The organism is Pseudoalteromonas sp. PB2-1 (assembly GCF_045040605.1).
GTDB lineage: Bacteria > Pseudomonadota > Gammaproteobacteria > Enterobacterales > Alteromonadaceae > Pseudoalteromonas > Pseudoalteromonas arabiensis.
The window spans coordinates 3,381,483-3,438,735 of record NZ_CP090667.1; the positions used below are offsets into that span (position 1 = coordinate 3,381,483).

At 42.1% G+C, this 57,253-nt stretch carries 59 protein-coding genes and 2 pseudogenes (2 of these 61 only partly in view); 23 read left to right on the forward strand and 38 right to left on the reverse strand.

Going from position 1 to position 57,253, the window contains the following annotated elements:
• Together L0Z67_RS15820 and L0Z67_RS15825 are read left to right on the forward strand one after the other, a co-directional pair.
• Positions 1-418, forward strand: the 3' portion of a protein-coding gene (locus L0Z67_RS15820; protein WP_062568321.1) for a CBS domain-containing protein. It extends 164 nt beyond the left edge of the window; the window shows 418 of its 582 coding nt (coding positions 165-582); its start codon lies beyond the left edge, outside the window; it ends in the stop codon at positions 416-418.
• A gap of 134 nt (positions 419-552) precedes the next feature.
• Positions 553-2,868: a Tex family protein gene (locus L0Z67_RS15825; RefSeq protein WP_237128272.1), complete on the forward strand. Its 2,316-nt coding sequence runs from the start codon at positions 553-555 to the stop codon at positions 2,866-2,868.
• 60 nt (positions 2,869-2,928) lie between these two features.
• Here L0Z67_RS15825 and L0Z67_RS15830 read toward each other — a convergent pair whose 3' ends face one another.
• The 3 genes from L0Z67_RS15830 to bioH all read right to left on the reverse strand — a co-directional run bounded on the left by L0Z67_RS15830 (position 2,929) and on the right by bioH (position 4,943).
• Positions 2,929-3,792 carry a putative metalloprotease CJM1_0395 family protein gene (locus tag L0Z67_RS15830; RefSeq protein WP_405128238.1) on the reverse strand — a complete coding sequence of 288 codons (864 nt, stop codon included), beginning with the start codon at positions 3,790-3,792 and terminating at the stop codon, positions 2,929-2,931.
• A 2-nt stretch (positions 3,793-3,794) separates the two neighbouring features.
• Positions 3,795-4,103 (reverse strand): hypothetical protein, encoded by a 309-nt coding sequence (locus L0Z67_RS15835; protein WP_062568324.1) that lies wholly within the window; start codon positions 4,101-4,103, stop codon positions 3,795-3,797.
• Between the two features lie 102 nt (positions 4,104-4,205).
• Positions 4,206-4,943, reverse strand: a complete 738-nt coding sequence (gene bioH / locus L0Z67_RS15840) for a pimeloyl-ACP methyl ester esterase BioH (protein ID WP_062568325.1) — start codon at positions 4,941-4,943, stop codon at positions 4,206-4,208.
• A gap of 58 nt (positions 4,944-5,001) precedes the next feature.
• On the opposite strand from bioH, the gene L0Z67_RS15845 reads away from it, so the two are divergent.
• Positions 5,002-5,709, forward strand: coding sequence for a ComF family protein (locus L0Z67_RS15845; protein WP_062568326.1), 708 nt, complete (start codon positions 5,002-5,004; stop codon positions 5,707-5,709).
• Between the two features lie 6 nt (positions 5,710-5,715).
• Here L0Z67_RS15845 and L0Z67_RS15850 read toward each other — a convergent pair whose 3' ends face one another.
• On the reverse strand, positions 5,716-8,265 hold the full coding sequence (locus L0Z67_RS15850) for a M14 metallopeptidase family protein (RefSeq protein WP_193987952.1): 2,550 nt from the start codon (positions 8,263-8,265) through the stop codon (positions 5,716-5,718).
• 144 nt (positions 8,266-8,409) lie between these two features.
• On the opposite strand from L0Z67_RS15850, the gene nfuA reads away from it, so the two are divergent.
• Both nfuA and L0Z67_RS15860 read left to right on the forward strand, forming a co-directional pair.
• A complete protein-coding gene (nfuA, locus tag L0Z67_RS15855; protein ID WP_062568328.1) occupies positions 8,410-8,985 on the forward strand; it encodes a Fe-S biogenesis protein NfuA in 576 nt (191 codons plus the stop codon).
• A 14-nt stretch (positions 8,986-8,999) separates the two neighbouring features.
• A complete protein-coding gene (locus L0Z67_RS15860) occupies positions 9,000-9,269 on the forward strand; it encodes a hypothetical protein (RefSeq protein WP_062568329.1) in 270 nt (89 codons plus the stop codon).
• Positions 9,270-9,273: 4 nt separating this feature from the next.
• Here L0Z67_RS15860 and dinF read toward each other — a convergent pair whose 3' ends face one another.
• Positions 9,274-10,608, reverse strand: coding sequence for an MATE family efflux transporter DinF (gene dinF, locus L0Z67_RS15865; protein WP_405128239.1), 1,335 nt, complete (start codon positions 10,606-10,608; stop codon positions 9,274-9,276).
• Between dinF and L0Z67_RS15870 the strand changes: the two genes are divergently transcribed.
• Positions 10,585-11,616, forward strand: a complete 1,032-nt coding sequence (locus tag L0Z67_RS15870) for a polysaccharide deacetylase family protein (protein ID WP_062568330.1) — start codon at positions 10,585-10,587, stop codon at positions 11,614-11,616. The two genes, dinF and L0Z67_RS15870, sit on opposite strands and share 24 nt — an antisense overlap.
• Here the strand turns inward: L0Z67_RS15870 and L0Z67_RS15875 are convergent.
• From L0Z67_RS15875 to L0Z67_RS15935, 13 genes and pseudogenes are all read right to left on the reverse strand, one after another.
• Positions 11,606-12,637 (reverse strand): chemotaxis response regulator protein-glutamate methylesterase, encoded by a 1,032-nt coding sequence (locus L0Z67_RS15875; RefSeq protein ID WP_062568331.1) that lies wholly within the window; start codon positions 12,635-12,637, stop codon positions 11,606-11,608. The genes L0Z67_RS15870 and L0Z67_RS15875 overlap by 11 nt on opposite strands.
• An 8-nt stretch (positions 12,638-12,645) precedes the next feature.
• Positions 12,646-13,263, reverse strand: a complete 618-nt coding sequence (gene cheD / locus L0Z67_RS15880) for a chemoreceptor glutamine deamidase CheD (protein ID WP_062568332.1) — start codon at positions 13,261-13,263, stop codon at positions 12,646-12,648.
• Positions 13,256-14,077: a protein-glutamate O-methyltransferase CheR gene (locus L0Z67_RS15885; RefSeq protein ID WP_237128267.1), complete on the reverse strand. Its 822-nt coding sequence runs from the start codon at positions 14,075-14,077 to the stop codon at positions 13,256-13,258. Before L0Z67_RS15885 ends, cheD begins: the two co-directional genes overlap by 8 nt.
• A gap of 63 nt (positions 14,078-14,140) precedes the next feature.
• Complete coding sequence (locus L0Z67_RS15890) at positions 14,141-16,468, reverse strand: methyl-accepting chemotaxis protein (RefSeq protein WP_405128240.1); 2,328 nt, start codon at positions 16,466-16,468, stop codon at positions 14,141-14,143.
• Positions 16,469-16,497: 29 nt separating this feature from the next.
• The gene (locus L0Z67_RS15895) at positions 16,498-16,983 is read right to left on the reverse strand and encodes a chemotaxis protein CheW (RefSeq protein ID WP_405128241.1); all 486 of its coding nucleotides are present in this window, start codon (positions 16,981-16,983) and stop codon (positions 16,498-16,500) included.
• Positions 16,980-19,066 (reverse strand): annotated as a pseudogene (locus L0Z67_RS15900) (chemotaxis protein CheA). Before L0Z67_RS15900 ends, L0Z67_RS15895 begins: the two are co-directional and overlap by 4 nt.
• A gap of 15 nt (positions 19,067-19,081) precedes the next feature.
• A complete protein-coding gene (locus L0Z67_RS15905; RefSeq protein WP_062568337.1) occupies positions 19,082-19,444 on the reverse strand; it encodes a response regulator in 363 nt (120 codons plus the stop codon).
• 9 nt (positions 19,445-19,453) lie between these two features.
• On the reverse strand, positions 19,454-19,732 hold the full coding sequence (locus L0Z67_RS15910; RefSeq protein WP_338053562.1) for an STAS domain-containing protein: 279 nt from the start codon (positions 19,730-19,732) through the stop codon (positions 19,454-19,456).
• 162 nt (positions 19,733-19,894) lie between these two features.
• Positions 19,895-20,488: an SCO family protein gene (locus L0Z67_RS15915; RefSeq protein WP_405128737.1), complete on the reverse strand. Its 594-nt coding sequence runs from the start codon at positions 20,486-20,488 to the stop codon at positions 19,895-19,897.
• A 20-nt stretch (positions 20,489-20,508) separates the two neighbouring features.
• The gene (gene cyoE, locus L0Z67_RS15920) at positions 20,509-21,417 is read right to left on the reverse strand and encodes a heme o synthase (RefSeq protein WP_062568340.1); all 909 of its coding nucleotides are present in this window, start codon (positions 21,415-21,417) and stop codon (positions 20,509-20,511) included.
• Positions 21,418-21,426: 9 nt separating this feature from the next.
• Positions 21,427-22,416, reverse strand: coding sequence for a heme A synthase (locus L0Z67_RS15925; protein ID WP_062568341.1), 990 nt, complete (start codon positions 22,414-22,416; stop codon positions 21,427-21,429).
• Between the two features lie 19 nt (positions 22,417-22,435).
• Positions 22,436-22,930: a hypothetical protein gene (locus L0Z67_RS15930; protein ID WP_062568342.1), complete on the reverse strand. Its 495-nt coding sequence runs from the start codon at positions 22,928-22,930 to the stop codon at positions 22,436-22,438.
• A complete protein-coding gene (locus L0Z67_RS15935) occupies positions 22,911-23,660 on the reverse strand; it encodes an SURF1 family protein (protein ID WP_193987956.1) in 750 nt (249 codons plus the stop codon). The genes L0Z67_RS15930 and L0Z67_RS15935 overlap by 20 nt, the downstream gene beginning before the upstream one ends.
• Positions 23,661-23,674: 14 nt before the next feature.
• Between L0Z67_RS15935 and L0Z67_RS15940 the strand changes: the two genes are divergently transcribed.
• Positions 23,675-23,986, forward strand: coding sequence for a DUF2909 domain-containing protein (locus L0Z67_RS15940; protein ID WP_083515279.1), 312 nt, complete (start codon positions 23,675-23,677; stop codon positions 23,984-23,986).
• On the opposite strand, the gene L0Z67_RS15945 is transcribed toward L0Z67_RS15940, so the two are convergent.
• The 5 genes and pseudogenes from L0Z67_RS15945 to lexA form a co-directional block, all read right to left on the reverse strand.
• Positions 23,886-24,761 carry a cytochrome c oxidase subunit 3 gene (locus L0Z67_RS15945; RefSeq protein WP_193987957.1) on the reverse strand — a complete coding sequence of 292 codons (876 nt, stop codon included), beginning with the start codon at positions 24,759-24,761 and terminating at the stop codon, positions 23,886-23,888. The two genes, L0Z67_RS15940 and L0Z67_RS15945, sit on opposite strands and share 101 nt — an antisense overlap.
• A gap of 11 nt (positions 24,762-24,772) precedes the next feature.
• A complete protein-coding gene (locus tag L0Z67_RS15950) occupies positions 24,773-25,327 on the reverse strand; it encodes a cytochrome c oxidase assembly protein (RefSeq protein WP_062568345.1) in 555 nt (184 codons plus the stop codon).
• Positions 25,327-26,918, reverse strand: a pseudogene (gene ctaD / locus L0Z67_RS15955) (cytochrome c oxidase subunit I). The gene L0Z67_RS15950 and the pseudogene ctaD overlap by 1 nt, the downstream one beginning before the upstream one ends.
• Complete coding sequence (gene coxB / locus L0Z67_RS15960; RefSeq protein WP_405128242.1) at positions 26,918-28,060, reverse strand: cytochrome c oxidase subunit II; 1,143 nt, start codon at positions 28,058-28,060, stop codon at positions 26,918-26,920. Before coxB ends, ctaD begins: the two are co-directional and overlap by 1 nt.
• 512 nt (positions 28,061-28,572) lie before the next feature.
• On the reverse strand, positions 28,573-29,190 hold the full coding sequence (gene lexA / locus L0Z67_RS15965) for a transcriptional repressor LexA (protein WP_405128243.1): 618 nt from the start codon (positions 29,188-29,190) through the stop codon (positions 28,573-28,575).
• Between the two features lie 161 nt (positions 29,191-29,351).
• Here lexA and L0Z67_RS15970 point away from each other — a divergent pair, with 161 nt between their 5' ends.
• Entirely contained in the window at positions 29,352-29,792 is a 441-nt protein-coding gene (locus tag L0Z67_RS15970) for a PaaI family thioesterase (protein WP_193987961.1), read from the forward strand.
• Between the two features lie 5 nt (positions 29,793-29,797).
• Here L0Z67_RS15970 and L0Z67_RS15975 read toward each other — a convergent pair whose 3' ends face one another.
• Complete coding sequence (locus tag L0Z67_RS15975; RefSeq protein ID WP_062568350.1) at positions 29,798-30,178, reverse strand: hypothetical protein; 381 nt, start codon at positions 30,176-30,178, stop codon at positions 29,798-29,800.
• A gap of 157 nt (positions 30,179-30,335) precedes the next feature.
• Here L0Z67_RS15975 and L0Z67_RS15980 point away from each other — a divergent pair, with 157 nt between their 5' ends.
• The 4 genes from L0Z67_RS15980 to L0Z67_RS15995 all read left to right on the forward strand — a co-directional run bounded on the left by L0Z67_RS15980 (position 30,336) and on the right by L0Z67_RS15995 (position 33,949).
• A complete protein-coding gene (locus tag L0Z67_RS15980; protein ID WP_405128244.1) occupies positions 30,336-31,055 on the forward strand; it encodes a hypothetical protein in 720 nt (239 codons plus the stop codon).
• Positions 31,056-31,205: 150 nt separating this feature from the next.
• Complete coding sequence (locus L0Z67_RS15985; protein WP_062568352.1) at positions 31,206-31,844, forward strand: endonuclease; 639 nt, start codon at positions 31,206-31,208, stop codon at positions 31,842-31,844.
• A 112-nt stretch (positions 31,845-31,956) separates the two neighbouring features.
• Entirely contained in the window at positions 31,957-33,582 is a 1,626-nt protein-coding gene (locus L0Z67_RS15990; RefSeq protein ID WP_405128245.1) for a S41 family peptidase, read from the forward strand.
• Complete coding sequence (locus L0Z67_RS15995) at positions 33,575-33,949, forward strand: hypothetical protein (protein WP_062568354.1); 375 nt, start codon at positions 33,575-33,577, stop codon at positions 33,947-33,949. The genes L0Z67_RS15990 and L0Z67_RS15995 overlap by 8 nt, the downstream gene beginning before the upstream one ends.
• A 33-nt stretch (positions 33,950-33,982) precedes the next feature.
• Here L0Z67_RS15995 and hmpA read toward each other — a convergent pair whose 3' ends face one another.
• Both hmpA and L0Z67_RS16005 read right to left on the reverse strand, forming a co-directional pair.
• A complete protein-coding gene (hmpA, locus tag L0Z67_RS16000) occupies positions 33,983-35,146 on the reverse strand; it encodes an NO-inducible flavohemoprotein (RefSeq protein WP_405128246.1) in 1,164 nt (387 codons plus the stop codon).
• 28 nt (positions 35,147-35,174) lie between these two features.
• Positions 35,175-36,407: an NnrS family protein gene (locus tag L0Z67_RS16005; RefSeq protein WP_405128247.1), complete on the reverse strand. Its 1,233-nt coding sequence runs from the start codon at positions 36,405-36,407 to the stop codon at positions 35,175-35,177.
• Here L0Z67_RS16005 and L0Z67_RS16010 point away from each other — a divergent pair.
• Positions 36,397-36,531: a hypothetical protein gene (locus L0Z67_RS16010; RefSeq protein WP_405128248.1), complete on the forward strand. Its 135-nt coding sequence runs from the start codon at positions 36,397-36,399 to the stop codon at positions 36,529-36,531. The genes L0Z67_RS16005 and L0Z67_RS16010 overlap by 11 nt on opposite strands.
• Before the next feature lie 33 nt (positions 36,532-36,564).
• On the forward strand, positions 36,565-38,130 hold the full coding sequence (gene norR / locus L0Z67_RS16015; protein WP_193987965.1) for a nitric oxide reductase transcriptional regulator NorR: 1,566 nt from the start codon (positions 36,565-36,567) through the stop codon (positions 38,128-38,130).
• Here the strand turns inward: norR and L0Z67_RS16020 are convergent.
• Positions 38,127-39,020: a LysR family transcriptional regulator gene (locus L0Z67_RS16020; protein ID WP_193987966.1), complete on the reverse strand. Its 894-nt coding sequence runs from the start codon at positions 39,018-39,020 to the stop codon at positions 38,127-38,129. The two genes, norR and L0Z67_RS16020, sit on opposite strands and share 4 nt — an antisense overlap.
• A gap of 132 nt (positions 39,021-39,152) precedes the next feature.
• Between L0Z67_RS16020 and L0Z67_RS16025 the strand changes: the two genes are divergently transcribed.
• Positions 39,153-39,722: an NADPH-dependent FMN reductase gene (locus L0Z67_RS16025; protein ID WP_405128249.1), complete on the forward strand. Its 570-nt coding sequence runs from the start codon at positions 39,153-39,155 to the stop codon at positions 39,720-39,722.
• 26 nt (positions 39,723-39,748) lie between these two features.
• On the opposite strand, the gene L0Z67_RS16030 is transcribed toward L0Z67_RS16025, so the two are convergent.
• Positions 39,749-40,195, reverse strand: a complete 447-nt coding sequence (locus L0Z67_RS16030) for a TerB family tellurite resistance protein (protein WP_062568360.1) — start codon at positions 40,193-40,195, stop codon at positions 39,749-39,751.
• 135 nt (positions 40,196-40,330) lie between these two features.
• Here L0Z67_RS16030 and L0Z67_RS16035 point away from each other — a divergent pair, with 135 nt between their 5' ends.
• A complete protein-coding gene (locus L0Z67_RS16035) occupies positions 40,331-40,696 on the forward strand; it encodes a hypothetical protein (protein WP_062568361.1) in 366 nt (121 codons plus the stop codon).
• A 2-nt stretch (positions 40,697-40,698) separates the two neighbouring features.
• On the opposite strand, the gene L0Z67_RS16040 is transcribed toward L0Z67_RS16035, so the two are convergent.
• The 7 genes from L0Z67_RS16040 to fabR all read right to left on the reverse strand — a co-directional run bounded on the left by L0Z67_RS16040 (position 40,699) and on the right by fabR (position 48,150).
• Positions 40,699-41,292, reverse strand: coding sequence for a hypothetical protein (locus tag L0Z67_RS16040; protein ID WP_237114571.1), 594 nt, complete (start codon positions 41,290-41,292; stop codon positions 40,699-40,701).
• A gap of 92 nt (positions 41,293-41,384) precedes the next feature.
• Positions 41,385-42,182 carry a hypothetical protein gene (locus L0Z67_RS16045; protein WP_405128250.1) on the reverse strand — a complete coding sequence of 266 codons (798 nt, stop codon included), beginning with the start codon at positions 42,180-42,182 and terminating at the stop codon, positions 41,385-41,387.
• 300 nt (positions 42,183-42,482) lie between these two features.
• Positions 42,483-43,082, reverse strand: a complete 600-nt coding sequence (leuD, locus tag L0Z67_RS16050) for a 3-isopropylmalate dehydratase small subunit (RefSeq protein ID WP_237114573.1) — start codon at positions 43,080-43,082, stop codon at positions 42,483-42,485.
• Positions 43,082-44,482: a 3-isopropylmalate dehydratase large subunit gene (gene leuC / locus L0Z67_RS16055; RefSeq protein ID WP_237114574.1), complete on the reverse strand. Its 1,401-nt coding sequence runs from the start codon at positions 44,480-44,482 to the stop codon at positions 43,082-43,084. The genes leuD and leuC overlap by 1 nt, the downstream gene beginning before the upstream one ends.
• 58 nt (positions 44,483-44,540) lie before the next feature.
• Positions 44,541-45,617 carry a 3-isopropylmalate dehydrogenase gene (gene leuB, locus L0Z67_RS16060; RefSeq protein WP_062568366.1) on the reverse strand — a complete coding sequence of 359 codons (1,077 nt, stop codon included), beginning with the start codon at positions 45,615-45,617 and terminating at the stop codon, positions 44,541-44,543.
• Positions 45,614-47,161: a 2-isopropylmalate synthase gene (leuA, locus tag L0Z67_RS16065; protein ID WP_237114575.1), complete on the reverse strand. Its 1,548-nt coding sequence runs from the start codon at positions 47,159-47,161 to the stop codon at positions 45,614-45,616. Before leuA ends, leuB begins: the two co-directional genes overlap by 4 nt.
• A 362-nt stretch (positions 47,162-47,523) precedes the next feature.
• Positions 47,524-48,150, reverse strand: coding sequence for an HTH-type transcriptional repressor FabR (fabR, locus tag L0Z67_RS16070; RefSeq protein ID WP_062568368.1), 627 nt, complete (start codon positions 48,148-48,150; stop codon positions 47,524-47,526).
• Between the two features lie 116 nt (positions 48,151-48,266).
• Here fabR and L0Z67_RS16075 point away from each other — a divergent pair, with 116 nt between their 5' ends.
• Positions 48,267-49,400 carry an acyl-CoA desaturase gene (locus L0Z67_RS16075; RefSeq protein WP_405128738.1) on the forward strand — a complete coding sequence of 378 codons (1,134 nt, stop codon included), beginning with the start codon at positions 48,267-48,269 and terminating at the stop codon, positions 49,398-49,400.
• 13 nt (positions 49,401-49,413) lie between these two features.
• Positions 49,414-50,844 (forward strand): Si-specific NAD(P)(+) transhydrogenase, encoded by a 1,431-nt coding sequence (gene sthA, locus L0Z67_RS16080; RefSeq protein ID WP_193987973.1) that lies wholly within the window; start codon positions 49,414-49,416, stop codon positions 50,842-50,844.
• 46 nt (positions 50,845-50,890) lie between these two features.
• On the opposite strand, the gene hemE is transcribed toward sthA, so the two are convergent.
• On the reverse strand, positions 50,891-51,955 hold the full coding sequence (hemE, locus tag L0Z67_RS16085; RefSeq protein ID WP_130149201.1) for a uroporphyrinogen decarboxylase: 1,065 nt from the start codon (positions 51,953-51,955) through the stop codon (positions 50,891-50,893).
• Between the two features lie 607 nt (positions 51,956-52,562).
• Between hemE and L0Z67_RS16090 the strand changes: the two genes are divergently transcribed.
• A complete protein-coding gene (locus tag L0Z67_RS16090) occupies positions 52,563-53,033 on the forward strand; it encodes an Rsd/AlgQ family anti-sigma factor (protein WP_062568372.1) in 471 nt (156 codons plus the stop codon).
• Between the two features lie 146 nt (positions 53,034-53,179).
• Entirely contained in the window at positions 53,180-54,226 is a 1,047-nt protein-coding gene (locus tag L0Z67_RS16095) for an LD-carboxypeptidase (RefSeq protein WP_193987974.1), read from the forward strand.
• Positions 54,227-54,280: 54 nt separating this feature from the next.
• Here the strand turns inward: L0Z67_RS16095 and fkpA are convergent, their stop codons facing one another.
• Entirely contained in the window at positions 54,281-55,036 is a 756-nt protein-coding gene (fkpA, locus tag L0Z67_RS16100) for an FKBP-type peptidyl-prolyl cis-trans isomerase (protein WP_062568374.1), read from the reverse strand.
• Positions 55,037-55,239: 203 nt separating this feature from the next.
• On the opposite strand from fkpA, the gene L0Z67_RS16105 reads away from it, so the two are divergent.
• Together L0Z67_RS16105 and L0Z67_RS16110 are read left to right on the forward strand one after the other, a co-directional pair.
• Positions 55,240-56,238 carry a WD40 repeat domain-containing protein gene (locus L0Z67_RS16105; RefSeq protein ID WP_405128251.1) on the forward strand — a complete coding sequence of 333 codons (999 nt, stop codon included), beginning with the start codon at positions 55,240-55,242 and terminating at the stop codon, positions 56,236-56,238.
• On the forward strand, positions 56,225-56,437 hold the full coding sequence (locus L0Z67_RS16110; protein WP_062568376.1) for a SlyX family protein: 213 nt from the start codon (positions 56,225-56,227) through the stop codon (positions 56,435-56,437). The genes L0Z67_RS16105 and L0Z67_RS16110 overlap by 14 nt, the downstream gene beginning before the upstream one ends.
• A gap of 19 nt (positions 56,438-56,456) precedes the next feature.
• Here L0Z67_RS16110 and L0Z67_RS16115 read toward each other — a convergent pair whose 3' ends face one another.
• Positions 56,457-56,660 (reverse strand): YheV family putative zinc ribbon protein, encoded by a 204-nt coding sequence (locus L0Z67_RS16115; protein ID WP_062568377.1) that lies wholly within the window; start codon positions 56,658-56,660, stop codon positions 56,457-56,459.
• 129 nt (positions 56,661-56,789) lie between these two features.
• Here L0Z67_RS16115 and L0Z67_RS16120 point away from each other — a divergent pair, with 129 nt between their 5' ends.
• Positions 56,790-57,253, forward strand: the 5' end (the start) of a protein-coding gene (locus tag L0Z67_RS16120) for an ATP-binding cassette domain-containing protein (protein WP_062568378.1). 1,456 nt of this gene lie beyond the right edge of the window; the window shows 464 of its 1,920 coding nt (coding positions 1-464); it begins with the start codon at positions 56,790-56,792; its stop codon lies off the right edge, out of view.

Below are 57,253 nucleotides of genomic sequence, written 5' to 3' on the forward strand. Positions count from 1 at the left end.
TGTTGATGCGCTAAAACAAACAAGTAACCGCTGCTCTGACTTCATCTTAGTCGTTGATGACGCAGACAAGTTGGTTGGGATCACATCGAGTGCTGATCTACAAAGCTCTAAAATAATGATTCTTGCACAACGTTTAAACTTACACCGCGACGAAGTGACTTTGCATGATGTAATGACTCCATTGAATAATCTTGCTGGTGTTAGCTTACAAAGCATCAGTTATGCATGTATTGGAGATGCACTACAAACTATGGAACACCAAGGTATGATGTTTCTTTTAGTAACAAGTGCTGAACATGAAATTTGTGGGTTAATTTCTGCACGTGAAATTGCGAAAAAGCTACATATTCCTGTCAACATTAACCCTATTGCAAACAGCTTCAGTGAGGTGATGCAGCATATCGATCACCCTCACTAAGCCATAAATATTGCGTTGTGTAGAACAATTTTCGAGGGCCTTAAAAGCAGTGCTTTTAAGGCCTTCTTATTGTGATATTATTCAGGCAATTAATCTTCAGTTTACTGATTTTCTATTTTTAAAAAGGTTTATGCATGAGCAATATCTCTGCACGCTTAGCGACCGAGCTAAATGCCCAGCAACCACAAGTTGTTGCTGCAATCAAATTACTTGATGAAGGTGCCACAGTCCCTTTTATCGCACGTTACCGGAAAGAAGTTACAGGTGGCCTAGACGACACGCAATTACGACTACTTGAACAGCGTCTTTCGTACTTACGCGAGCTTGAAGAGCGCCGCAGCTTTATTCTTGCCACAATTGAAGAGCAAGGTAAGCTAACCGCCGAGTTAAGTAGTGATATTAATAACGCTGACAGTAAAACAGAGCTTGAAGATTTATACCTGCCATTCAAACCTAAGCGCCGCACGAAAGGACAAATTGCCATTGAAGCGGGTATTGAACCACTTGCCGATGCGCTATTTAATGACCCTAACCTCGAACCAGAGCAACACGCTGCTGACTATATTAATGCTGACGCAGGCTTTGCTGATACAAAAGCGGTGCTTGACGGTGCTAAATTTATTTTGATGGAACGCTTTTCTGAAGACGCCAAACTGCTTGCTAAATTCCGTAGTCATATTGCACAACACGGTCAAATTGAAAGTACAGTAATCGCTGGTCAAGAAAATGAAGGCGCTAAGTACCGTGATTACTTTGAGCACCAAGAACCGCTTAAAAAAGTTCCCTCACACCGTGCTCTGGCCATGCTCCGCGCTCGCAATGAAGGCGTTTTACAATTAAGTATCAACCCAGAACCGAGTGCAGAAAACCCAGCACAGGTATGTGCACAAATGATTGCTGACTATTATCGGTTAGATGTGAGCAATAGCGCTGCAAGCAGCTGGTTAATGAGTGTTGTACAGTGGGCTTGGAAGATTAAATTAAGTCTACACTTAGAAAATGAATTTTTAGGTGCAATGCGCGAAAAAGCGGAAACCGGCGCGATTGACGTATTTGCAAAAAATCTAAAAGACTTATTAATGGCTGCACCTGCAGGGCCACGTACAACCTTAGGACTTGATCCTGGTTTACGTACGGGTTGTAAAATTGCTGTTGTAGACAGCACTGGTAAGCTGTTAACAACGCAAACAATTTTCCCACATGCGCCGCAAAATCATTGGGAAAAATCACTTCGCACACTTGAGCAACTTTGTCGCCAATATAAAGTTGAGTTAATCGCGATTGGTAATGGCACAGCTTCACGTGAGTCAGATAAGTTAGTTGCTGAATTGATTAAAACCAACAGTGAACTTAAATTAAATAAAATAATGGTCAGTGAAGCGGGGGCATCTGTTTATTCAGCGTCTGAATTTGCTGCCAACGAATTCCCTAACCTTGATGTATCATTACGCGGTGCAGTGTCAATTGCACGTCGTTTGCAAGATCCACTTGCCGAGCTTGTAAAAATCGAACCTAAATCAATTGGTGTAGGTCAATATCAACACGATGTGTCACAAAGCCAATTAGGTCAAACGCTGACCTCGGTTGTCGAAGACTGTGTAAACTCAGTCGGTGTTGATTTAAATATGGCCTCGGTGCCGTTACTGACTCGTGTATCTGGCTTAAACAAAACGTTGGCGCAAAATATTGTTAGCTATCGTGATGCCAATGGCTCATTTAGCAAACGCTCTGAGCTTAAAAAAGTTGAGCGCCTAGGACCAAAAGCCTTTGAACAAGCAGCTGGTTTCTTACGTATTAGCACAGGTTCAGATCCTCTTGATAACTCATCAGTTCACCCTGAAGCCTACCCTGTTGTTAAGCGTATTTGTGAAAAGAACAGCTTAGATGTAAACAGCTTAATTGGTAACACTGATATTTTGAATAAATTGGTTGCTAACGACTACACAGATGAAAAGTTTGGTTTACCAACCGTTACCGACATTATTAAAGAGCTTGATAAACCAGGTCGAGACCCTCGCCCAGAGTTTAAAACAGCTGAGTTTAAGGCCGGTGTTGAAACCATTAACGATCTAAAACCTGGTATGATTCTAGAAGGTGTGGTTTCCAATGTAGCTAACTTTGGTGCCTTCGTTGATGTGGGTGTACACCAAGATGGTTTAGTTCATATTTCAGCGATAACCAACAAGTTCATTTCTGATCCACGCGAAGTGGTTAAAGCAGGTGATATTGTTAAAGTAAAAGTACTTGAGGTTGATGCAGCGCGTAAACGTATTAGTTTTACAATGCGTTTAGATGATGATGTAGATACAAGCAATAAAACAGCACCTGCAGGCAAATCAAAGCCTGCGGCTAAAGCGAAAAGTGCGCCTAAGCAAAAGCGTGACTTTGGTAATGCGGCCATGGGTAACGCATTTGCCGATGCATTTGCAAATGCTAAAGTAAAAAAATAGTTTTAGCTTAAAAACAAAAACGCGGTTCAAATTGAACCGCGTCTCTTATAAATCTAATAATTATATAACCGCCGAAAAATTATTTTGTTCCCCAGGCGATGTAGCCATTTGGTAAAAATTGGCTATTCGTGTGGCTCGTTCATCAACTTCCACATCTCGTTTGGCTGTCTTGGTCTGAGAAGTGCTCACTGCTTCACTTTCGTCTTCAGCACCTTCACGGTCAATTCTTAATGACGACGATTCATCACCACCCAGTGCTTTTTCGCGCGACTGCATAGCGAGTTCAGCCTGCGCTGCGGCAAGTTTCTGTGTCGCATCGGCTGCAATAGCACGGTCTGCACTAGATGGCTCTTGGGGGGCAAGTGCTGCCGCTCTTACCGTTTGCATTTTATCGATTGTTGCTTGAGGGTCACCACTTACCTCAGCCACATCAATTTGTACTTCCCCGCCAACCGCGTAGTTTGTGCCATCGGGGCCTCGTTGATACTCATAACTTGGCGAGCCTGCGTATTTACCTCCCACCGAAGCATGCGCCTGTTCATGTACACGCACTTCAGTGTCTCGCGCTTTCAGCTCTTTAATTTGTTCAAGCTCTAACTGTTCTTGCTGTGCAACTTTTTGCTCTTGTTTTTGCTCTTCTTGTTGCTGCTGCTCTGATTTCTCTTCGCTACCTTGTTCGCTTTGCTCTCGCTCTTGAATCGCTTTATCGTCCTCAAGGCGACCTTTAGCATCATAAGTACTTGCATCGCCACTTGGCTGTCTTGCTTTTTCGCCATCATTCAGTGCTTTATTTTCTGCGTTACTCGAATTAGTTGCCACAGGAGGCGGGATGACTTCACGCAACTGATTATCACGGCGCGCATTTTCGGTGTGTACATTCGCCGTGTTAATGTTGATTGCGGGAAAGGGAGTAACGATATTCATGGCTAAGCTTTTATATCAATTAGCGTGCCTAGTACTTCATCGGCAGTTTGAATCGTATTAACGTTAGCCTTAGCATTGAACTCTTCAACTTTTAGGTTCACCAATGCTTCATCAATACGAGCAGGCTGAGACACAGGTGGCGTAACAGCTTCCTCTGGTCTTGCACCTTGTAACTGTCTTTGCTGAGCAAGTTGGGCGTCGTCTTGCTGGTCAATAGACGCGCGGCTAATTTGCGCGCTTGCTTTTTCAATGCCTTGACTTGCGCGGTTGTAACCTTCCACGCCATTATTAAATACAGAACTGATTGGCATCATATCCTCCAACAGTGAGATCTTCCCTACAAGTATCGCTCACAAAACAATCAAAATAAAGTAAAATCCCCCTATTTTTGGGCTCTGCAGGGCAATATTTAATTAACACATTGATTTCAGAGCGCTTATAAATTCAGTTTTATGAGAAATAAAAGGAGCGTGAGACGCCTTATCGATCACCTCATACTCAAAGTTAGGTTGCAAAGCCTGCATATCCTTAATTGCACGGTAAGGGACTAGCGCATCTAAACGCCCAAATATACCGCGAATGGGGAGCGTTATTTTGCTAAATAGCTGACGTAAATCTTCTTGCTGTAGGATATCTAGGCCTGCACTGAGTGCGCGCTCTTGCGGTGCTGGATACTGTTTTAATAATCTTTTTAACGCTTTAATATCGTCACGAGCTGATTCGCTGCCCATAGCTTGAATCGCTAGGAATCGCTCAATGGTTTTGTCTGTCTGAGTGATTAATTGCTCTTTAAACGCATCAAGCACTTCAGGCTTAATACCTGCCCAATTATCAGCTTGAGCAAAAAAAGGGCTCGATGCCACTAAAATAACTTTTGATACTTTTTCTGGCCAGTGAGCTGCAATGTAAAGTGAAAATAATCCGCCAAGCGACCAGCCAACTAGTATTGAGTCGTTATGCAATTGTTCACTCAGCATCTTGGCTGCTTCATGCAAATTATAGGTGTTAGGTACTGACTGCGCTTCACCAAAGCCTGGTAAATCAAGGCAGCGAATGGTGCCCTCATATGAAAACTCAAGCTCTGGTAAAATCACTTGCCAGACCCCTTGGTTCATTCCCCAGCCATGTAATAACACCATTTCATTTTGCATATTTTTAAACTCTCAAGCACACTGATGGCTCATAATAGCGTTTAAAGGATTGAATGCAATGGCTCACCTAACGAAGATATTAAAACATGGCTTACATGCGCTGTTTCCTAACTTTTGTGTTACGTGTCAAACGCATATAAAAAGTAACTACGCACTTTGCGAGCATTGTTTAAACGACTTAAGATTATTTGATCTAAGCAAACATGCCAATTTACTTCATCGCCCTGATATTTGTGACGCATTCCCCGATTGTCATTTTGATCACCTCATAGCCTGTGCATGGTATGAAGCCCCAATGAAACAGTGGCTTAAACAGCTGAAGTTTAGTGACAAACAGTACTATAAAATTGCCCTACAACAGGTTATTTATTTGCAGTTGCAGCGCGCAAAGGCAGTCAATGAATCTTGGCCTGATGAATTTATTATTATGCCGCTGCACAATAAACGCTTTATAAAACGAGGGTATAATCAGGTAAGCCAAACTTGGCTACCGGTATTAAAAGCAATGAACTTAGTTGTAACTGAGCCGCTTGTTAAACAAAAAGCAACGATTGCACAATCTTCTCTCAGTAAAGCGAAACGAATTAAAAATATGCGTAATGCATTTGTGTGCGAAACTAATTTGCAGGGTAAGTCGGTCGCCATTATTGATGATGTAATGACCTCAGGGGCAACATTGAATGCAGCAACCGATGAGCTAAAAAAAGCAGGTGCCAAACACGTATGGGCAATGCTGACGTGTTTGACCCCTTTAGGAGAACCTTAAAATACGTTAATCACCCGCTGCATGAAAAGCATTACCAAAGAATAAAGCATTGCTCAATAATCGGCTAGTACCATACCAATACCCACGGAACACAGGGTTATCCGTCATACCAATAACACTGCCTTTTCCATATGAATGGGCTATTAAGCCCGCAGCACCGGCAACTTGCTCTACATTCACATCATCAGTAAAGCCCGCTAACAATGGCTTATCTGTGTATGTTAAAACATTTACAAACGGTGCATCTGACTTTTCAAGCAACCAAGTGCTATTTTTAAATACTGGCAGGGTATTACGGTTCAGTGAAAATGTTAGCGGGTGTGATAAATCAACAGACGTATTAAAGATTGCTCCGGCAATACGTTGACGGCCCGCTAAGTGATCTTTATCGGCATAAGTAAGCCCTTGCGTATTAAATGCGCTCGCTACATCACGACGAGATAAGTAACTGGCCTTTAATAATTGTTGGTCAGCAAGGAACTTGGCACCTCCTTTATGACCCCAAATAACACCACCTTTACGTACCCAAGCTTTGATCGCAACCTTGGTCGCATCATCAAGTGTATTGTAATTACCATGAGCCAAAATAATATGGCTGTAATTTTCAAGGTCAAGGCTGCTAAGACGAGGCATTTCAACAATAGTTGGCGCAGTGCCTACAAAACGGTCGAGGTAATACCATACTTCACCCAATTCATATTGGCTGGTGCCTGCACCACCCACGAGTAAAACTTTAGGCGCTTTTACAACGGCCATAGAGCGAGAGCCTAAATCAGCCCCTTTCACCGTTAAACCTGAGCTAATTGGCGTAATTTCAATACCGAACTCAGTCTGCGCTTGATTTAAGTAATCAACCCAATCACTGTCTGTTTGCAAACCTGCGGGGAGCAAAATACTACCGGGTTCAAATGCAACCTCACCACTGGGCGTTTTAGCAGTAAGAGGACTCAATGCAACACGCGCTTTAACACCTTGCTTTAGCAATGTATTCAACATTTTTGGTGCAAGATAATCGTCCCACTTGAATGCGTAAGCATAGCTTTGTGGCAATGTTGCATAACTTGACTTAACTCCTTTCTGCCAAGGCATTTTTGCAACATCAAGCCCCCATTTACTACTGACTTTTGCAAATTCTAAATTAAATGCATGCGCGAGTGTCCAGCCAGATACATCATAGAATGTGTTATCAACAAAGCGTTGTTGCTCACTAAAAACGGCTTTCACTAAGCGAAACTGTGGTTGTGCTAATGGTACGAAATAGCTGTTTTCAGAGAAGCTTTGACCATTCACTTTTAATGGCTCTTCAAGCATATACGCATTAATTTGATGTTGCTTTAATAGCTCTAGAAAGTACTGCATACGGCTGTTATCTGCACCGCCTTTAACAACATACCCTTTAAAGTCTTCATCACCAGCAAGATCGATCGCTTTGTTATAAAACTCAGCTTGGTAATCAAGCAGATCTTGGCGGTTTTCAATTGCAGCCTGAAATGTAGATAAGCTAGTTAGTAATTGATTTTTAATCGTAAACGGAAAGCTTAATGGGCCGTTGATAGTGTCTTGTAAGTGACCACGTGAGCTGGCTTGCTCAAATAAAATACCCACCCCACCATTCACGTCAGGGTAAGTTGAGCCTTTTCCGTAGTAAAAATCATCAAAACTTTCTTCGGTGAAGTACAAAGCATTATGCTCGTCAAGCGTCTTCGCATGATAGTTAGCAATTGCTTTAGTCAAAGTGACATTTTCTTCTGGTGTAATCGGGTGCTTACGTGTCGGAATACCAGGTTGAAAAAAGAAGGTGCTGTTTGGCCCCATCTCGTGGAAGTCTGTAAGAATATTCGGCTTCCATTGATGGAATTGAGCTATGCGTGCTCGTGATTCAGGGTGTTGTAGTAATAACCAGTCGCGGTTTAAGTCAAATAAATAATGATTAGTCCGGCTACTAGGCCAGTTTTCTCTATGCTCGCGAGTTTCTGGATCTGACGATAAATTCATACCGCGATTACTGTTTGCCCAGTTCGCGAAACGCGCTAAACCATCAGGATTTAAAGATGGGTCCAGTAAGATAACGGTATTGTTCAGTAAATTATCAATTTCTGGGCCTTGCGCAGCAGCTAAGTAATAAGCAACCAATAACGAGGCATTACTCCCTGATGACTCATTACCATGCACGCTATACCCCATCCATACAACCGCCGGCTGTTTGCTTGAGTCTGATGATTCACCGTCCAAACGTGCTAGGTGGGCTTTACGAATAGTCTCAACCTGCCCTAATTTGTCTGGCGCAGTGATAGTTAACATAACCAATGGGCGTTGTTCATGAGTACGACCGATCACTTGAAAGTTCATTCGGTCACTTTTATCGGCAAGAATTTGCATATATTGCACAAGCTGATCATGGCGAACATGCCATTCACCTACTTCGTAACCTAACACCTGTTCAGGTGTTGGAATGGTTGGATCAAATTTCACATCTTGTTCAAAGTAATAAGAAAGGGGTTTCGCTAATGCGCTAACGCTCACTAGCATGGTTAATATTGTTATTATTAAACGCATAGATAGCACCTGTACTTAATTGATGTTTTCACGCTACCACTAGACAAAATAGATGCAACTTTTTACGCTCAACACTGGCGACAATACGATGAGCGGAGTATGATACACAGTATCCGAGTAATTTAGTCAAGTATAGTCCGTTTTATGATCTCTATTTCTGAATCTGCACAATCTCATTTTGCTAAACTTTTAGCAGACCAAGCTGAACAAACAAACATTCGTGTTTTTGTTGTAAATCCAGGTACTTCGCAGGCGGAGTGTGGTGTTTCTTACTGCCCAGAAGACGCGGTTGAAGCGACTGATATTCGTCTACCTTTTAATGGCTTTGATGCCGTTGTTGACGCAGAAAGTGCGCCTTTTTTAGAAGAAGCTGAAATCGATTTTGTAACTGACAAAATGGGCACTCAGTTAACTCTAAAAGCGCCTAATGCCAAAGCACGTAAGCTTAGCGACGACGCAACGTTACAAGAGCGTGTACAACACATGCTTGAAACTGAAGTCAATCCACAACTTGCAAACCACGGTGGTCAAGTTGGTTTAGTTGAAATTACCGCTGACGGTATTGCTGTTCTGCAATTTGGTGGTGGCTGTAACGGTTGTTCGATGATTGATGTCACGTTGAAAGAGGGCATCGAGAAAGAAATGATCGCTAAGTTTGATGAAATCAATGGTGTGAGAGACATTACCGATCACCAATCGGGTGAGCACTCTTACTACTAATCGGTATCTAAAGCATGCTTAAACAATGGGTATTTCGCTTAGGTAGCGACCCCAAATTAAGCTTGAAACGCTTTCTTTGCGGCCTAGCACTGTTTGTGCTGGCCGTGATTTTTATTGCCACTGGTTATTATGGCCCTGCAATCTTGCAGCTGATTGGCTTACTTATTTTGGCCATCGCATTATTTTTTGCCGCTTGGGGTTACTTAGGTATTTTTGCCAACCGTTTTGCTCAAGTTCTTGAGCGAGCATCTCCCAAAGATGATGATCCTGACCTTTGGAAATAAACGCTTAATTCAACAAGCTATTTTGTTTAACGATATAACGATAGCGCAACCATAACGTTACACCCCGCATCAGCATAAAAATGGTCATTGCGAACCAAAGGCCATGGTTTTGCCAATCACTCACCAACCAAAACAACCCAAAAAAGCCGAGTGTTGCACTAATCAGCATCGTATTTCGCATATCTTTTGCACGCGTTAAACCAACAAAAACACCATCGAATAAAAAGCATGCCATTGCTGCAATTGGTAAGATAATCACCCATGGCAAATAATCTGCAGCCATCCTAATTACTTCTGGCACATCGGTTAATAAACGAATAATTGCATTACCAAAGATTAAAAATATTAAGCTGTAAAATAATGCAAACAGTCCCCCCCAGAACAAACTCAAATTAACCCACAGCTGTATATGCTGAGTGCTTTTTTCGCCTTTTGCTTTACCTACTTTAGCTTCACTTGCATATGCAATACCATCAAGCGCAAAGCTGACGAGCATTAAAAAGTTCAGCAGTACTGCATTCGCTGCCAGTGTTGTTTCGCCAATTCTTGCGCCATAAAAGGTCATAAAGCTAAAACACAATTGCAACGCCAGTGAACGAATGAAGATATCACGATTTAAATTGACTAATTCGAGCAGTTTAGCCACGTTAAACCACGCCTTTACCGCTAGGTTAATGCCCTGCTTTTTAGCCAACTGATAAACTAAACAAAGTGCAAAGGCAAAAGCGATGTAATCTGCAATTAGCGACGCCCAAGCCGCTCCAGCCACTTTCCAATCAAGAAAAACAACAAAATAGATATCAAGCACGATATTGGTAATATTAGTGATGAGTAATAAATAAAACGGCCCTCTGCCGTAATGTACCCCCAACATCCATCCTAATAGCACTAAATTACACAACGCAGCTGGCGCACTAAAAATACGGATTGAAAAATAGCTATGTGCTTGCTCTAGCACCGCTTGATTTGCGCCCGATAAATATGCCATTAAGGATTGAATAGGTACACTAAGCGCGATTAATATAAGCGCAACGAAAGTCGCTAATAACAAACTGCGCTTTAATAATTCAGCTAGCAAAGTATGATCGCCTCGACCGTAAGCTTGCGCTACAAGCCCCGTGGTGCTCATACGTAAAAATCCTGCTAGCCAAAATAATAGGGAGATAACTGCTGAGCCCAGTGCAATACCGGCTAAGTAGTGAGCACTGCCTAAATGACCGATGACTGCAGTATCAACTAATCCTAACAATGGAACAGTAATATTTGATAAGATCATTGGACCGGCTAATAACAGCAAACTTTTATGGTGTGCCTTATGACGTTTAAGAAAATGTTTCATGTAGTTTTTGCAGTCCTGTTAGGTTTATCAATGCGTGCCCACGGCGCCGTTATTTTACAGTATCATCACGTCAGTGAAACCCTTCCGGCTGTTACAAGCGTCAGCAGCGAGACGTTTACCAAGCACATGCAGTATTTAAAAGACCAGCAATTTAATGTTATCCCATTAAATGAGTTGATTTCTCAACTACAGGCAGGTCAAGAGTTAGCTGATAAAACCGTCGCAATCACGTTTGATGATGGTTATAAAAATAATTATGAACAAGCTGCCCCTATCCTCGAAAAGTTTGGCTATCCTTATACTATTTTTGTAAACCCTGAACTTATTGATAGTGGCAAAAGCTATGTCATGACTTGGCAGCAATTAAAAGAGCTGGCTAAAAAAGGAGCCTTGATAAGTAATCATACGCAAGTGCACAATTACTTGCATTTAAAACAAGAAGGTGAGACTGACGCTCAGTGGCAATCTCGCACTAAAGAAGATATTTTAAATGCTCAAAAACGCATTAAAGATGAAATAGGTCATGATTATAAATACCTTGCTTATCCCTATGGTGAATTCAATAACGAGTTACAAGGATTAATTAAATCATTAGGCTTTGTTGGTATTGGTCAACATTCAGGTGCAGTAGGTGTTCACTCTGATTTTACGCGATTACCACGCTTCCCTGCGTCTGGTTTTTATTCTAAGCTTGATACGCTTTCAACGAAACTTGACTCACAAGCTTTCACAATTAAAGCATTAAATTACACTGATAGTGTGACCAGCGAAAACCCGCCAAGTTTGAGCATCCAGTTCGATATGCAGGATTTTCACAAAAGCCAGTTTGCATGCTATGTGTCGGGTGTTGGTCAAGCTAACCTTGATTGGACAAGTAAAGATACTGTTCAAATTACCTCGCCTAATAAATTGAAAAAAGGCCGCTCTCGATTCAACTGTACAGCCCCTTCTATCAATAAAAAAGGCAGTTATTATTGGTTTTCACAACCTTGGGTAATTACACCTTAGCAGCCTGTTTAAGCATGTGTGCTGCTACTTTATCAAGCCTGACAATTTCATTAGCCGCATTCAATTCGATTGCGGCTTTTGGCATCCCCCATACCACAGACGATAGCTCATCCTGTGCCATGGTATAGGCACCAGCTTGATGTAAAGCTAATAACCCTTTTGCACCATCACTGCCCATTCCAGTTAATAAAGACGCTATCGTTGCTTTGCAATTTAAAGCTGCTAAAGAGTTAAATAACACATCTACAGCAGGCCGATGGCGATTAACGGGCTCACCTGAGTCTAATTGGCAATACAGCGCAGCTCCCTTTTTCACCACACTTAAATGCTGATCGCCTGGGGCAATATAAGCCCAGCCAGCTTCTAACTTATCTCCTTGCTCTGCCTCTTTAACATTTATCGCACAGATTCGATCCATCCGCATCGCAAATGAAGTACTAAACACAGGTGGAATATGTTGTGTTATCACAATGGGTGGGCAGTGTTTGGGCATACGGATAAGCACTTCTTTGATTGCCTCTGTTCCCCCCGTTGAAGCACCTATGGCCATCACTGCATTACTTTTAAATTGCAGACTGTCGAGTGAGCTATCTTTTTCTAGTTTCTGCTCTTTAAATGCTCGGATCCTTGCACCTGCTGCTGTACGGACTTTTTGTTGTACTAAGTACGCATAGCGTTGCAAGTTTTCAGACACATTAGCCGTTGGTTTTGCGATAAAATCCACAGCCCCGAGTTCTAGCGCTTCGAGGGTAATAGGTGAGCCTTTTTGAGTCAATGTTGAAACCATAACAACCGGCATAGGTCGCAAGCGCATTAAATTTTTCAAAAAGCTTAAGCCATCCATTTTTGGCATTTCAATATCAAGCGTCAGTACATCAGGATTTAAACGCTTAATGAGATCACGTGCTTGATAAGGGTCTTCAGCGGCACCTACAACATGCATATCACCCGCTTGCTCAAGTACCTCTTTCAGTAAACCACGGATCAAGGGAGAATCATCAACAATAAGTACCTTGATCATACACTCTCCTAAAATAGCTCAATGTCTGTTCCAGCATCTTGCTGCTCGATTTCGTGTAAGTATTTAACTTCACGTTTTTCTAGTTTATCAGTATGCAGATCACGCAGCTTTTTTACTTGTGCTTGACCCGTCTGAGGGTTAAAAATTATTTTACGAGGCCAAGGGCCACCGACGTCATGTGATATTAAATCTAAACCTTCCTCAAGTACATATGCATTTGCAAAGCGAATATTACCGACGCCTATATCTGTCATTGAGCGAATAATTTTACCACCACCAAATAGCTTCACTTTTAAGTTACGTTTTGATGCACCATTTTTTAAAATTTCATTAATTAAAAACTCCATAGCCCAGTTACCATAACGGCAATTTAAACTGTGAGCATTACTCGGATCCACGCCTTTTTGTATCGGTAGCATAAAGTGGTTCATGCCACCAACACCTAACCCTTGATCATAGATACATGCAGCAATACATGAGCCAAGTACGGTGGTGATCAGTTCATCATTTTTAGAGACATAGAATTCACCCGGTAACACTTTTGCGACCACCTTTTGTCTGTGACTGTCCCAAAAACGCTTTACGTGCTCAAACCCTGATAATACTGGTTTGAAATGACTATTCATTAACCACCTTTTGATAAATCGTCTGGCCTAGGTTTTTAAATTCTTGATGGTCTTTGCCCATGGTTTCTGAATGCCCCAAAAACAAATGCCCCGCGTCATTCAATAAGTCAAAGTAACGATGAAAAAGCGTATCTTTTGTCGGCTTATCAAAGTAAATAACTACGTTGCGACAAAAAATGACATCAAATGCTCCCTTCATCGGCCACTGCTCAAGTAAATTCAACCTCTTAAAAAAGATATTCTCTTGTAACTGTGGTTTTACTTTATAGAGCTGACCATCATGACTTTTTAAAAACCAACGTTTTAGCTGACTTTTATCGAGCCCATTTACATTAGCTGCTGTATAAGTACCAGCTTGCGCCTTAGCAAGTACGTTTGAATCAAGGTCAGTGGCTAGAATTTTTACATCCCAATTAGTCGGGAACAGACCACTTAGAGTCATTGCTATCGTGTAGGGCTCTTCCCCTGTGGAGCAGCCTGCTGACCAAACGCGCACTCGCTTTTGCTGTGCATTTGTAGTCAATAGTCTCGGCACTATCGTATTTTTTAGATAGTTAAAGTGATGTGGTTCACGAAAAAATGACGTCAAATTGGTGGTAATCGCATTGATAAACTCACTAAATTCTCGCTCTTTATGTTCTTCTAAAAAAGCTAAATAGTCTTTAAAACTCTTTAACTTAAGTAACCTAAGTCGCCTTGCTAAGCGTGAATACACCATTTCACGCTTATGCTCCGCAAGTACGATACCGCAAGCATCGTATACCTGAGATGAAATGTTTTTGAAATCACTATCCGTTAGTAAAAACTCTTTCATAATTTAACCCACCAGCCTTAGAGGGAATACACATTGTATTAGCGATGTAGAGTGGGAAGAGTTTTAAAACTCTTCCCATTCATCACTTGGGTCTACAAAGTTATTACCTTTTGGCGAAGCAGGTGCTGATTGGCTTGGCCGCTTAACGGATACACTCGAAGCACGGCTGGTTATATCTGTTTCTTCTTCAACAGAGAGAGAAAAGAAGTTTAGTAAACGTCGCATGTCATTTGCTTGCTCAGCCATTGACTCACCAGCCGCAGAAGCCTCTTCAACGAGTGCTGCATTTTGCTGCGTCATTTCATCCATCTGTGCAATCGCTTTATTAACTTGCTCAATACCTGAACTTTGCTCTTCTGATGCTTGGGCAATATCAGAAATCATGGCTGTAACTCTTTGCACAGCGGTTACAATTTCTTGCAGTGTTGAGCCTGACTCATTAACCAGTAAGGTACCGTCCTCAACTTTACCGACACTATCGCGGATCAACTCTTTAATTTCTTTTGCCGCTGCCGCAGAACGCTGTGCAAGATTACGCACTTCCCCTGCAACCACAGCAAACCCTCGGCCTTGCTCGCCCGCTCTTGCGGCCTCAACAGCGGCATTTAATGCAAGTAAGTTTGTTTGGAATGCTATTTCATCAATCACACTAATAATATCGGCAATCTTCTTGCTCGACTCATTAATGGCCGACATACTTGTCACCGCGCGATTAACAACTTCACCGCCTTTTTGCGCCTTAGCACGTGTTTCTTCTGCAAGTTCATTGACCTCTTTGGCATTATCAGCATTTTGGCGAACTGTACTGGTCATTTCTTCCATACTTGATGCTGTTTCTTCAAGTGACGATGCTTGCTCTTCAGTGCGTTGACTCAGGTCAGCATTACCTTGTGAGATTTCCTCAGCACCACTGGCTACTAACGTTGCAGAGCTATTAATGCGATTAATCACTTCAGTTAACTTATCAGCCGTGGCATTAGCATCACGTTTTAATTTCTCAAATGACCCTTGGTACTCTTGTTCAATACGTTTTGATAAGTCGCCGTTCGCCATTGCATCAAGCATATTACCAGTATCTTTAACCGCATCCTCAACAATACTGACCATGCTATTTAAGCCTTGCGCTAAGCGTAGAAAAAAGCCATTTTTACCAGTCTCTTCTACTCGGGCTTCTAGGTCTCCTTTACCTGCGGCAGCGACTAAACCAGCAATTTCTTTTTCAATGGCAACCTCTGCTGTTCTATCATCCCATTCCACCACTGTACCAATACGCTCATCATCAGGTGTAAAGATAGGATTGGCCACAAGACCAAAGGTGCGTCCACCGACAACAATCTCCGTGCTGTAGGTACTGCTAAGTTTTGCCAGCATGTTACGCTGATGAGCAGGATTTTTATGAAACACATCGATATTTTGACCAATCAAGTTGTTGCTATTGAAGTTAGGTAGGTCTTTGCGCAAATCACTTTCAGCAATTTTCATCATGTTCAATACGGCTTCATTCATGTAAATAATGTTATTACCCGCATCAGCAATCATGGTATTTGTTGCAACCCTGTCAAGCGCACGACGCACTCGCAGGTTTTCTTCGGCTTCACGCTTTTCAGTCTCAGCTTTGTTAACTCTGTCGGTAATATCTTGCCACTCAACAATAGTCCCCAAACGCTTTCCTGAGACACTGACCCAAGGTGTGGCAATTAAACTGAAGATTAAACCTGCAAGGCGTAAGGTAGTTTTATAAGGTTCAGTCAATGTCCTTAATAACTCACGCTGATGACTTGGTTGTTTGTGAAAATCGTCAACACAAGTCCCCACTAAATTGGCTACAGAGAAATTGGGTAAAACTGACTGTAAGTCACTTTCACGCGCCTTTAGCATTTGTTTAACCTGCTCATTAACAAAAACAATTTCAAGGTCATTATTAGCAATCATCACACTTGCTTGGCAGACACGTAATGCATTAGATAAATCTGCATCACGTTGTGATTGTTTGTCTCGCTCTTTTTGTGCTGATATATCACTGGCAAACTTAATGACTTTAATAACTTGGCCGTCATTATTAATAATTGGGTTGTAGGTCGCTTGGATCCAAATCTCTTTGCCATTTTTACCGATGCGCTTAAATTCATCAGAGATAAATTCGCCGTTTCGCAAACGCTGCCAGAACTGCTGGTATTCGGTGCTTTTAGACTCCTCTTCAGCAACAAACATCGCGTGATGCTGCCCTTGAATCTCCTCAAGCCGGTAACCCATGACGCTTAAGAAATTTGCATTGGCTGTCAAGATTGTTCCCGATGGTTGAAATTCAATCACTGCAAGTGACTTATTCAATGCAGTAACAATTAAATCATTATTTGACTCAACACTTTTAGGACTGCTAAACCATCCCATACCCTTCACCTTCTTGTTAATCAACCCAATTAAATGTCCATCGTTTTTTGTAGGTCTAATAATGCGACCATTTTTTCACCCACATTCACCAAACCTGCCACAAATTGCGCATGCTCAGAATCTGATAAGTGGGGCACTGCTTTCGCTTCATGCTCAGCAATGCTATAGACATCCGAAACGGCATCGACAACGATACCCATAATTTTACTTGTGCTTTCTAATTTCACCTTGAGGACAATCACCACTGTCAGCGGCCCATACTCAATAGCCGGAATCGCAAATCGACGCCGTAAATCAATAATAGGCACTATGGTTCCCCGCAGATTAATTACTCCTTTAACAAAATCTGGCGCATTTGGAATGACGGTTATTTCTTCCCAACTGCGAATTTCTTGAACTGTTAAAATATCAACGCCATACTCTTCATCTGCCATGATGAACGTTAAGAACTGTTTAACATCCTGATTTTGATCCAAAGTTAGTTTGTTATGTAAGTCGTCTTGCGATGTAATCATGACGCCTCCAAACTTGCTTTAGACTCGATGATAAGCTCCTGACTTCCCGGTTTTCTCAGTCCAGATAGCTTAATCAAGCCACTAATATCGACAATCAACGAAACGCGACCGTCTCCTAAAATGGTTGCGCCAGACACCCCATCCACTTTTTGATAATTGGCTTCTAAGCTTTTAATAACCACTTGTTGTTGAGACAGTAAGTCATCTACCAGCAAACCTACTTTTTGGTTGTCACTTTCAACGACAACTAACAAGGTCTTATCAAGTGTTTCTATTGCACCTTGGTGATTAAAAATAGTGTATAAGCGTAAGATAGGAATATATTCATCACGCAGCCGCAATACGTCTAAGTCTTTTCCTACCCGACTTACTTTGCTGATATCAATTTGTAGTGATTCAATTATCGAAATGAGTGGGATGATGTAAGTATGTTCAGCAATACGAACTAACTGGCCATCAAGAATCGCTAGTGTCAGTGGTAAGCGAATAGTAAAGGTCGACCCTACACCTGGGGCTGATGAGACTTCGACTGACCCGCTCAGTGCTTCAATATTTCTTCTCACCACATCCATGCCGACGCCTCGTCCGGATAGATCGCTCACTTGATCTGCGGTCGAAAAGCCAGGTAAGAAAATGAGTTCATTGATTTCATTATCACTAAGCTCATCAGACTCGGAAATTAAGCCATTTTTTATCGCTTTTTCACGGATCTTCGTTGTATTTAAGCCCTGACCATCATCCATGATCTCAATCACGATATTTCCGCCTTGATGAAAAGCATTCAATGTAACGGTACCGACCGGATCTTTACCTGCTGCGACCCGTTTCTCAACTGTCTCTAAGCCATGATCAAGTGAGTTTCTTACTAGATGCACCATGGGATCAGAGATTTTCTCCATCACAGTTTTATCCAGCTCGGTTTGCTCACCTAAAAGCTTTAGTTCAACTTGCTTGTCGAGTTTTTGAGAGATATCACGCACTAAGCGTGGGAAACGGCTAAAAACGAAGCTAATCGGCAACATTCTTATACGCATCACATTTTCTTGTAAGTCCCGGGTGTTGTGAGCGAGTTGAGCAAGCCCTTCCTGTAAAGAAGCAATGGTTGCTTCGGTTATCTCTTGCTCACCCAACTGGCTAAGCATGGCTTGTGTAATAACGAGCTCGCCGACCATGTTAATTAGCGAGTCCACCTTATCGATTCCAACACGAATCGAAGTAGACTCTGTATTGGCTGCGGCTGATTTAACTGGCGCTGACTTCTTAACCTCCGCCGTAGGCTTAGCCGCAGTTTCTGTCTCTTTGATGTCTGTATCAGTGGCTACTTGTGCTACTTTTTTTCTTCTAGTTCATCACCAAATAAGCCACCGCATAGTGTAATAGTGATATTAGCATCATCTTCAACCCACTCAAAAACCTCTTCGATGCAGCTTTGCTCTTTATCTGTGGTTAAAAAGAAGCGCCAAGATAAAAAACATTCTTCAGGCGCAAAGTCGGTAATATCTGGCACATCATCTTGGAATGCCTGAGTTTCAAGATCACCTAGCTCAGCAAGCTCGCTGATCATATACAGCGGTTCGTTACCTGTTTTAAATAAATGGTGATGAGGCTTAAAATCTATTTGAAAAGTGTTTCGACTACTTTCTGCGCTAGGCTCTTCGCTATCTGTATTGCTTGCCACGGCTTTTGCTGCTGCGCGCATACCTAAAATTTCTTCAAATTTTATACGTAGTTCATCAGCTTCCGCTAAATCAGGCTGTTGTTCAGCCTGCAGAGCACGTAATAACGCCCGCAAACAATCAACTGACTTTAAAAGGAGGTTTACATGCTCAGCAGTTAAGTCTCGTGAGCCTTCACGTATTTGGTCTAAAAGAGTTTCTAAAACGTGGGTAAAGTCAGCAACTGCAGTAAATCCAAATGTTCCGCTACCTCCTTTGATAGAATGCGCAGCGCGAAAAATTGTATTGATTGTTTCTAAGTCTTCTTCGCCTGGAACTAGGTTTAATAACTCAGCTTCCATTGCATCGAGTCCTTCAAAGCTTTCTTCGAAGAACACTTCAAAAAATTGGCTTAGATCTATACTCATGCCCCGCTCCTATTGTTAGCGAATCACTTTTTTTAATACCGCTAACAATTGCTCTGGGTTAAAAGGCTTTACTATCCAGCCTGTTGCGCCAGCAGCTTTACCCTCTGACTTTTTATCTAGACCCGATTCTGTGGTCAGCATGAGTAAAGGAGTAAATTTATAGTCTGGTAGAGTGCGTAACTCTCTTATCAGTGTGATCCCATCCATTACCGGCATGTTGACATCAGAAATTACCGCATCAAAGCCCTGCTGCTTTGCGATACTCAATGCTTCGCTGCCATCCTTTGCTTCCGTTACGTCAAAGCCCGCTTTTTTAAGGGTGAAACCAACCATTTGTCGCATTGATGCTGAGTCATCGACTGCTAAAATTCTTTTCATAAAAACCTCTTAATTGGTATTTTCAAGCACAAGGTAATGACTTAATCCCAAACTATTAATTGCCTGTTGCAATGGTTCGCTTTGTCCAACCCAAATAATTTTATGCTGAACCGAAAGCAAATGTTTTTGTAATGCACACAGCAGCTGTACTGACGCAGTATCGGCTCTCGTTACTTCACTGATATCAAGACATATATCATCATTTGACGACAACTCTTGTAGTAAATCTTGGTGTAACGACTCAACCTGAGTAATTGCGAGTTCAGTAGGAAGCTTTATCATTAACACGCTCTTCACGGCTTTTAATAATTCATAACAAAAGCTTAGACTGAGTTAATAAAATTGCCATTTTTTAAATTAAAAAATAGTAATTTTTTTTAATAGCTTAGAGGAAAAATAAAAAAAGAGAGCATCTGCTCTCTTTCAAAATACTTTACTGCTCTATACAAGTTATAAAGCATAATAGTCAGCAATTTCCTTAAACTCTTGCGTTAATGTTTTGGCATTAATCAAAGGCACACTACCTTGCTTAAATTCAGGTTTAAAAATCGCTCGCACAGCCCCAACTTGATCAACCATCACCACCGAAGCACTATGGTCGACAGCATACTCTTGCTCATCGCTATCATTAATCGCATAAATTAAGCCAAGCTCCCGCACAAAGGGAAATAGCTGTTTATGCGACCCTGATACAGCTAAAAAATCAGTATTAAAATAATCAATATAAGCTTTACGTTTAGCCGTTGTATCTCGCTTTGGATCGACAGCAACAAACCACACCTGTACGTCATAATCCTTGCTTAATTGCTTTTGTACACTTGTAAGTTTTGCCAGTGTCATAGGGCAGATATCAGGACAGCTGGTGTAGCCTAAAAACAGTAAATTCCAATGCCCCTTTAACTGACTATTATCGGCAGGATTTCCATGTTGGTCGGTTAATAAAAAAGGGCTAATTGGCTTTGCCTTCTCATACACAAGCGCAGAAACATCAGGGGCAGACTTCTCACTACCGCAACCGATCATAATAAGACTAAGGCATGCCATTAGCACAGCTAAAAAATGTTTCATACAAGAAACCACTTATCAATAAATAGGGCGATAAAGAGTAGCATTAAATGTACGATTGAAAAACGAAATAAGTCCATTGCTGTACCCTCTTTAGGCGCAAACTTTAGTTTTAGCGCTTTATAAATAAAAACCGCATTTAAAGCACTTGCAGCAAATAAATAAATAATCCCCGACATACCTATTAGGTAAGGCAATACACATACTAAGGCCAATAAAATTGAATATGCCACTACACATGTTTTGCAAAACTCAATGCCGTGAGTGACAGGTAACATAGGGATTTTTGCTCGCTCGTAATCACTTTTACGCGCAATAGCCAACGCCCAGAAGTGCGGCGGCGTCCAAGTAAAAATAATCATCACTAATAACCAAGGCGCAGCTGCCATGTGCCCTGTTTCTGATACCCAGCCTAATAAAGGAGGCATCGCACCAGCAAGTCCACCGATGACAATATTTTGTGGGGTTGCTCGTTTTAAAAAAGAAGTATAGATAAAAGCATAGCCAACCAAAGCAAACAGCGTAAGCACAGCAGTTAACGTATTCGCCCAGATCATCAACATAATAAAACCAAGCACACCTATGATGGCGGCAAAACTAAGAGCATGTAGCTTACTTAAGCGGCCTTTTGCCACAGGACGATGTCGTGTGCGTGCCATTTTGCTATCAATCTCACTATCAACGACATGATTTATTACTGCCGCAGCTGCAGATAATAAACCTATGCCTAGTAGACTTGCTAATTGAACAAATACATCTCTTCCCATATCAGGGGCAAGTGCTAATCCTACCCAAGCTGTGAGTACTAACATCGCAACAACTTTAAATTTGCTTATTGCTAGATAGTCCTTCAGTAATTCAGTGATCTGCGCTGTTACTGATTTTTCAGTTGTTAAAATAAGTGCCATCCCAGCCTCCTAAGTTCTTGCTTTTAGATGAAAACAAAGTCTAACCATGCTCAAAAGCAACAACGCCGCCATTAAGTTATGAGCAAGTGCGACGCCTAATGGAAAATGCCAATGCACGACGGCAAGACCCAAGCAAATCTGGCATAACAAGGCCACCAGTACTGTTACAGTGCAGTGCTTGATCTTTCGAGAATAGGATTTCGAAAAGATTCGCCACATAATCAACGCAAGCACCACACAGGTTACCAGTGCCCATATGCGATGTAGTAAATGTATAGACATGCGTGCCTGTTGCGATAACACGCCATACTCATAGGTACTGTGCTCGAGCGGCAGCTGAAACACACTTGAGAGTGAAAATGGCTGCCCGTAACTACATAGTGGTAAACCATTACAGTGCGGGGCTGCATAATTAGCCGCAAGCCAACCGCCTAAAGCTATCTGTAATACCAACACCACTAACCCTATCAGCGCTAATCTGTAATAAGGCCTCGCCCCTGCATCACCGCCAGTAATAGGCTTAGAGGTCAGCCGCAAATATAGTAAAAATACTAAAGATAAAATGCTAAACCCACCCAATAAATGCCCCATAACAACCAAAGGTTGCAGATTCATGGTCACTGTCCACATTCCTAGAGCCGCTTGAAAAACCACCAGCAATAAAAGTGCTAGCGGTAGTTTCACTGGGGTAGTGGGGTATTGACGTTTCAGCCAAGCAAATACAAACAACGCCAATATAAATAGGCCTAATGCTCCTGCAAAATAGCGATGAATCATTTCTTTCCATGCTTTTGCTGCTTCAAACATCATATCTGGATAATTCTGCTCAACATGCAAAAGTGCAGTTTCATGCTTTGGCACAGTTAAAAACCCGTAACACCCTGGCCAATCAGGGCAACCGAGCCCTGCATCACTTAACCGCGTATATGCCCCAAGCCCCACCACTAAAACAGATAGAAAACACGTAAATAAGACTAAATATTTATAATTTTTATACATTATTGCCCCTTACCGAGTATTAACTTGAACGTGCGTAGTTGAGTAGTTTTTTTAAATCTTTCAGTAAGCCTTTTTGAATTAACCGATTCTCTTCAGGTTTGTTTTTATAGGGGTAATGCAAAACAACCAGTCCCATATGATCGACTAAATATAAGTCCCCCGCTTGAAGATCTGCGTTTTCTTCTAAATGGCGCCAATTCGCTGCTGTTTTTTGCTGCCGACTTAATACAGCAACATCCACTTTTTGCTGGTTTTTCCCTAACGCAACGTATAAGTTTTCAAGACTCGCAAGCTGCTCTTCACACCTTAATTGGCAATCATCTGGATAGTTAAGTGCAATTGTCCATTGCTTAGGGTCTCCTTGCTGCCAATCAGCGAGTTTTACTTCGGTCTTTAACAGCTCACCATGATTACTAGAGCCACTTGGCAACCACTCAAGCTTTAATGCTGCAAAGGCCAGAATAAGGGGCACAAAACAACACAGAGCAAACAAACTAAGTGGATTTATTTTCATGATGTCTCCTTCTCATCGCAAAATACGCAATAACAGCACAGGCCAAGCCAATTAGCAGCCATTGCACTGCATAGGCGTAATGTTTATCAGGACCCATCACAACACTTTTGTAATGGGGTGTCGCTAAGCCATCTGCTTCTTTACGATAACCAATAAAGGCGTGTAACGGCTGCTCTAGTTGACGACTAAAGATGGCTAAATCGACTCCCTGAATACGTTTGGGCCAGCCACTTTCTGCACCAATGTCATCCGCTAAAGTAAAGCCTTGCAGCTGACCTTGTTTTATTTGAACTGTCGCTGTAATAAGCGCACTGCTAGGCCAAGCCACTGATGGCAATTGATTACGATCAGCGGGGGCTTTGAGCCAACCAAAATTAACAATTAAAGGGGCTGTCTCTCCTTTGATGCTTACAGCTGCAAGTAAGTCATAACCTACTTGCCCTTGATATATTTGATTATCAAGTAGCCAGTAATGTTGTTTATTAACCACCCCAGAGACTTTGACCTGTAAGCCCGTTTTGTTAACACCATCGGGTAAGTTTTGCAGTGCTTGCCAATCCATAACACCTTGTTGGCTTGATACAGCGAGCTGACTTAATTGCTGCTGCTTTTGCTCGCCGCGTTGATACTGCCAAACACTTAAACGCAAACAAATCAGCACCGCAAACACCACAACGCAAATTGCGATAATTGAACTAAGCTTTTGTTTACGCCATAAAATTAACTGCATCAAGGAAACCTAAAATGATAAAAATCATCATTGTGTTGTTATTGTTATATATTGTGTTTAACCTTTTTCGAGCACTGTTTGTAATGATGTCAGCAAAACAGACCGCACGACCCATGTCACACTATTTAGGACGCAGAGTACTTTTCTCTGTTGTTGTGTTGGTGATCATTATTGCCGCAATGAAATTGGGCTTTATTCACACCAACCCATCACCTCTTCGTCACGCTACAGCACATACACAAATACAAATAAACACAGCCAAACCACATCAACAAAATGCCAATACCAAGCTGCGGCCTGAAACGCAAAATGCTTTTCACTACTAAAATGACCTTTGAATATACGCAACAGTACGACAAACAGAATGACCGTCCCCAAGGTCACGTGCATACCGTGAAAACCAGTTAATAAAAAGAACGTGTTGCCATATACACCCGCATCTAGGGTTAAACCGAGATCCTGATAAGCATGCATATATTCATATACTTGTAAGCCTAAAAAAACGACACCTAATAACACGGTTAGCGATAAGAATACTTTTAGCGCACCACGCTTATTGTTTTCCATTGCCACATGAGCAAAGTGAATAGTGACCGAGGAGGTAAGTAAAATAAGGGTATTAATTAATGGGAGCCCTTGCCAGCCCATAGCCTGTGTTGTGTCACCACTGGGGGTGGTTAAAAGAGGCCATACGGCTTCAAAGGTTGGCCAAAGTACTTCATTGGTCATGGCATTGTTACCAGCCCCACCCAACCAAGGTACAGAAATCATACGGGCATAAAAAAGTGCACCAAAGAATGCCATAAAAAACATTACTTCAGAAAATATAAACCAGCTCATGCCTTGTCGGAATGAACGGTCCATTTGTGCTGAGTAAAGCCCTTTATGCGACTCTTCAATAACGTTTCTAAACCAGCTAAAAACCATATAAATTAATATCGCAATGCCTAAATACAATACATATTGACCACTGCTGCCTTCGCCACTGACTTGCATCACAGTTAAACCAGCGCCAACAGCAATTAAAAACATCGCAATTGCACCGACAATCGGCCACGGACTTTCAGCTGGTACATAATATTTTTCGTAATTCTGACTCATTTTGTTTGCTCCTAATTAGCAATTAGCTTGGCGGCTTCATCGTTTTTAGCCACAACCTGCCCGCTAATATCAAACACGGTATAGGACAATGTCAGCTCTTCAACATCATCCGGTAGCTCAGTATCGACATAAAATAGTAAAGTAAACTCGATTTCTTCACCTGCTTTCATAGGCTGTTGATCGAAGCAAAAACAGGCAATTTTGTGTAAGTATTTAGCTGCTTTTCCTGGCGATACCGAGGGAATTGCTTGCATTATTTTGTCTGTGTTGCTGGTATTCTTAGCGCTAAACTTAACTTCACGCATAGCGCCTGGCTGCACAGCGACACTGTACTGCTGGGACTCAACTTTGAATGGTGCACCGCTTTGTGCATGTGTTGTAAAGCTTACATCTACAGAACGCTCAGTATTAACTGTGTCACTCACTACAGCCCTCTCAAGAGAAGGTTTGCCATTTAAGCCCGTAACATCACAAAACACGTCGTAAAGCGGCACCAATGCAAAAGCAAATGCAAACATACCAAGGCATGCTAGCAGGAGCTTTTTGAGCAAAGGTGCATGATTCATTACTTAATCTCCGGCGGTGTCTCAAAGGTGTGGTAAGGTGCGGGAGAATCAACTTCCCACTCTAACCCCTCTGCACCATCCCATACTTTTGCAGGCGCTTTGTCACCACCTCTGGCACATTTAAATACCACCAGCACGAACAGTAATTGTGAAAGGCCAAACGCAAACCCACCAATACTAATAATGGCGTTAAAGTCTGCAAATTGCAGAGCATAATCAGGGATACGACGTGGCATGCCCGCAAGGCCAACAAAATGCATCGGGAAAAACAGCACATTGACACTAATTAGTGATAACCAGAAATGCCATTTAGCCAAGGTTTCGTTATACATATTGCCAGTCCATTTTGGCAGCCAGTAATAGGCTCCTGCCATAATAGAGAACACTGCGCCTGTAACGAGTACATAGTGGAAGTGAGCGACCACAAAATAAGTATCATGATATTGGAAATCAGCAGGTGTGATCGCAAGCATCAAGCCAGAGAAACCTCCCAAGGTGAACAATACGATAAAAGCAATGGCAAACATCATGGGGATTTCAAAACTAATTGACCCTCGCCACATGGTAGCGACCCAGTTAAACACTTTTACGCCTGTCGGTACCGAAATCAACATCGTGGCGTACATAAAGAACAGCTCACCGGCTACCGGCATGCCTGTGGTGAACATGTGATGTGCCCATACGATAAAGCTAAGCAGCGCAATCGATGAAGTGGCATACACCATAGAGGCATAACCAAATAGCTTTTTACGTGAGAAAGTCGGCACGATAGTAGAGATAATACCGAACGCCGGCAAAATCATGATATACACCTCAGGGTGCCCAAAGAACCAAAAAATATGTTGGAACATCACAGGGTCGCCCCCCCTGCGGCATCAAAAAAGCTGGTGGCAAAGTATTTATCAGTAAGCACCATGGTCACCGCACCGGCAAGCACAGGCATCACAGCAATCAATAAGAATGCGGTGATCAACCATGTCCAAACAAACAGTGGCAGCTTCATCCATGTCATGCCTGGGGCTCTTAAGTTCACAATGGTCACGATAACGTTAATCGCCCCCATGATTGAACTAATGCCCATAATATGCACAGCGAAGACAAAGAGTGCGGTGTTATCGTTACTGTAAGTAGTCGACAGTGGCGCATAAAAAGTCCAACCGAATGCAGGGCCACCACCAGGCATCAGCAATGAAGCTAACAGGATTAAAAAGGCGAAAGGTAGAATCCAGAAACTCCAGTTATTCATCCTTGGCAAAGCCATATCAGGTGCGCCAATCATCATTGGCACCATCCAGTTGGCCAATCCAGTAAAGGCAGGCATAACAGCCCCAAACACCATGATCAAACCATGTACGGTGGTCATTTGGTTAAAAAAGTGAGGATCGACAAGTTGCAGACCTGGCTGGAAAAGCTCAGCGCGGATCACCATTGCCATCGCACCACCAATTAAAAACATGGTTAGTGAAAAAATGAGGTATAAACTGCCAATATCTTTATGGTTTGTTGTATATAACCAACGCTTGAACCCCTTAGCAGGGTGGTGGTCGTGATGCGCATGCTCAGTGGCTTGCTCATTAATAACGTTACTCATTAGTTCGCCTCCGCTGCTGCATCAATCGCTGCTTGAATTTGACTCGGCTGGATAACATCACCCGTATCATTGCCCCAAGCATTTCGTTTATACGTAATGACAGCTGCAAGCTGCTTAATTGAAAGCTGTTTATCGAATGCTTGCATTGCTGTACCAGGCTTGCCATGAAGCACAATATCAATATGATCTTTAACATCACCTAGTACAATAGGGCTGCCTTTAAGCGCAGGAAATACACCGGGTAGCCCCATACCTGTTGGTTGGTGACATGCTGCACAGCTAGCCATGTAGACTTGCTCACCGAGTGTCATTAACTCTTCTTTCGCGAGTGTTTGATCAAGTAATGCAGCATCCGCTGCTGCCGCATTCGCTTTTTCTTGTTTGGCATCAGCCAACCAAGTTGCAAACTCATCTTCAGGTAATGCTTGAACCACAACAGGCATAAAACCATGATCTTTACCACACAGTTCAGCACATTGGCCTCGGTAAACACCGGGTTCGTTAATGCGTGTCCATGCTTCATTGATAAAGCCCGGATTGGCATCTTTTTTCACCGCAAAGTCAGGAACCCACCAAGAGTGAATAACATCGTCAGAAGTCATCAAAAAGCGTACTTTTTTGTTGATAGGGAGGACCAACGGCTTATCGACTTCAAGTAAGTAATTTGCTGTCTTTTCAGCTTGGTTATCTATTTGATCTTTTGGTGTCGACAAAATCGAGTAATAGGCAATATCTTCACCCATATATTCGTAATGCCATTTCCATTGAGAACCCGTGACCTTAATGGTGATGTCTGCCTTAGAGGCATCTTCCATAGCGATTAAGGTTTTTGTGGCAGGCACAGCCATGGCAATTAAAATCACAAACGGAATGGCAGTCCAAAGAATTTCAACTTTTGTGCTTTCATGAAATTGGGCGGGCTTTGCCCCCTTTGATTTTCTATGATGTATTAAAGCCCAAAACATCAACGCAAAAACGATGACGCCGATGACACAACAGATAATAAATATCGTCATGTGTAACTCATAAACATTATTACTTATATCAGTTACCCCTTTACGCATATTAAATTGACTATTTGCCAATGCTAACTGCGGTAGAGACACTAAAATAAGCCACAAGGCATAACGCATTTTACCCATGTGACAGCTCCTTTAGATGCTATTGCAAGACGCAAAGCGAAAAGGCGTACAGCTAGGTGCCCATTCGTATTTTTATTGTTTAGAGCAAACACGTACCAACACGACAGAAATCTGATACAAGCTCATCGTTTAACACCACTGCACATTATTTTGTGTCTTTTTAGTAAAACGGTGTTAACACATTGTATTAACCAATTAGTTAAAAAATGAACAATAAGCAAGTTTTTAATCTAAGAAATGTTTATTTTGGTGCAAAAATAACAACTATAATCAGAGCGTTATTTGTAAAAAAGGGGAAGAGCAAAAACTCAAAAAGAAAGGAAAACTGCGCTATACATGGACTCCGAGCAACGCTAAGGGGTCACAAATCAATGCTAAATAGGTAAAAAGCGGCGTCGCACCAAATTAAATCAGTTTGACGCACCATTTTGAAAACATCTTACTCAGTACAAAACATTAAAACAAAAAACGAGCGCGACTGAAAACGCTAAAGTTACTTAAGTATATTAACGTTACATCCAATCAGCATTACGAATAACGCCAACTGCCAATCCTTCGATATTGAAAGATTCGTGTTCGAGGTCAACCTCAATCGGTGCAAACTCTTCATTTTCTGCATGTAGGAGGACTTTTCGACCGGCTTTTTCTAAGCGTTTTACAGTCACATCTTCATCAACACGCGCAACGACAACTTGACCATTTTCAGCCACTTGTGTTCTGTGTACTGCCAGTAAATCACCATCCATAATGCCTATATCTTTCATACTCATGCCATTAACACGTAGTAAAAAATCTGCAGCGGGTTTAAACAAAGATGGATCAACCTGACAATGACTCTCCACATGTTCCTGCGCTAAAATTGGCTCACCGGCAGCTACACGACCAATTAAAGGGAGTCCTAGTTGTTCTGGCTCATCTTCCTCAACTAACTGAATACCACGACTCGCTCCAGGCTTCATTTTTATCATGCCTTTTTTAGCCAGCGCTTTAAGATGTTCTTCAGCGGCATTGGCACTTTTAAAACCCAGCGTCTGAGCTATTTCGGCACGAGTTGGCGGCATGCCTGTATCTTTAATAAATACTTTAATAAGTTCTAATATTTGCGATTGGCGTTTCGTTAATGGGCGCATACAACTGGTTTTCCATACAGTACATTTAACTGTGAGTATATACAGTTATCTGAAAATCGCAAATTTAAATTGGCCTCCTCATTTTGCTAAAAAACTAACGTTGAACAGCACAGTTATATGCAATATGGTAGTAGCTTTAATTAGCTTGCTAAGGAAATACCATGAGCATTTGGCACCAGCCAGTCACTTTGGAGCAATGCCAGCAATTTGCACAAGGCATTACAGGTGAAGGAACTTTAATGAAAACCATGGGCATTGAAATAACCGAAATTGGTGATGACTATCTAGTTGCCACCATGCCCGCTATACCAGCCCACCATAATCCAATGGGAATGGTACACGGAGGCGCAAATGTTGTGCTAGCTGAGACTGTGGCCAGTTATGCGGCAAATTTTGTTGTTGACTTTGAAAAGTTTTATTGTGTCGGCCAAGAGATAAATGCCAATCATCTCAAAGCATCACGCAAAGGCGTACTTACAGCAATTACACGCCCTATTCATCTAGGGAAAAGGACATCGGTTTGGGAAATTAAAATTAGTAATGCGGCAGGTGAACTGTGCTGCGTATCACGTATGACCGCAGCGGTGGTAGAACGAAGATAGCGAGCTTAGCTCTGAACTGGGTAAATGGTAATTTCGATCCCTGCGCCAATGGCAGAAATACGTAATAAGGTATCTGCGTGCAGGGCTTGATTAAAACATTTTGGCGAGTCACCTGACTCAAAACCAATATCAAATGTTCGTTTTGAACACGAAAGCCACTGTTTCAATGCATTGCGTGAACATGACTCAATTAATTCGCATAATTGATTAATTGCTTTATCTGGCGTGCTAATGTCAGCTGTTGCTTCAATACGAGCAAGTTGACGATATTCATCTTTGTCATAATGTAAGACCATGGCGTTTTTCTTTAAATCAGCCACCAGTGCACTTATATCGTGTTTTGATTCAAGCTCCAAGTCTACATTTAAAAATTGAATTTCCGACATACCTTCGTTTTACCCTCTATTAATAGCGCTTGGAACTTTAACGCAGTTTTGTCTATATACCAAATCTAGAATACAGTTAATGCGACATTATGCCGCATTGGCAGCCTAGTTTAAGCTTTTACAATAGCGCCTATACAAAAATAACAAGTGGTTTTCTATGAATAAACGTATGTTCAAGTATGCCCGCAAAGTGCATAAATGGTTAGGTTACTTGCTCGCCATACAAATCTTTTTTTGGCTGCTGGGTGGCTTGGTAATGAGCGCCATTCCACTTGAAAAAGTACATGGCAAACACTTAGCTAAACGCAGCCTTAGTAATCCATTTAAAGTGCATGATTACATGGCATCAATTGATGCAATAACAACTCAGTTTGAGCAAATTAGTGATATAAAATACAGCCACTTACTCACAAAACCCACCATTGAAATTGCCACTTTAAACGGTACATTTACCTTTGATGGTATAACGGGTGAAGCAATGGCTAGGCCAAGTGAGTCTGAGATTATTGAAAATGCTAAAGCACACCTACTCATTAGTGCAAAGGCCTCTCAAGTACAGCTTTTAGCAAAAGGGCCCAGAGAAATTGCATACAAAGAGAATGTTTGGCAAGTCAGCTTTGATGATTGGCTGACAACTACCCTGTATTTAGATAGCGCTACAGGTAAGGTCATTACAGTACGCAGCACTATTTGGCGTATTTTCGACTTTTTTTGGATGTTACATATTATGGATTACGACGAGCGCGAGGACTTTAATAACCCCTTACTTATAAGCTTTGCAGCCACCAGCGTAATGTTTTGTATTTCGGGTATTTTATTATTACTACAAAACCTACGTATAAAGCGCCGTAAGCCAATTTCAACTAGCAGTAAGTAATCCTACCAGCATCGGCACCACTGTTTTGGTGCCTTGCTTATAACTTGTCGAAGTTTAAACTGCCTAGGCTGATTATCTCGATAACAATCAAACTCTTTTTCTTTTAGAGCTATCACTCTACACTAGCAAACCCTGTAGTTCACACATGTGATGGATATGCGTTTATTTTTCTCTTTACTATTTTGCCTTGGGGTTTGTTTTACTGCCTCTGCGGAGCAATTTTCTAGCTTTTCTAGTGCCAAAAAATATCTAATAAAGACCTTACCAAACGACACTAAGAGCTTATATTGTGATTGTGATATAAAACGCGAAGGTAAAAAGTTAGTGCCTGATCCAACGCGATGCGGCTACCTGCCGCGAAATGCTGTGACTCGTTCTGGCAAACAAAATATACGGGCACACCGGATTGAGTGGGAGCATATTGTGCCTGCTTGGGAGTTTGGTCATCAACTGCAGTGCTGGCAAGAAGGTGGTAGAAAAAATTGCCGAAAAGTGAGTAAAAAGTTTCGTCAAATGGAAGCTGACATAAATAACTTAGCACCAGCCATCGGTGAAATTAATGCTGATCGCTCTAACTATCGTTTTGGTATGGTAGCCAATAACATCAAACAGTACGGAGCATGTCCTGTTAAGGTTGACTTTAAACAGCGTGTTGTTGAACCACCAGTTTATGCTCGAAAGCGCATTGCAGATACTTACTTCTATATGCAAAAAACCTATGGACTCGCTATTTCAAACAAACAACAGAAGCTCTTTGAAGCATGGCAAAAACTTGAACCTGCAGACTGACAGGATGCGCTGAAAATTTATACACTTATTTACACTATTTAGATCGCCCTTTATTGTCATCGCGTATACTTACTGATACTTTTTCAACAACCGTTTACAGGAAAGTAATCTCATGTTTAAAAGTAACAAACTCGCACAGGCGACTTTTTTTATCTTTTCAAGCCTTTATTTAACGGCTTGCGGTGGGGGTAGTTCGTTAGACTCTGACACAGATACAGTAACTCCACCTCCCGCTAACTCTTCCACTGTTTGGACAGCTGGTACATTTGCGCCATCCAGCGAGTTTAAAGATCAATGCGCCGTGCCCCGCACAGGTAATGATCCATTCAATGAAAATCAGCCTTACCCCGACACTGCTGGTTCTGAGTTTACTGAAAAAATGTGGTTACGCTCATGGAGTGATGAAACATACCTTTGGTACGATGAAATCGAAGACAACAACCCTGACAACTTTAGTTCAGTTGCAGCCTACTACGATCAACTAAAAACATTTCAAACGACAGACTCAGGCGCTAACAAAGACAACTTTCATTTTAGTCAGCCAACTGAAGATTTTTTCAAAGAGTCGCAATCTGGTGTTGTATCGGGCTACGGAATCAACTGGGCGTTTCTTAGTAACACACCACCTCGAGTACTACGCATCGCCTATTTAGAGGATGGCTCACCTGCCGCCAATGCAGGTTTACAACGCGGTGATACGATTTTATCGGCGGATAATGTAAGTATCAACGACAACACCGAAGCCGGCATTGAAATTTTGAATGAAGTACTGTTCAACCCCACAGCTGGCAGCACCCATAACCTTAAACTACGAAGCAATGATGGTACTGAAAAATCAATCAATGTGGTAGCAGGTAATATTACCCAAACCCCTGTGCAAAATGTGAATACACTGATCACTGAAAATGGCACCAAAGTTGGTTATATGCAGTTTAATAGTCATATAAGCATTGCCCAACCTGAGCTTATTAATGCTGTTAATAAGTTCAAAACCGATATGATCGATGAGCTTGTAATTGACTTTAGATACAACGGTGGTGGCGTATTGGCTCTTTCTGCACAACTTGCTTATATGGTTGCAGGCCCTGCCAATAGTAGAGGTTTTGACTATTATCAAACCATTCGAAACGACAAACAACCCAATGATACGCCCTTTCCATTTATTGACTTTGAAATTGATTATTCAACGTTTCAAGCGACTAACAACACACTCCCCGATTTAAACTTATCAAAAGTGTATGTGCTTAGCACTGAAGGAACTTGCTCGGCATCAGAAGCATTTATTAATGGGCTTAAAGGCATCAACGCAGAGGTTATTCTAATTGGTGATAAGACCTGTGGTAAACCATACGGGTTTAATCCGACTCATAACTGTGCAACAACCTACTTTACTATTCAATTTTCAGGAGTGAATGAACAGGGATTCGGTGAATATTCAGATGGCTTAAGACCGACTCCGACCCCGCAATTTGACGCTGACGTGCAAGGTTGTCTGGCTGCAGACGATTTTAACCACCAGTTGGGCGATAAAAACGAAGGCTTATTATCTACAGCTCTTTTCCATATCGAAAATAACCGCTGCCCTATTTCAACTCAAACGGCAAAAATCAAACAGCCCAACATCTCAGTCAATGCGTTAGCGGATACAGGCTTACCACTCGTTCCTAAACAACCACTATATAAAGAGAATATGGACTTAACACGCCCCACACCAGCAAAAGGAGATAGCGATGAGTAAAAAATACCTCTTTATTTCATCATTGCTGATGAGTTTAACTGCGTGTCAAAGTAGCCAAGCTGAGCAGCCTCAAGATGCGACGTTAACTCGTATCAATGCTGGCGTGATTACCGAGTTACAACAAGCCATTCAGTCAGCTAAAGGAGGTGCTTTAGTGACCTTAGCTGATGATGTGTTCACTAAAAGTGCCGTGCTGTTAATTGATCATGGTACAGGTAAAGGACCTGATGGCTTGCCAATAATGGGCGCCCATTCAATTCCTTCTGAGAAGTTTGTGTTGCAAAAAGCAGGCGAGCAATGCCTGCTTTACTACCCCAAAAAAGAGCGCCGTATTCCACTTCCTAATGTAGAGTGCGAAGTTAACTAACAATCAGGCGCGGCTTAGGCTGCGCCCTTTTCGTTATAGGGTTTGGTGAGGGCCAAACACCTCATAGTGAATGCGTTCACTTGCAACCCCTAAACTTAGTAGCTGCTCTTTTATCATAGCCATAAAGGCGATTGGACCACACAGATAAAAGTCACCTTCGCCAATTGGTAAGTTATCGGTGATGTGATTAACATCCATCAAGCCCGCAAAATCTCCTCCCTTGCCATCTTTAAACCATGTAACACAATTAAAAGCAGGGTGCGCTTGCTGTTGCTTTGATAAATATTCATGAAAGGCAAATTGCGCCTCACTGTCGCATGCATGCAGGTAATGAATTGGCTGGTTATGTTGTTTGCTCAATAATGTCTCAAGCATCGCCATCATCGGTGTTTGGCCAACACCTGCTGAAATTAATACGACAGGCGAGTCGATTTCGCGAAGCACAAAGTCGCCTGCTGGAGGATAAACTTCAATTACCTCGCCTTCACGCAAGCTATGTAAATGGTAGGAGACTAAACCTTCTTGCTTTACGCTAATACGGTAGTTTTCACCATTACTTTGCTGCGAAATAGAGTATTGGCGAATTTGAGTATTATCACTGTTTTCAGGTTTAACTTTAATACCCAAATATTGCCCTGGTAAATGCGACACCACCGCTTTACCATCACAAGGAGTCAGGGTAAAACTACAAATATGCTCTGACTCGATTTGCTTGTGTGAAATAGTAAATAAACGTGTACCAAACCAACCTCCTTGGGCTTGCTTGGTTTTGTTGTATAATGCCATTTCTTCTGTAATACAGACATCTGCAAGCAGTGCATACGCTTCTCGCCATGCGTATTCAACCTCTGGAGTAAACTGCTCAGGCAGCAATTCCTTAAGTGTTGCAATTAAGTGACCACCTACAATCGGATAGTGCTCAGGCAAAATGTGATAACTAGTATGCTTATGATTTATACGTGCTAAGGCATCTTTCAAAACAGCAAGGTTATCAATATTCGCAGCATAGGCAGCTAACGCATTAAACAACGCAAATTGCTGATGCCCTGATTGCTGATGGCTCATATTAAAAATGTTTTTTAACTCGGGATTATAACTAAACATACGATCATAAAAGTATTCAGTAACCTGAGGGCCTGCCTCTGCTAGCAATGGCACTGTACTTTTAACAATCTCGATCGTTTTTTCAGACAACATATCATTTCCTCTATTTTAAAGGGAGTAATTAACCCACGCGACCATCTACACGACGTTTCACTAAAATGGGCGCACAATGAAATAAGAACAATAAAAAACCAGCTATCCACAGCATTGCACTCAGCTGCCACGCCAAGTGGTGCCCTATTACAGATATAAGCAGAGCGCGTATAATCCCAGCAACGGCAATACACACAAATGCTAGGGTAATGATAAATGGCACTTTTAGGGGTCGGCCGGTATGACCATGAGACACACGCACCATCATAGCTAAGATCATTAAGCCAATCGTACCTACAGTGATAAAATGCAGCGCATCTTTAAATAAAATGAACGAACTATAGGAGCTCAGTGCAATTAAGAGTAAACCTATACTCAAAGCCCAATATGAAAGGTGTAGTGACCATAACAGAGGCACTTTTAGTATCCCCTTGTGCCACCACGCAACACAGCGATAAAAATGTAAACAAGCAAGCCAAGCAAAAACCCAGCCTACGCTCATTTGATTAAAGAATAATTGACTAAAAAAGAACCAAGCAATAGCAAATAAAGAGCTTACCACTACCAGTTTATCAAGCCTTGGTAGACGAACTTGCTCGGTAAGATTCAATCCTCGCGCAGTGAAAAATGGCACAACACGCCCTGCAACAATACCAACCAATAAAGTCATCACAATCACGGCGGTATCCACAACACTGAGCGCAAAGAGCATTTTTTCAGCAACCACCAATGCTAAAAAAATCATATTAAGAGTACATAGCATGGAGGCAATAACAATAAACACGTAATTCTGCTTACTACTTGCTTTGAGCAACATATTACTCAGGGTAATGATGCCGGCTAACCACCATATAAGCTGAAACACTCCCACTACATATAAATTAAAATTCGCTGTTATTATGGCAGGTAAAAAGAAACTCAAACGTGCTAATAACCACACACCAGTCATTAGACAAAGCTTGCTGCCACTGACACTCGGTACGCCAGTCCACGTTTGCGCCGCGGTCAGTAAAAACCCCATAGCAACAACACCTGAAAAACCAAATAGCATTTCGTGGGCATGCCAAAGCGTAGCTGGTACAGTTAAATGCCAGTTGGCATAACCACTTAACATGAGTAACCAGTAACTCATAGAGCCCACGGCTAATACACCGGCAACCAAAAAGTAAGGCCTAAACGCTAATGCCCAAATAGGCCATTCACTGACTTGATGAGCCTTTACTTTTTTTGGCATTGGCTCTGTTAAATTAATGACTTTCATTACCACCCTCACTGATATCATTGCCATTGTTATTGCACACACCTTGCCAAAATTAAAAGCCATTAATTTTCAATTAGATAAGAAAATGGACATTGAAGAAAAAGTCAAAATGACTCACCATTAATAACATCAAAAAACACAATAAGGTCAATATGACATGGCGAGTAAAAAGACTATGCTCGATATTGCAATCGCACTGGCAAGAGTAAGCCCTGAATATACAAACTTTAATTATTTACTGGATTGCATAAACGAGTGGATAGCCTGTGATGCGCTCGCACTACTTCTTAACAAAGGAGATGTGTTAAAACCGGTTGCCTTACAAGGCTTATCACATGACACGTTAGGCAGACGCTTTAAAATCGACGAACATCCACGTTTATATGAGATATGCCAAGCAACTCAGCCATTAAAATTTGCCAAAGAATGTGGGTTACCAGACCCTTATGATGGTTTACTTAAGCGCAAACATGGTGATTTTCCCGTACACGCCTGCATGGGTATTCCACTGTATAGCAGTCACCAAAAAAACCCGAATTTACTGGCTGTCATTACATTTGACAGCTTGGATGAATATGCATTTGATGACTTAGACTCGGCAGAGTTAAAACAACTAATGCAGCTCATTTCTGCACATGTTGAAAGTGTATTAACCTTGCAACACTATCAGCATCATGCGCAGCATAACTATCAGCTTGCACAACAGCTTAACCTTGCGGCTCTTACCAGAGAAGGAGTCGAGATCATAGGTAATAGCCATGCAATACAAGCACTAAAAAATGACATTCAATTGGTCGCAGCATCCGAATTTAGTGTGTTGATCCAAGGTGAAACGGGCGTGGGTAAAGAGCTGGTTGCCCGCAATATTCACTTAAATTCAAAACGCCGCGAGCAGCCTCTTATTCATCTCAACTGTGCTTCATTACCAGAGAATTTAGCTGAGAGCGAGTTTTTCGGCCACAGTAAAGGCGCCTTTACGGGTGCACATACAGCTCGTCAGGGAAAGTTTCAACTCGCCGATGGCGGCACGCTGTTTTTAGACGAGATTGGCGAGTTACCCCTTGCGATGCAAAGTAAACTACTACGCGTATTGCAAAGTGGTGAAATACAAACTGTGGGTGAAGATCAGACTCATTATGTCGATGTACGGGTTATTGCTGCAACAAACCGTGATTTAAAACAAGAAGTTGCAGAGGGGCGTTTTCGAGCAGATCTGTTTCATAGACTGAGTGTTTACCCGCTGAATGTGCCAGCGCTGAGGGCCCGTGATAACGATGTTATTTTACTTGCTGGCTTTTTCGTGGAGCAAACTGCACGTAAGCTTGCGATAAAACAACTAAAGCTAAGTGTAGACACCCAAGTATTATTGCGTCAATACGATTGGCCTGGCAACGTCAGAGAACTTGAACACGTCATTAGTCGCGCAGCATTAAAAGCAAAGCAACAACAGTGGCAGCAGGATATTATTACTATAGAGCCTGCGCATTGTAATATTGAGCAGCTATCAAATAAGGAGAGCTATACAGCAGTAGAGCACAAGAATGCGCTACCAGAACTGTCGCTAAAAGAGGCCACTGAAGCATTCAACTACCAACTAATTATGCAGCAACTTGAGCGGCATAATCTAAATTGGGCAGCCACAGCACGCACCCTTAAAGTGGATAGAGCCAATCTAGTGCGACTCGCGAAACGCTTAGGTATCAGTGTTAAAAAGTCACTCTAGCTTGTTAGCTTTTTAAAGTAAGCTTTTAGTAACTGACTAAAAGCTTGCACTTTAGCAGTACGGTGCACCAAATGATGTGTCACCAGCCAAAGGTCTGTTGGCCAAGCAAGTTCTTTTGCTAATACTGGCACTAAATCAGGATACTGCTGTGCCACTTCGTGCTGCAAGCCACCAATACCAAGTCCCCTAACAATAGCGCGGGTTGCTTCTGATGTTTCTGATACTCTAAGTTTGATTTGTGCTGGTGCTATGTGCTCATCGACCCAAGCAAAATAAGGTACTTTTCCATTATATCCTGCCACTCCAGATACAAAACTATGTTGCTCTAACTGCTGAATACTCTTTGGCATACCATATTTTTCAATATAGCTTTTTGAGGCATAAAACCCAGACGATAACTCCGCTAAATGCTGGGCAATATAATCGCCTTCATCAGGGCGCGGACCCGCTCTAACAGCAATATGTGCTTGACCATGGTCGAGTCGTAGACGATTTTGGTCAAGAATAACCTCAAGCTGCACTTGTGGGTGTAAACTTTGGAACTGCTCACAAACATCACTGAGCACATCAATAAAACCACTCACCGTGGTTAATAATAAGCTGCCTCGTAACTGGCTGTCAGCAGCAATAATATCGTTATGGAGCTTTTCAAGTTCTGCATTAATCGATTTAGCCGTGGCAAACAACTTAGCGCCAATTTCTGTCACTGTATAACCACGGGCATGGCGGTGAAATAACCGTGCATCAAGGTTATCTTCTAAATTGTTGATTCTTCTTAGTACTGTGCTGTGATGAACACCCAAGGACTCCGCGGCAGCCGTTAAAGTACCTAGTCTAGCTACTTCATAAGCGACCTTAACATCTTGCCAATCATCAAATTGAATTGCCATAACAGCTCCACATGTGCATTTACGCACATAAGTTTTGCGTTTATTTAGCTTTTCTGCAAGCTATTTTTTGCTACAGTGAGCATATCAACAGTGGTTATATCAACAACAGTGAAGCTTAAAAAGGAGCCCCTCATGACAGCGCCAAAAATTATTGCCCTCGCAGGCAGCCTACGTAAAGACAGCTTTAACCAAAAACTAATTAATGAGGCAGCACGCTTCGCCCTCGAAAGTGGTGCAGAAGTAGAAGTCATTAAGTTAAGCGATTTAGACCTACCGTTATTTGATGAAGATATTGAAGCGCAAGGCACACCCGCTGGGGCACAATTATTAAAAGATAAACTTCGTGCAGCAGACGGCATTCTGCTGGCAAGCCCCGAATATAATGGCTCAATTACGGCACCACTTAAAAACGCTATCGATTGGGCATCTCGCACTGAGCAAGGCGCGGTACCAGCATTTCGTAATAAAGTAACCGCGCTCTATGCTTCTTCACCAGGCGGTTTAGGCGGCTTACGTGGTTTAAACCACGTGCGTGATATTTTATCAGGTATTGGCAGCTTAGTACTTGCGGATCAGTTAGCTGTGTCTGCTATCCACACTAAATTAGATGAACAGGGCCGCATTAATGATGCTGATACAGCGGAACAAGTTGCCAGCCTAGCTCAACAACTTGTTAGTGTGGCAAGTAAATTAAATAAGTAAGTAAGCCTGATTTAATTTAATAGCCCTTAGCTGAGTTTTGTCGCTGCCAGTTTCGCAGCGATAAAATCTTCATGAGTCACATATAAGAGGCTAGCGACACGGCGAATCACAACCTCTTCATGTTTATCTAATTCACCATCAGCATAGGCTAAACGCCATAACAGCTCGATAATATCAATACGCTGCTCAGCACTACACTGTGCATTTATTTGTTTAGAAAACTGAAAATAATCAATCGCTTCATCTAAATTTTTAGAGGCGCTATCAATGAGCTCCTGAACCTCATCGTCTGTTAAAGAAAAATATTTCTTTAAGGTGTCATTCAGTGTTTGTTGCTCATCATCTTGTAATTCACTGTCAGCGCGCATAACCTCGATTAATAAAGCGGCAACCGCTGTTTTTAGGTCATGCTCACTAATATTAGATTGAGTATCGTCCATCGCTGAAAATAGCTGTTTTATTTTATTGAGCATCACATTTTACCTTTTGAGTGTTAGACTAGGTATAAGATATAAACTAACGTTACCCTAGTTTGACTGTCGAAGCTAATTCATGGTTCAACAACACGCGCTAGAATTATTGCATCAATCACATGGAGTTAGGTGTTTATGAACAAACCCCGTTCGATATTCGCATTATCAATCAGCGCCCTTTTACTTACCGCTGGCTTTTCCCCTGCATACGCTGAAGAAACCGAAACAGAAAAACTTTTCGACTTTGATGAAGAAGTCCACTACTACCAAACTAAATTAGCCGATGGCCGCTACCACCTCGAAATTCAGTCTGATGACTACAAGCACTTTCGCAATCAAAGCGTATTTTTGCTGCGCCATGCCAGCCGTTTATGTAGAGACAAACCGTTTATGTTAAGAGTGACTGATGGTGTACAGGAGTATGAACGCTTTCCCACTAAACCACGCCCCTACCAACCACCTTTAACGGTTGTTTTACAATGCGAGGATGACGCTAAATAGCGCTAGTCTTCATACCCCCACGGAGCACTTGGTGGTGTAATTGGCTTTGTTAAATCAAAATCAACGCGAAACTCACGCCCTTCTCTCACTAAACGATACGTAAATTGCTTGGGGTAAATATACATTTGCCACGTATTGCCCATTGATTGTGGAATACCTTGGCTCACAAACAACTGTTTTGAATATTGATCAGCCGGGAACGACTGTGCATTAGCAAAACCCGCATCAAGGGTATGGCCCCCATACATGGTTGATTTATCATCGCTGCCATCTTTATGGCGATGGTCATGCTTTAAACTCAAACCACTGCCCGTTTTTGTGATGATCCATGTACGAGATGCATCGTCACCCACATGAAATGGCACTTGTAACTCACGCTCGTTACAACGACGTACATGCATCACTAACTTTTTACCCGCAAATGAACTGGGGCCTGTCGCGTTATCAACGCTCACTTTACCTTCGTAAGCTTTGCCACAATGGGCTGCAATATTATCAAAAAAGCCATCATGGCTTGGAATTGACACTAACGGTGCAGGACGCGCAGCCGCTACTGATGATGCCGTCATGAGCACCGATGCCACTAAGTATTTCATGGTGTGTTCCTAAAATAAAAATATTAACCCTAGCCTAGCGATTTAAAGCTAATAAAGAAAACAATCACGATAAACTGCTTGTCTAAAAATAGTTACGATGGGTTTGTAGCTAGTTGTATGTCATGTTCAGCGCGCGATTTCATGAGTTTCAGAAGAGCTTTGTGAAAATCCTGAAAGATCACCTCTCCCCACACTCGTGAATAAATGCCAAAATTAGTGTTATCAAGTACAGTCGTTTTTAGGCTCAACAGCGTTTGATTCTTACCACTTGCAACTAATTCATAACCGCCATGTAACGGCGAAAAATATTCACCACCTAATTTCACATGCTGATCCAGCGCCTTATCAGGAATTAAGTCTGGGTCTATATCAAACTTATAAAGCATTTTCTCATTCGGCTGCCACTCAGTTATCACTTCTTTAAATACTACATTTTTCTGCCAGTGACTGGTTCTTATTGCACCGACTCCATCACCACTCATATCAGCTCGAATTGGCCTTGGAATACCAATTAAATGCGAAAATGAGCTCGGATACTCGCCCTCGTGAATTTGGCTAACATTAGCCAATTGTTGCCACACAACGTCAACAGGCGCATTTATAACAATCGTATTTTTAACTTCGTAAGTTTTCGATAGGTGTAAAAAGTTGAACTCTAAAGGAGAAAGAATTAACGGCAGCAATGCTACCGACATCACCGCTTTGTTGCTTTTCTTTGCCCAAAGTCGATGACAGAGCCCTGCTAACATACCGCCAATACTAGCAAAAAACATAAATGCAGGGAGTGCCATTGCAACGCAGATGCTGCCCTCTAAAAGAGTAATAACACTCACAAATAAGAAGATAAAAATAGGCTGCCAAGCGATCACTGCCATTCTTCCGTATGTCATCACAGGCAGCTGATTGTATTCAAAATGTACCCGTATAAACCCAATAGCAACAGGCACTAAAAACATAAACGAAATAGTAACAAGGCTACCGAAATTAAACGTTCCGCTAACTTCAAGAAAAATGCGTATGCAGATGCCGTAAAGAAGACCCATCAAGATGCCGATAGATTTAGGAGAAAGAGGCCACATAGTTATTTGTTGTTTTCGTTATTTTACCAACCAAATTAACAACTTTCTTTTTTAGAAACAAATAAAAACGCGACTTTCGCCGCGTTTAGGTTCCACATGTAATAAAACCTTTTATTGCCAAGGGCGCTCAGCTTTAAGCTTAGTTTCAAAGGCATCAATTTGGCTGTTAAGTGTTTCAGTCACACCGATAAAGTCTAAGCCGCTTAATAAACGCTCTTTAATGTCATGACGAATATCAAAGTGAATGGTGTCAAACTTATCGCTACGAAGTTGTTGGTTTTCTAAATCAACTTCGATATGAATAGCATCATGCTGTTCACTCAGCACAAATAATTGCTCAAGCGTTTCTGCTGGTAATGCGATAGCAAGCATTTGGTTATTGCCGCAGTTATTAAAGAAAATATCGGCAAAACTTTCTGCTAAGATAACTTCAAAACCATATTGCTTTAATGCCCATGGCGCATGCTCGCGCGATGAACCACAACCAAAGTTGTCGCGAGTTAAAAGAATTTGCGCACCTTGGTAACAAGGACGATTCAAAATAAACTCAGGGTTTGGCTCGCCGTTATCTAAATAACGCCAATCGTAAAAAAGCGCCGCATCAAAACCATCACGGCTGGTCGACGTTAAAAACTGCTTTGGAATAATTTGGTCAGTATCAACATTGTTTTTATCTAACGGGGCCATTAAGCCACTAAAAAATACGCTCATTAGGCTTCTCCTCTGATATCAACAAAACGACCATGAATTGCCGCTGCCGCTGCCATTGCAGGGCTCACTAAGTGAGTGCGACCACCGCGACCTTGGCGACCTTCAAAGTTACGATTTGAGGTCGACGCACAGCGTTTGCCAGCTTCTAATCTATCATCATTCATTGCTAAGCACATTGAACAACCTGGTTCACGCCATTCAAAGCCAGCTGCTTTGAAGATATCTGCAAGGCCTTCGTCTTCGGCTTGTTTTTTTACAAGGCCAGAACCAGGAACAATCAGCGCTTCAACACCCGCTGCAACTTGTTTACCTTCTACAATTTGCGCGGCAGCACGTAAATCTTCAATTCGGCTATTTGTACATGAGCCAATAAAAACGGTATCAACAGTTGCTGAAGACAATTTATCACCGGCTTTTAAGCCCATATATTTTAGTGCGCTACGGATTGCATCAGCTTTGATTAGATCTGGTTCTTGCTCAGGGTCTGGAATGAATTCATCGACGCCAATCACTTGCTCAGGGCTGGTACCCCAAGTTATTTGCGGTTGAATATCAGCAGCCTCCAATTCAACAACATGATCAAACTCTGCGCCTTCATCCGTTTTTAGTGTTTGCCAGTAGGCAACAGCATTATCAAAGTCAGCACCTTGTGGTGCAAATGGGCGACCTTTTAAATAATCATAAGTTGTTTGATCTGGCGCGATTAACCCCGCTTTTGCACCCATTTCAATACTCATATTACAAAGCGTCATACGCGCTTCCATAGACAGCGCTTCAATTGCTTCACCACAAAACTCCGCAACATAGCCAGTACCACCCGCAGTGCCTAATTTACCGATCACCGCCATGATTAAATCTTTTGCAGTAACGGTTGGACGTAGGCGACCATTTATTTGAATTTTTAACGACTTGGCTTTTTTCTGCTGTAACGTTTGAGTGGCTAGAACATGCTCAACTTCTGACGTACCAATACCGTGCGCTAGTGCGCCAAATGCACCATGGGTAGAAGTATGGCTGTCACCACACACTATGGTTGTGCCCGGTAAGGTAATGCCCTGCTCAGGCCCCATTACATGCACAATACCTTGATTAATCGAATTTAAATCATAAAGTTGAATACCAAACTCTTTACAGTTTGCATCCAGTGCCATTAATTGATTTTTCGACACTTCACTGGCGGCATCTAATGAGCGACTTTTTGTTGAAACGTTATGGTCCATAGTTGCAAAGGTTTTTTCTGGGCAACGTACTTTACGGTTTTTCTCACGTAAACCAGCAAAGGCTTGCGGTGAAGTAACTTCATGAACTAGATGACGGTCGATATAAAGTAAATCGGTTTGATCGTTAATGTTGGCGACTACATGAGCTTGCCAGATTTTATCGTATAAGGTTTGGGCCACTTGCTATTCCCTCATTTTAGTTACGCTGAGTGACGAGCTCAGCGCAAACAATGTTTAATTAAATACGTGCCACAATTGCCGCAGCAACATCACTGGTGGTGTACCCTGCATTTGGGTAGATATCTGGCGTACCAACTCCTGCTTCAACCGCTTCTGCTACCGCTTTTTCAATGGTACGCGCCGCTTCATCTTGACCTAATGAGTAGCGCAGCATAAGCGCAGCACTTAAAATTTGTGCGATAGGGTTTGCCACTCCTTTACCCGCAATATCAGGTGCTGAGCCACCCGCTGGCTCATATAAACCAAAGCCAGACTGATTTAAACTCGCTGATGGTAATAAGCCCATAGAGCCTGTGATCATCGCGCACTCATCAGACAAAATGTCGCCAAATAAATTATCGCAAAGTAATACATCAAACTGGCTTGGCTGTTTCACTAACTGCATCGCCGCGTTATCAACATAAATGTAGTCTAGGCTTACTTCTGGGTAGTCTTTACTCACTTCAGTGACCACTTCACGCCAAAGTACACTAGACGCTAACACATTCGCTTTATCAACCGAGGTAACATGATTGCTACGTAGTTTAGCGGCTTCAAAGGCAAAACGAGCGATACGCTCAATTTCTTTACGTGAATATGTTTGGGTATCGAAAGCAGCTTCTTGCTCCCCTTCACCACTGCGGCCTTTTTCACCAAAATAAATACCGCCTGTTAACTCGCGCACACATAAGATATCAAAGCCTTGTGCGCTGATATCTGCACGTAGCGGTGATGCAGCACTTAGTGCAGGTAATAATTGTGCTGGGCGTAAATTACAGAACAAACCAAAATGCTTACGCAGTGGCAGCAGCGACGCTCGCTCAGGTTGTTCGTTCGGTGGTAAGTTTTCCCACTTAGGGCCGCCTACCGAACCAAATAAAATCGCATCAGCATTTTCGCAGGCGCTCAATGTGCTTTGCGGCAGTGCCTGACCAAACTCATCGATGGCAGCACCACCAATCGCGTGGTGATGACGAGTCAAAGTAAAACCAAATTTTTCGCTTACAGCATCCAAGACGGTTTCTGCTGCAGCCATAACTTCTGGACCAATCCCGTCGCCTGCTAATACTGCGATACTGTAATTCGATTGACTCATCCTGCTTTCCTCTGTTGTTTTAAATCAGACACTTTTTGTGCACGATAAATTAAGTTATAAACGCGGATCATGGCGCGTACTGACGCTTCAACCACATCCGCTGCAATGCCCGCGCCGTGATATGGGCGACCATCATATTTAGCGATAATGTTCACTTGCCCTAGTGAGCTGGCACCTTGGCCTGTTGCTTCTAAGTTGTATTCAATCATCTCAACCGACATACCGGTTAAGCGCTCAATTGCTAAGAATGATGCCTCAACTGGACCATTACCTGTCGCTGCCTCTTGCTTAGATTCGCCATCAATAGTCATACCGATTGTTGAGCTCGCCACTGACTGCGAGTTAGACGTAGAGTTAACAAACTCAAGTTGGTACTTCTCGTCTTTATCTTTGATTTGATTAAAGTAAATCATCGCTTCTAAGTCGTAGTCATAGACAGTGCCTTTTTGGTCTGCTAATGCTAAGAAGCTTGCGTACAAGCTATCCATATCGTAATCCGATTTTTGATAGCCTAACTCCTCTAAACGATGCTCAATAACATGACGACCGGAACGCGAGGTCATGTTTAATTGGTTATTGGGTACGCCGACACTTTCTGGCGACATAATCTCGTAAGTATTTTGCGCTTTTAATACGCCGTCTTGGTGAATACCTGAGCTGTGTGCAAAGGCATTTTCACCAACAATGGCTTTGTTTGGTTGCACTGGCATATTACAAATCTTCGCGACTTGGCGCGAAGCGCGGTAAATTTCTTCACTGCGAATGTCAGTGTGAACTTTTAAGTGGTCTTCACGCATTTTCATGATCATCGCCACTTCTTCAAGCGAGCAGTTACCTGCACGCTCACCAATACCATTAATAGTACATTCGATTTGGCGAGCACCGGCTTGCACCGCAGCGATTGAGTTCGCAACCGCTAAACCTAAATCGTTGTGGCAATGCACACTTAAACGCGCCTTGTCGATGTTTGGCACATTGTTCATTAAGTGGTGGATCATCGCAGCGTATTCGTCTGGCGTTACATAACCTACGGTGTCAGGTAAGTTGATAGTTGATGCACCCGCATCAATGGCACTTTCAACGATGCGGCATAAATCCCAATGCGGTGTTCGACCAGCATCTTCACATGAAAACTCGACGTCATCCGTGTAGTTACGCGCAAGTTTAATCGACTTAACAGCCATCGCTGTTGCATCGTCTAAGCTCATTCGTAATTTGTGTTCAAGGTGTAATGGACTGGTTGCTATAAAGGTGTGAATACGGCCTTGCTCAGCAGGGCGAAGTGCCTCACCACAAGCTTCAATATCTTTTGCTACAGCACGTGCTAAGCCACAAATAATCGGCCCTGTCACCTCAGTTGCAATACGCTGTACTGAGCGAAAGTCTGCCGGACTAGATACCGGAAAACCGACTTCCATTACATCCACATTTAAGCGGCTAATGGTATGCGCAAGCTGAATTTTGTCGTCTTCGGTTAGGCTGGCTTTTAATGCTTGCTCACCATCACGTAACGTTGTATCAAAAATCCAAACTTTATCTTTCATAAACTGTCCTCGTTCCCAATGACCCATTAGCGAGATAAAAAAAACCCCGCGTTTGCGGGGTTTTATAATATTTACAAATGCAAATACACTAAGCCCCACCTACTTGCTTAAGCAGTAAGAGGTTCAGTGTTAATGTAATTAAACGTGTCATTTGCATGTTAATTTTCTAAATGTGTGTTCAGTGAGCTGTATTTTTAACACCCAGCACACACTCTTGCAAGCATATTTTTTTCACTAAGCACAATGCAAAGGCATAAATATAGAAATAAAAATTCACAAAACAAATAAAAAAAGGATAAAAATAACAATTTAATGGTTAGTTGTCGTTAGAAAAAGTACGTAACGCTTACGGCCTGCTTAGATTAACTTTTTTCATTTCCACCGTTATCCCTAACATACAATAATGCACCACGGGCTATATAACGTAATTGCCAAATAACACGTTCTACCAACTCTTCACGTTGCTGCCCTTCAATATCAAGCGCTTCTGCCCCTGCGTTAAATACTAAAGTGACCATCGCTTCCGCTTGTATATAGGCATGGGTGGCATCGCATGGCGTTTCACTTTCAAGGTAATGTGCAAGCTCCAAGATGAAATGTTTTATCTCGCGAGCAACCGCGGCACGAAACGCTTTTGAAGTACCCGAACGTTCACGCAATAACAACCTGAACTGGTTACTTGAGTTATCAATAAATTCCATGAAAGTAACAATCGATGTAGTAATGACACTGCCACCACTTTCGATACGCCGACGGGCTTGGCGCATTAACTGGCGAAGCGTTAACCCCGCTTCATCAACCATGGTCAAGCCAAGTTCATTCATATCTTTAAAATGGCGATAAAAAGAGGTTGGCGCAATCCCTGCTTCACGAGCAACTTCACGTAAACTTAAATTAGAAAAGCTGTGATCGGCACTCAATTGATTAAATGCAGCTTCGATTAATGCTTGTCGTGTTTTTTGTTTCTGTTGCGCTCTAACACCCGACATGAAAACTCCCAAGGTGAACTTTTAATGATTTTTAAGTTAATGAGACAGTCTAATACTTGACGCGAAGAGTTTGAAACACTATTTTAGCGTACAACTGTACGCCGAGATTTATTATGATGAAAAAACCACCGATTATTTGGACCAATGTGTTATTTTTTAGCCTGACATTTTTGGCCGCCATTACGCTTGTTCCTTGGTATGGATTTAGTTACGGATACACCACAGTGCAATGGATAGCTTTTGTTGCTTGCATGTTCTACGCAGGATTATCTATCACCGCGGGTTATCACCGTTTATGGGCACACAAAGCCTATGATGCACACCCTGTAATTGAAGTTATATTCGCCTTGGGTGGTGCATTTGCGCTGCAAAATAGTGCGCTTCACTGGAGTAGCGACCACCGTATTCACCATGGTCAAGTTGATGATCCAATCAAAGACCCTTATGCCGCAACAAATGGCTTTTGGTACAGCCATATAGGTTGGATGCTGCGAGACTATCAAGGAGAGGAATACGGAAATTATAGTAATTGCCGTGACTTACAGAAAAATAAAGTCGTTATGTGGCAACACCGCCACTACATGAAATTAGTGTTAGCGACCAATATTGGAATTCCTCTTTTGCTTGGATTAATGGTCGGTGATGTGTGGGGGATGTTACTAATTGCAGGGTTGTTACGTTTAGTATTAAGCCAGCATTTTACCTTTTTTATCAATTCAGTTGCCCATATATGGGGGTCTCGCCCGTACACCGAAAAAAATACCGCACGCGATAATGGCTTTTTAGCGTTATTCACTTATGGTGAAGGCTATCATAATTTCCACCATATTTTTGCCAGTGACTATCGCAATGGTATTAAATGGTATCACTATGACCCAACCAAGTGGATGATCCGCACGCTCGCATCTGTCGGTCTTGCATCAAAATTAAAACGTACACCGGTTGAGCGCATTGAAAAAGCCAAAGCAGAAACCTTGATGAATAAAACCCAAGGCCGTCTTGCAAAATTGCCTTTAGCGCAAGATAAGCTTACATTATTACAATCTGAGTACGATTTACTGCTGAAAAAGCTGCAACACTTCTGTGCCCTGCAAAAACGCGTGTTAGAAATCAAAAAGAATAACATGATGAAACAATGCGAAAAATCAGCATTAATGACACAATATCATGAGCTTGAAGCCGCTTGGGAAAACCAAAAGCAGGCTTGGCTTGCACTAAATGCGAGGTTATTAAAAGCCTCTTTTAGTTAATATAGGAGCGGCTGTGGCCAAACAACAAGTAAAGCAAAAAGATACTCCATCTTATCAATATGATGCGATTATCATAGGGACAGGTCCTGGCGGTGAAGGTACCGCCATGAACCTTTCAAAGAGTAACAAAAAAGTCGCAGTTATTGAGCGCCAAGAAGCAGTAGGCGGCGGTTGTGTTCACTGGGGCACTATTCCATCAAAAGCCTTACGTCACTCAGTAAGCCGTTATATAGAATATAAAGCCAACCCTTTGTTTAATATCAGCGAACGTCCGAACCGCCTCACTTTTCCTGATATTTTGCGTCACGCTAGTAATGTCATATCTAAGCAGTCAAGTTTACGTAGTAGCTTTTATGACCGTAACCGCATTCATATGTATCAAGGTGATGCTGAGTTTGTTGACAAGCACACAGTAAAGATTACACACCTTGATGGTTCGCACGAAACACTTACCGCGCAAACAATTGTCATTGCTACAGGCTCTCGCCCATATCGTCCACCTGGCGTTGACTTTAATCATGCACGTATTTACGACAGTGACACGATTTTAGGCCTTGAACATGACCCACACCGTGTACTGATTTATGGTGCAGGTGTGATTGGCTGTGAATACGCCTCTATTTTTAAAGGTTTAGGCGCAAAAGTTGACCTAGTGAATACCCGCGATCGCTTACTCGCCTTTATGGATGCAGAAATTTCCGATGCACTAAGCTATCACTTTTGGAACAGCGGTATCGTTATTCGCCATAACGAAGAATTTGATAGAGTAGAAACTCGCGATGATTGTGTTGTGATGCACTTAAAATCAGGCAAGCGAGTTAAAGCAGACTGTATTTTATTTGCCAATGGTCGAACGGGTAATACTGATACATTAAACCTTGATGCTGTTGGCCTAAAAGCGGATGGTCGTGGCCAACTTAAAGTGAATGAAACTTACCAAACAGAAGTCGACAACATTTATGCTGTTGGTGATGTTATTGGCTATCCAAGTCTTGCTAGTGCGGCATTTGATCAAGGCCGAATCGCTGCTGATGCTATTGCTTGCGGTAACTGCGAAGAAAAATTGATTATTGATATACCCGCAGGGATTTATACTATTCCTGAAATGAGCTCAGTGGGTAAAACGGAACAAGAGCTCACCGCAGCTAAAATTCCATACGAAGTGGGTCGTGCCCAATTTAAACATTTAGCGCGCGCACAAATAGCAGGCACTGAAGTAGGTAGTTTAAAGATTTTATTCCATGTTGATACCAAGGAAGTGCTCGGCGTGCATTGCTTTGGCGAGCGTGCCTCTGAAATCGTTCATATCGGCCAAGCGATTATGGAACAAAAGAACGGCGGCAATAACATTGATTACTTTGTGAATACCACGTTTAACTACCCAACCATGGCAGAAGCCTACCGAGTCGCGGCATTAAATGGTTTAAATCGTTTGTTTAAGTAACAAAAAGCCCGCTTAATGCGGGCTTTTTTTGTCATTCGCTTTTAGCTTATTTGTGATACTTAGCGCTGAACTCATGCACTGCGTTAATAAACACACCCGCATTTTCAGGGTCAACATCTGGTGTAATACCGTGACCTAAGTTGAACACATGACCAGAGCCTGTACCAAAGTCTTCTAGAATAGTCGCGACTTCTTGACGAATACGCTCAGGCGTACCATGTAGCATGGCAGGGTCCATGTTACCTTGTAGTGCTACTTTATCACCAACACGACGCTTAGCATCACCAATATTAATTGTCCAATCTAAGCCTACTGCATCACAGCCCGTCGCCGCGATTGCTTCAATCCACTGACCGCCATTTTTAGTAAATAATGTCACTGGCACTTTACGGCCATCATGCTCGCGAATTAAGCCATCAACAATCTTATGCATGTATTGTAATGAAAACTCATTGTAATCACGTGGGCTTAATACTCCACCCCATGAGTCAAATACCATTAACGATTGCGCACCCGCTTTTACTTGCGCGTTTAAATAGTCAATGACTGAGTCAGCTAATTTATCAAGTAATAAGTGCAGTGTTTGCGGCTCAGCAAACGCCATTTTCTTGATTTTACCGAATGTTTTACTGCTACCACCTTCAACCATGTATGTGGCAAGTGTCCAAGGTGACCCAGAGAAACCAATCAGTGGTACTTCACCTTTTAGTTCGCGACGAATCGTGCTTACCGCATTCATCACATAACCAAGCTCATCAGTTGGATCGATATTTGGGATTTTTTTAACATCAGCTAAAGAAGAAATCGGACGTTCAAATTTAGGACCTTCACCCGTTTCAAAATAAAGACCTAAGCCCATTGCATCTGGAATAGTTAAAATATCACTAAATAGAATTGCAGCATCAAGCGGATAACGACGTAAAGGCTGTAACGTTACTTCACAAGCAAGTTCAGCGTTTTTACATAAACTCATAAAGTCGCCTGCTTGGGCACGTGTAGCACGGTACTCAGGTAAATAACGGCCAGCTTGGCGCATCATCCATACCGGAGTGACATCAACAGGTTGTTTTTGTAGTGCACGTAAATAACGGTCGTTTTTTAATTCGCTCATGCGTATAGGTCCTAGAACTGAATGAAATTTTGCTGGTGATTGTATCACCATATTACGCGACCCACTATGGATAGATAACCAAGCCTAGATATAGATCACGATTTTTAAACTTACTCCATCAAACAGAACAGGCTTTATACGAAAAAAAATATTTTTAAAACTTTTCATTAATAAATTTGCAACAAAGAAAAAAGCTTGGTATAACTTATCCCGCGTTAACAAAAACAATAATAAAAATCTTATAACAATAAGAACAAAAATCTTCCCATAACAATAAGAAAGCTTGTTTTAACAAGTCTAGAAAAAGAATTAAACCACCAATTTTGGTGGTTTTTTCTTTTCTGAATCATTGATTTATACAATCACCTCAGTATTTTCAACGTTAAAAATTAACACTAGTAGTTTTTAATTATTTCCCATACACTGCTGTTAAAGCAAAATTGACCTAACCTATTACGACACGCATTTTCATATAACAATATGCTGTCTTGTGTTTCTAGGTTGGCTTTTAACAGTTTGTTGTAACTAAGCACGAAGAATTAGTTGATCTTTGTGTCATATTTCCTTTTTATATAAAAAGGAAACCAACTCAGCGAGGAGATGAAATATGCTGACGCGTTTGGAAAAAGCTCAACAAAAATGGGGTGGAAGCCACTCTGTTATCGATAAGTGGCTCACAGAGCGCCAAGAATTACTTGTGCTATTCTGTCGTATAGCGGGCTTTTCACCGTATGAAAAGAAAGATCACGCCCTTCCAGATCAACTACAAATCCAAAATTTTTGTCAAATTTTAATGGACTACTTATCTGCTGGTCATTTTGAAATTTACGATGACATTGCAAAAGCATGTGAAGAGAAAGGCCCAGAAAGCCAAAAGCTTGCCAGTGCGCTTTATCCACGTATTTCAGAAACAACTGACATCGCACTCGACTTTAACGATAAATATGCTGAAGTAGATAAAGATGATTTACTGGATGAGTTTGATAAAGACTTATCTGCCCTAGGCGAAGCACTTGAGCTACGCTTTGAATTAGAAGATGAGTTAATCGATAACTTATATTCAAATCATACTAGCTAGTGCAACTTCACAGCAGCAGAGAGTAAATTCTCTGCTGAATGCCTCTTTTTGCCTTCCTTTAAAGAATCAATTATTCCATCCAAACAAAAATATTTGAAATAAATATTTAGATGCGATACTCATACTATAAAAACATGAGGTTCGCCATGCATAAACGGTCATTTTTAAAGTCACTTTCAATCCTTGCAGCAGGTGCAAGCCTAACATCAACTCCCTTAATGGCCGCACAGAATAGCAGTGGCCACACTTTAATTAAGCCAAAAGCACTTACAAAGGGAGGCACTATCGGTGTCTGTAGTCCTGCTGCGGCAACCGCCGAACATGCTGACATCATACTAGCAAAAGGGGTGATTGAAGCACTGGGTTATAAAGCAAGGCTGGCGCCTAATATTCTGGCAAGACGAGGGCATTTAGCTGGAACAGATGCCATGCGAGCCAACGATCTAAATAACTTGTTTAGCGATACGGATGTCAGTGCTATTTTTTGTTTGCGTGGTGGTTCAGGTGCAGCCCGTATTTTACCTTTGCTCGACTACACCATGATCCGCAACAACCCTAAGCCGCTCATGGGCTACTCAGATATCACCGCTTTACATAACGCACTGCTTGCCAAAACTGGCATGATTAGTTTTCATGGTCCGAACGCATCTAGTGAATGGAATCCATTTCATGTAGAGCAATTTAAAAGCCTGTTCGAAGCACGAAAGCACATGCATTATCAAAATTTACCCAAAGCAGACGATGAGCTGGTAAATACCAAGTACCTGACTCAAACTATCACACCTGGTAAGGCGACGGGTCGCTTAATCGGTGGAAACTTGACAGTACTCACCGCTTTGGCCGGTTCTGATTACCTTCCCGACTTTAACGGGGCCATTTTGTTTTTAGAAGATATTGATGAAGCACCGTATCGAATTGACCGTATGATGAGCACATTAAAGCTCATGGGTGCACTTGATAAGATTGCGGGTTTTGTATTTGGTGATTGTAATGAGTGCAAGCCAAGTCGTGGTTATGGCTCGTTAACACTTGATGATATTTTTGCAGATTATATTAAACCATTAGGCATTCCCGCTTATCGCGGTGCAATGATAGGCCATATTAAACGCCAATTTATTTTACCTGTGGGTGCGTTAATTGAACTTGATGCTAACAAGGGTACGCTAAAAATGAGGGAAACTGTATTTAGCTAGATGAGTGAAGTACAAAAAAAAGGGCCATGAGGCCCTTTTCTTCTGAGTAATAAATTACTCTGCAGCAGCTGCTTTTTCTTCGTCTTGGATTTCAAGTAATTCTACTTCAAAAACCAATGTTGAATTAGCAGGGATCTTACCAAGATCACGCTCGCCGTATGCAAGTTCAGATGGGATTGTGAACTTGTATTTAGAGCCAACTGGCATTAATTGTAAACCTTCAGTCCAACCTGGGATCACACGATTAAGTGGGAAAGTTGTTGGTTCGTTACGTGAGTATGAGCTATCAAACTCAGTGCCATCAAGTAAAGTACCTTTGTAATGTACTTTTACAACGTCAGTTGCTACTGGTTTTTCGCCTTCACCTTCAGTGATCACTTCGTACTGTAAGCCAGACTCAGTAACAGTAACACCTTCTTTCTTCGCGTTTTCAGCTAAGAACTTTTCACCTTCAGCTTTGCTTTTTTCAGCTTCTACTTTTGCTTTTTCTTCTTGCTTAGTACGCATGCTTTGATCAAGTGCAGTTAACACTTCACGAATTTTTTCATCGTCTAGTTTAGCGTTACCAGCAAGGGCATCTTCAAAGCCACGCTTTAATAGCGCTTCGTCTAACTCAATACCTAGCTCTTTTTTATCAGCTAAATCTTGGTTTAAGAAGTTACCAACAGATGCACCGATACCGTAGGCTTGTTGTTGTGCTTCAGTCTCTAGTTTAACTTCAGCTTGCTGTTCTTTTTTTGCTTCTTGATTACAAGCTGTTAGCGCTAAAACTGACGCTGCAATCAATGACAATTTAATCGTCTTTCTCATTTTATATCTCCGACACACTTTGCAGTTGTCAATTATTGTATTATTACTAGTTAAAGGTTAACGACCTATTATGGTAGGCTGCTTGTCTAATAACTAAACTTTATGCAAACGCATAATCTAGTGATTAGACTAACAACCTTGGCTTTTAACGAGCCCTAGTCTAACCTCTCAATCACTAAGAGTTAAGGGGAAATACCTGTAATATGTCGATATTTCGTACTTTTTTATATCTACTAAGCTTTGGCTTAGTTGTTGCGTGCACTGAGCAACATGAGCAATCCGCTGAACGATATGAACATGCGGCTAAAGGTGCGTTTGCATCTGCTCTTTCGCATGATGGCAAATACAGCTTGATCTCATCAATACACCATGGGGTCGCGCTGTGGGATAATCAACAGCAGGTATTAAAATACCAATGGTTTCAACAACAAGCTCAAGATAGCCTTGTGCATACAGTGGCAATCTCTTACGATAATAGCCATGCAGTCACCGCTGAAAAGTCCACATTTGCAGTATGGGACATTAGCACCGGTGAAAACACGGGCTACTATAAAATACATGCCTCAACAATTAGAGATATCGCCATAAGTAACCAAGGGCGTAGCGTTTTATATGGCCGCGCCGACGGTGTAGTCGTTTACCTCGACTTAGAAACCGGAAGGCGTATAGAGTTCCTCGGTCATCAAGAAAAAGTCAACGTTGTTGATCTATCTCCCAATGGCCACTATGCAATTAGTGGCTCAAATGATTACGTAGCTTACTTTTGGGATACTCGCACAGGGCAAGTAATCCACCGCTTTAATCACCCGACTCGTGTCACTCAGGTTGCGCTTGATCCACTGGGTCGATATGCATTTACAGCAGATAGTATGAAGCAAGCAAATGTATGGCAACTGACTACAGGTGATCTTGTTAGCAAACTGGCGTATATTGCGCGTCAGAAAATTTTTACCGCCGTGCGCTTTAATGATCAAGGCACCTTAATTGCAACCGGTTCACCGAATCGACTCGTGGATTTATGGCAACTGGACTCAGGTAAAAAATTACAAACGTGGCAAGTACTCCCTCGTGAAGGCAGTCGCCCAAAATCAGCCGTGGTGTTAGATGTTGCGTTTACTGATAACAACCAAGCGTTATTAACCGAAAGCTCCAGCGGATTCGCTGAAAGTTTTAATTTAAGAGAATCGAATGAATACAATTGAAGATCGTCTCATGGAACTTGAAGCGAAAGTCGCCTTTCAAGATGAAACAATTGAAATATTGAATGATGAGCTTAAAGCGCACCAACAGCAATTGGCAAAAATGAAGCGCCAAACCGAGTTGCTCGCAGAAAAAATTAAAGAGGCGCAACAGCCTTCTCTTATGTCACAGTTACAAGAGCCGCCTCCGCCACATTACTAAGCATACAATAATGGCCGGGTTAATCACCCGGCTTAAATACCCCAATTACCTGTTCAAATTGACGTGTTGAAGCTTGCACAGCTTTCTCTGGCTGGGTCATTTTATGGCCACACTGTACACACTCCACTTTTTCGACATCATGCTCTTTATAAAGCATCATGGTATCCATAGCCCCACATTCTGGGCATGACGCACCAGCAATAAAGCGTTTTTTTTGTCTCATAAGTGATCTCCCGTGGCATGTAGGCCGCTATTTTAGCCTAATAATTCTCTGTTTGATACGATTGCGAAGCCTTATAGGATCCGTGTTATGATAACGCAACTTAACTAGGACTCAGCATAGTATTTTTCAATGATCCAAATCTCAGATATCGAACTACTTCGTGGTGGTAAAGCACTCCTTAAAGGAGCCAGCGCCACACTTTTCCCTGAACATAAAGTTGGTCTTGTTGGGGCTAATGGTTGTGGTAAGTCAACACTGTTTAGTTTGCTAAAGTCTGAGTTGCAGCTCGATGCGGGTGAATGCAGCATCCCTAAAGATTGGTCCATCGCCTCTGTTAAACAAGAAACACCGGCACTGGAAATAAGTGCGCTTGATTATGTTTTGCAAGGCCACCCTGAGTATTATGCGCTCAGAATCGCACTCCGAGAAGCTGAAAAAAATGACGATGGCGCAGCACAAGCCAAAGCGCATATCGGCCTTGAACATATTCAAGGTTATAGCATCGAAGCCAAAGCAGGTGAACTGCTACATGGCTTAGGTTTTAGTAATGAGCAAATAGATAACCCTGTCAGCGCCTTTTCAGGTGGGTGGCG

Excerpts from the sequence above, each read along its gene's own strand:
- leuD (WP_237114573.1), bottom strand. The coding sequence starts at position 43,082 with ATGAGCGTATTTTTTAGTGGCTTAATGGCCCCGTTAGATAAAAACAAT.
- L0Z67_RS16040 (WP_237114571.1), bottom strand. The coding sequence starts at position 41,292 with ATGAAATACTTAGTGGCATCGGTGCTCATGACGGCATCATCAGTAGCG.
- fkpA (WP_062568374.1), bottom strand. The coding sequence starts at position 55,036 with ATGAGAAAGACGATTAAATTGTCATTGATTGCAGCGTCAGTTTTAGCG.
- L0Z67_RS15995 (WP_062568354.1), top strand. The coding sequence starts at position 33,575 with ATGAGTAAAAAATACCTCTTTATTTCATCATTGCTGATGAGTTTAACT.
- L0Z67_RS15870 (WP_062568330.1), top strand. The coding sequence starts at position 10,585 with ATGACGTTTAAGAAAATGTTTCATGTAGTTTTTGCAGTCCTGTTAGGT.
- L0Z67_RS15975 (WP_062568350.1), bottom strand. The coding sequence starts at position 30,178 with ATGTCGGAAATTCAATTTTTAAATGTAGACTTGGAGCTTGAATCAAAA.
- dinF (WP_405128239.1), bottom strand. The coding sequence starts at position 10,608 with ATGAAACATTTTCTTAAACGTCATAAGGCACACCATAAAAGTTTGCTG.
- leuA (WP_237114575.1), bottom strand. The coding sequence starts at position 47,161 with ATGAAAGATAAAGTTTGGATTTTTGATACAACGTTACGTGATGGTGAG.
- L0Z67_RS15970 (WP_193987961.1), top strand. The coding sequence starts at position 29,352 with ATGAGCATTTGGCACCAGCCAGTCACTTTGGAGCAATGCCAGCAATTT.
- L0Z67_RS16115 (WP_062568377.1), bottom strand. The coding sequence starts at position 56,660 with ATGAGACAAAAAAAACGCTTTATTGCTGGTGCGTCATGCCCAGAATGT.
- cyoE (WP_062568340.1), bottom strand. The coding sequence starts at position 21,417 with ATGGCACTTATTTTAACAACTGAAAAATCAGTAACAGCGCAGATCACT.
- L0Z67_RS16105 (WP_405128251.1), top strand. The coding sequence starts at position 55,240 with ATGTCGATATTTCGTACTTTTTTATATCTACTAAGCTTTGGCTTAGTT.
- L0Z67_RS16110 (WP_062568376.1), top strand. The coding sequence starts at position 56,225 with ATGAATACAATTGAAGATCGTCTCATGGAACTTGAAGCGAAAGTCGCC.
- fabR (WP_062568368.1), bottom strand. The coding sequence starts at position 48,150 with ATGTCGGGTGTTAGAGCGCAACAGAAACAAAAAACACGACAAGCATTA.
- L0Z67_RS15935 (WP_193987956.1), bottom strand. The coding sequence starts at position 23,660 with ATGCAGTTAATTTTATGGCGTAAACAAAAGCTTAGTTCAATTATCGCA.
- L0Z67_RS15825 (WP_237128272.1), top strand. The coding sequence starts at position 553 with ATGAGCAATATCTCTGCACGCTTAGCGACCGAGCTAAATGCCCAGCAA.
- L0Z67_RS16035 (WP_062568361.1), top strand. The coding sequence starts at position 40,331 with ATGAACAAACCCCGTTCGATATTCGCATTATCAATCAGCGCCCTTTTA.
- L0Z67_RS16075 (WP_405128738.1), top strand. The coding sequence starts at position 48,267 with ATGAAAAAACCACCGATTATTTGGACCAATGTGTTATTTTTTAGCCTG.
- L0Z67_RS15925 (WP_062568341.1), bottom strand. The coding sequence starts at position 22,416 with ATGTATAAAAATTATAAATATTTAGTCTTATTTACGTGTTTTCTATCT.
- L0Z67_RS16045 (WP_405128250.1), bottom strand. The coding sequence starts at position 42,182 with ATGACATACGGAAGAATGGCAGTGATCGCTTGGCAGCCTATTTTTATC.
- cheD (WP_062568332.1), bottom strand. The coding sequence starts at position 13,263 with ATGAATAGTCATTTCAAACCAGTATTATCAGGGTTTGAGCACGTAAAG.
- L0Z67_RS15850 (WP_193987952.1), bottom strand. The coding sequence starts at position 8,265 with ATGCGTTTAATAATAACAATATTAACCATGCTAGTGAGCGTTAGCGCA.
- L0Z67_RS15835 (WP_062568324.1), bottom strand. The coding sequence starts at position 4,103 with ATGCCAATCAGTTCTGTATTTAATAATGGCGTGGAAGGTTACAACCGC.
- L0Z67_RS16025 (WP_405128249.1), top strand. The coding sequence starts at position 39,153 with ATGACAGCGCCAAAAATTATTGCCCTCGCAGGCAGCCTACGTAAAGAC.
- L0Z67_RS16010 (WP_405128248.1), top strand. The coding sequence starts at position 36,397 with ATGACTTTCATTACCACCCTCACTGATATCATTGCCATTGTTATTGCA.
- L0Z67_RS16030 (WP_062568360.1), bottom strand. The coding sequence starts at position 40,195 with ATGCTCAATAAAATAAAACAGCTATTTTCAGCGATGGACGATACTCAA.
- L0Z67_RS15875 (WP_062568331.1), bottom strand. The coding sequence starts at position 12,637 with ATGATCAAGGTACTTATTGTTGATGATTCTCCCTTGATCCGTGGTTTA.
- L0Z67_RS15985 (WP_062568352.1), top strand. The coding sequence starts at position 31,206 with ATGGATATGCGTTTATTTTTCTCTTTACTATTTTGCCTTGGGGTTTGT.
- L0Z67_RS15890 (WP_405128240.1), bottom strand. The coding sequence starts at position 16,468 with ATGGGATGGTTTAGCAGTCCTAAAAGTGTTGAGTCAAATAATGATTTA.
- L0Z67_RS15830 (WP_405128238.1), bottom strand. The coding sequence starts at position 3,792 with ATGAATATCGTTACTCCCTTTCCCGCAATCAACATTAACACGGCGAAT.
- L0Z67_RS15940 (WP_083515279.1), top strand. The coding sequence starts at position 23,675 with ATGATAAAAATCATCATTGTGTTGTTATTGTTATATATTGTGTTTAAC.
- lexA (WP_405128243.1), bottom strand. The coding sequence starts at position 29,190 with ATGCGCCCATTAACGAAACGCCAATCGCAAATATTAGAACTTATTAAA.
- hmpA (WP_405128246.1), bottom strand. The coding sequence starts at position 35,146 with ATGTTGTCTGAAAAAACGATCGAGATTGTTAAAAGTACAGTGCCATTG.
- L0Z67_RS16090 (WP_062568372.1), top strand. The coding sequence starts at position 52,563 with ATGCTGACGCGTTTGGAAAAAGCTCAACAAAAATGGGGTGGAAGCCAC.
- leuB (WP_062568366.1), bottom strand. The coding sequence starts at position 45,617 with ATGAGTCAATCGAATTACAGTATCGCAGTATTAGCAGGCGACGGGATT.
- coxB (WP_405128242.1), bottom strand. The coding sequence starts at position 28,060 with ATGGGTAAAATGCGTTATGCCTTGTGGCTTATTTTAGTGTCTCTACCG.
- L0Z67_RS15950 (WP_062568345.1), bottom strand. The coding sequence starts at position 25,327 with ATGAATCATGCACCTTTGCTCAAAAAGCTCCTGCTAGCATGCCTTGGT.
- L0Z67_RS16095 (WP_193987974.1), top strand. The coding sequence starts at position 53,180 with ATGCATAAACGGTCATTTTTAAAGTCACTTTCAATCCTTGCAGCAGGT.
- L0Z67_RS15895 (WP_405128241.1), bottom strand. The coding sequence starts at position 16,983 with ATGATTACATCGCAAGACGACTTACATAACAAACTAACTTTGGATCAA.
- hemE (WP_130149201.1), bottom strand. The coding sequence starts at position 51,955 with ATGAGCGAATTAAAAAACGACCGTTATTTACGTGCACTACAAAAACAA.
- nfuA (WP_062568328.1), top strand. The coding sequence starts at position 8,410 with ATGATCTCTATTTCTGAATCTGCACAATCTCATTTTGCTAAACTTTTA.
- L0Z67_RS16020 (WP_193987966.1), bottom strand. The coding sequence starts at position 39,020 with ATGGCAATTCAATTTGATGATTGGCAAGATGTTAAGGTCGCTTATGAA.
- L0Z67_RS15905 (WP_062568337.1), bottom strand. The coding sequence starts at position 19,444 with ATGAAAAGAATTTTAGCAGTCGATGACTCAGCATCAATGCGACAAATG.
- L0Z67_RS15980 (WP_405128244.1), top strand. The coding sequence starts at position 30,336 with ATGAATAAACGTATGTTCAAGTATGCCCGCAAAGTGCATAAATGGTTA.
- L0Z67_RS15885 (WP_237128267.1), bottom strand. The coding sequence starts at position 14,077 with ATGAAAGAGTTTTTACTAACGGATAGTGATTTCAAAAACATTTCATCT.
- bioH (WP_062568325.1), bottom strand. The coding sequence starts at position 4,943 with ATGCAAAATGAAATGGTGTTATTACATGGCTGGGGAATGAACCAAGGG.
- L0Z67_RS15915 (WP_405128737.1), bottom strand. The coding sequence starts at position 20,488 with ATGGCATGCCTTAGTCTTATTATGATCGGTTGCGGTAGTGAGAAGTCT.
- L0Z67_RS15845 (WP_062568326.1), top strand. The coding sequence starts at position 5,002 with ATGGCTCACCTAACGAAGATATTAAAACATGGCTTACATGCGCTGTTT.
- L0Z67_RS15930 (WP_062568342.1), bottom strand. The coding sequence starts at position 22,930 with ATGAAAATAAATCCACTTAGTTTGTTTGCTCTGTGTTGTTTTGTGCCC.
- L0Z67_RS15860 (WP_062568329.1), top strand. The coding sequence starts at position 9,000 with ATGCTTAAACAATGGGTATTTCGCTTAGGTAGCGACCCCAAATTAAGC.
- L0Z67_RS16005 (WP_405128247.1), bottom strand. The coding sequence starts at position 36,407 with ATGAAAGTCATTAATTTAACAGAGCCAATGCCAAAAAAAGTAAAGGCT.
- L0Z67_RS15990 (WP_405128245.1), top strand. The coding sequence starts at position 31,957 with ATGTTTAAAAGTAACAAACTCGCACAGGCGACTTTTTTTATCTTTTCA.
- L0Z67_RS15945 (WP_193987957.1), bottom strand. The coding sequence starts at position 24,761 with ATGAGTCAGAATTACGAAAAATATTATGTACCAGCTGAAAGTCCGTGG.
- norR (WP_193987965.1), top strand. The coding sequence starts at position 36,565 with ATGGCGAGTAAAAAGACTATGCTCGATATTGCAATCGCACTGGCAAGA.